This window comes from Nocardia sp. NPDC003345 (assembly GCF_053589395.1).
The window spans coordinates 1-57,671 of sequence record NZ_JBSFRU010000005.1 but is presented as its reverse complement, the minus strand read 5'-3'; the positions used below and the strand labels follow the sequence as shown (position 1 = coordinate 57,671).

Genomic DNA, 57,671 nt, shown 5'->3' with positions numbered 1-57,671 from the left:
TCGATACCGGCCAGCAGCCGGTGATCGGCGTCAACAAGTACCAGGCGGTCGAGGATCACGAGGTCGAGGTCCTCAAGGTCGAGAACTCGCGGGTGCGTGCCGAGCAGATCGAGAAACTGCGGCAGCTGCGGGCCGACCGCGACCAGGACGCGGTGGACCGGACGCTGGCCGAATTGAGCCGGGCCGCCGCCTCGAACGCGGGCGGGATGGAGAACAACCTGCTCGCCCTGGCCATCGACGCCGCGCGCGCGAAGGCCACCGTCGGCGAGATCTCCGACGCCCTGGAGAAGGTCTACGGCCGCCATCAGGCCGAGATCCGTACCCTGTCCGGTGTGTATCGCGACGAGGCCGGCAAGGTCACCAACATCACCACCGCCGGGGATCTGGTGGAGGAGTTCGCCGAGGCCGAGGGGCGGCGTCCCCGCATCCTGGTCGCGAAGATGGGCCAGGACGGTCACGACCGCGGCCAGAAGGTGATCGCCACGGCCTTCGCCGATCTCGGTTTCGATGTGGATGTGGGCCCGCTGTTCCAGACCCCCGAAGAGGTGGCGCGGCAGGCGGCGGACAACGACGTGCACGTCGTCGGGGTGTCCTCGCTGGCCGCCGGTCACCTCACGCTGGTGCCCGCCCTGCGGCAGGCGCTGGCAGATGTCGGCCGGGCCGACATCATGGTCATCGTCGGCGGCGTGATCCCGCCCGGTGATTTCGACGAGCTGTACGAGGCCGGCGCCGCGGCGATCTTCCCGCCCGGCACCGTGATCGCGGATGCCGCGATCGACCTGCTGCGCAAGCTCGGTACCGCGCTCGGCCACGAACTCGGCTCCGGCGCGGGCGAATCGGAGGCGTAATCCCAGGGATGAGTGCGCGCACGATCGATGTCGACGCGCTCGCGCAGGCGGTCCGCTCCGGCGAGCGGGCCGCCTTGGCGCGGGCGATCACCCTGGTCGAGTCCACCCGGTCCGACCATCGCGAACAGGCCCAGCAACTGCTCCTGCGGCTGACGCCGGAAACCGGTGCGGCGCTGTCGAACCGGGTCGGGATCACCGGCGTGCCGGGGGTCGGCAAATCGACCTTCATCGATGCGCTGGGCATGCACCTGATCGGGCAGGGGCACCGGATCGCGGTGCTGGCGGTCGATCCGTCCTCGACCCGGACCGGCGGGTCGATCCTGGGTGACAAGACCCGGATGGCCCGGTTGTCGGTGCAGGACGACGCGTTCATCCGCCCGTCCCCGACCGCCGGCACCCTGGGCGGGGTGGCCAAGGCGACCCGCGAGACCATCGTGCTGCTGGAGGCGGCGGGCTACGACGTGATCCTGGTGGAGACCGTCGGCGTCGGTCAGTCCGAGGTGACGGTGGCGAACATGGTTGACGTGTTCTGCTTCCTGACCCTGGCCCGCACCGGCGACCAGCTGCAGGGGATCAAAAAGGGTGTCCTGGAGCTCGCCGATCTGGTCGCGGTGAACAAGGCCGACGGTAAACACGAGATCGAGGCCAAGGGCGCGGCCCGCGAACTCACCGGCGCATTGCGCCTCATCCATCCGCACGACGCCCTGTGGCGGCCACCGGTACTCACGATGAGTGGTCTGGAGGGTATCGGGCTGGAGAAGTTCTGGGAGACCGTCCTGGATCACCGCCGGGTGCTCACCGACGCGGGGGAGTTCGCCGAGAAACGCCGCCGCCAGCAGGTGGATTGGACCTGGACCATGGTGCACGACCAGTTGCTGCGCCGCCTCGCCGACAACCCGGAGGTGAAGGCCGTGCGTGGTGAGGTGGAACGTGCGGTCCGGGACGGAACGCTGACCGCGGCGCTGGCGGCCGAGAAGATCCTGGGCGCGTTCGACGGCTGATTGAAGTTTCCAGATTGGAAATATTTCCAATCTGGAAAATATGTGTACCCTGGTTCGTATGACAGATGCCGAACCCGGGCTGCGTGCGCGCAAGAAACGGGAGACCCGCCTGGCGCTGAGTCTGGCCACCATCCAGTTGTCGGTCGACCGCGGCTGGGACGCGGTGACCGTCGAGGACATCGCCGCCGCGGTCGGAGTATCGGATCGCACCTTCCGCAACTATTTCGGCAGCAAGGCCGAAGCGGTCGCCTCCCGGCACCTGGATCGGATGCACGAGATCGGTCGCGGGCTGGCCGGCCGGCCGGCCGGGGAACCGCTGTGGACCGCGATCACCGCCGCCGTGCTGGCGGGATACGCGCCGGGGCGCAGCGAATCGGAGACCGACCGCCCCGATGGGGACCGGTGGGCCGAGCGGATCGGGGAGATTCTGGCCGAGCCGGCGGTGCGCGGCGCGGTCATGGAGGCCGACGCCCTCGCGCAGCGCACCCTGGCCGCCGCGATCGCCGCGCGGATCGGCGCCGACCCCGAGCGGGATCTCTATCCGAAGCTGGTGGCCGCGGTGGTGGGCGCGGCCTGCGCGGTGGCCGTCGAGCATGCGCGCGGCGTCCGGTCGCCCGGGTCGATCGGCACGGTGCTGCGCGCCGCCCTGAACGAGGTGGCCGCCGGGCTACCCGAACCGGACGGGGGCAATTGAGATGCGCTACGACGTGATCATCGCCGGCGCCGGTCCGGTGGGGCTGCTGCTGGCCTGCGAACTCGGCCGGTCAGGAATCCGCCCGCTCGTCCTCGAACGCGATGCCGATGCCGAGACCGAGCCCAAGGCCAACGGCCTGGTGGGACAGGTGGTGCCGCTGATGGACAGGCGCGGCCTGTACGAGCGGTTCAGCGGAACCGCGGGTCCGCCGCGCCCGAACGACCGCTACTTCATGTTCGGCGGGTTGCCCTTGGATCTGAGCGTGCTCGACGACGGTCCGGTGTACACCCTGCCGATCCCGCAACAGGAGATGGTCGCCGTACTCGCCGGGCTGGCCGCCGAATCGGGTGCCGACATACGCCGCGGCTGCTCGATCGTCGGCGTCGAGACCGTATCCGGCGGAGTGGAGGTGACGGTCGGCGGCCCGCAGGGACCGGACCGGCTGCGCGCGGACTATCTGGTGGGGGCCGACGGCGCCCACAGCGTCGTCCGCAAACAGCGCGGGATCGATTTCCCGGGAATCGGCTACGACCGGACAACCGCCCGGACCGTGCACGCATCGATTCCGGCGGACCTGCTGGATCCCGATTCGGGCGCCCTGCGCGTTCCGGGTTTCGGGCCGGTCCTGCCCTTCCTGCCGCTGCGCACCGCACGGGGCGGTTTCACCTACGCGCCGTTCCCGGGCCGGCCCCCGATGCTCGCCACTGTCGAATGGGATGAGCCACCCACCGACGACCCGATGACCCTCGACGAAATGCGGACGAGCATCCTGCGGGTGCTCGGCGCGGAGATAACGCTGCGCCCGCCGGGCGGGCCCGGTCCGCACCTGCTGCGCCGGCTGCGCGGCGGGCACACCCGGGTCGCCGAACGTTTCCGCGACGGTCCGGTCTTCCTCGCCGGAGATGCCGCGCATGTCTACACCGGTGGCGGTGGGCCGGGCCTGAATGTGGGATTGACCGACGCGGTGGAACTGGCCTGGCGGCTGGCGGCGCAGATCCACGGGTGGGCCCCGCCCGGGTTGCTGGACAGCTACGACCGGGAGCGCCGTATGGCGGCGACCCGGACGGAACTGGCCGCTCGCGCCCAGTCGGCACTGCTCGCGCCGGGTGCGGATGTCACCGCCCTGCGCGCGGTATTCGGTGAGTTGCTCGCCGACCCATCCGCGGTGGCCCGCGTCGCGGCGCTTATCGCCGGAACCGATGTGCGGTACGACATGGGTATCGCCGATCCGCATCCGCTGGCCGGGTTCACCGCGCCCGATCTGATGTTGCACACCGGCGACGGCGCGGTGCGGCTGGCGGAGCTGATCCGCGAGAGCCGCACGTTGTTACTGGATCTCGGGGCCGGCGGGGCCTGGGCCGAGGCGCTCGGGGGCCTCCCGGGCCGGGTCGGCGTGGTACGGGCCCGCACCGGCGACACCGCGGCGGCCGCGCTGCTGGTGCGTCCGGACGGGCGGGTGGCGTGGGCCACCGACCGCGCCCCGGACCCGGACGGAATCGCCGCGTGCCGGCAGGCTCTGGCCCGCTGGGCCGGGGCCGTCCCGGTGCCGGACCGTGTGACGGCCGAAGGCGCGGGTCCGGAGTCCTAGTGCCGTCCGCGGTTTCAGGCGATCCCGAACTGCTCGGCGGCATTGTGGTAGCACACGCGGCGCAGCCAGTCCTCGCCCAGTCCCAGGCGTTCCAGGGCTTCGAAGGCATGCCGGTACGGGTATGGGATGTTCGGGAAATCGCTGCCGAACATGATCCGGTCACCGGCATCCACCAGGCGTCGGCGATCGGCGACCGGGAAGGGTATATCGGCCTCCGCGAAATCGGTGAACGCCATGGTCGTATCGAACGAGACACCGGCGAAACGGTCGGCCAGATCGAGGAATTCGGAATATTCGGGCATTCCCATATGGGCCACGATCAGCGGGAGCCGGGGATGGCGTGCCAATAGTTCGGCTACCGGCCCCGGGCCGGTGAAGCGCCCCGGCGCCGGACCCGAACCGCAGTGGATCACCGTCGGTACCCCGGCCTCGGCGAGCATGCCCCAGACCGGATCCAGCAGCGGATCGCGGGGATCGTAGGCGCCGACCTGGATATGCGCTTTGAACACCTGGGCGCCCCGCTCCAGCGCGGCACGGACATAACCGGCCGCCGCGGGTTCCGGGTAGAACGTCGCGGTATGGAGGCATTCGGGCACCTGGGCGGCGAACTCCGCTGTCCACTCGTTGAGCCAGGCCGCCATCTCGGCCCGGTGTGGATAGACCAGTGCGGTGAATCCGCGTACGCCGAAGCGGCGCAGTGTCTCCAGCCGTACGGATTCGTCGGCGCGATAGGTGATCGGCCAGGGGCGCCCGGTCAGCGGGCCGACGTCGTCGAAATAGGCCCAGACCTTCCGTAATACCCGGTGCGGCATGAAATGCGTATGGATGTCGACGAGCCCGGGGAGGCCGAGCCGCTGCCGGAACTCCGCCAGATAGGCCGCGTCGGCAGTGACCTCGGGCAGCGCGGAGGTAGTGGGCAACGAAGAACTCCTCTCGGGACGTGCGGGGGACGGCACCGGCTCACCCCCGTTCGGTGGTGGTTCCGGCGGGAAATCGGTCCCGCGCGAAGTCCCCGATCCGGCCGATCATCCGGTCGAAGAAGAGCGCGGGATCGGTGCCGACGACGATATCGGCGTTCGGCGGCCGCCCCCACATACCCGCCCAGTCTGCCACCGTGGTGGCCCGGGTGAGGGTGCCGGTCAGTTCGACATCGACCGTGGCCGGCCGGGTACGCGCGAGAGCGGGGTCCAGCGCCACCGCCGCGGCGAACGGGTCGTGCATATGGGCCAGATAGCCGAGGTCGTAGGCGCGGTGAAAATCGAAGTAGAAGCGCACGGCGTCGGTGACGTGCCGGACGACCGGATTGCTCGCCGTCGAGCGCGCCCCGGGCGGATCGGCGGGAGAGACGGTCTCGACGGGCCGGCTGCCGGCGCGTTCGGCCAGCCGGGCCAGATGCGAGGGCCGCATTTCGATGGTCTCGGTGATATCCAGGGCGCACACCAGCGGCCGGCGCTCCGGTGGTGCCGCGGCGAAGGCGTCGAAGACGATCTTCGCGGCCTCCGGGTCGACATGGACGTTCCACTCGTTGGTCGGGGTGGTGTTCCCGGGATGGTTGAACGCGCCGCCCATGATCACGAGCCGCCGCAGCAGTCGCGGCAGGTCGGGTTCCAGGCGCAGCGCGAGAGCGAGATTGGTGAGCGGTCCGGTGCACAGGCCGACGAGCTCACCCGGATACCGGCGGGCGAGTTCGGCCCATAAGCGATCCGCCGGGCGCGTGGAGATCCGCCGGGTCGGGGTGGGGAGTTCGGCGTACCCCACCCCGTGCGGACCGTGGGTGTCCTCGGTGGTGCGTAGCGGTATCTCGAGCGGATCGGCGGCGCCCAGCGCGACCTCGATCTCCGGCGCGCCGACCAGCTCGAGCCAGGCCAGGTTGTTGATCGCGACCTGTGCCGCGGGGACATTGCCCGCGGTGGCCGCGATTCCGGCGATATCGGCATCCGGACTGGCCAGCAGATAGAGCAGGGCCAGGGAATCGTCCACTCCGGTATCGACGTCCATGATGATCCGCTGCCGCACCCCGAGAGCCTATCGAGGTGGGCAGCGAGCCATGCCGCCGCGTCTCCCGTCCTCCCGGACGGCCCCCACGCGTCACGTGACGCGTGAGTGCCGCCGAATCGTGTGTGTCCGGTCAGTCGCGGGTGGGCCAATAGGTGTCGGTGGCGGGCCGGCGGTTCAGCGGGGCGGCTCCGCCGTTGACCTCGGTGAGCCCGAGGTGGAAGAGCATGCCGACAGTCACCAGGCTGACGCTGACGATCAGCGGCGTGAGCAGTTGCGCGGCCCCCGCGCCGGTCGGCGGTGTCGCGTGGTGGGTGCCGATATGCATGGCATACATACCCGTGTAGTGCATACCCGCGACGGCCACGCCCATGACCAGTGCGGCGCCGACGGTGGACAGGGCGCTGCGCACGTTGAGGGTGAACCAGAGCGCGGCGGTCGCGGCGAGTACCGCGATCACCATGGACAAGGCGACGGTGGGCCAGTCGTAGCCGATCTCGACATCGGTCTTCATGGCGTACATACCGGCGTAGTGCATGGCGCCGACGCCCAGCCCGGTGACCACGCCGCCGATCAGCAGGCCGCGGTTGCCCAGTGACCGCTGCTGCGCCAGGCACAGGCCGAGCCAGACGACCACCATGGCGATCACGGCGCTGATCAGGGTGATCGGGACGTCGTACCGGATGGCCGCGCCGTTGATACGGAAACCGAGCATCGCGACGAAATGCATGACCCAGATACCGGTGCCGCCGATGGCGACCGCGGCGGCGATGAGCCACCCGTCGAACGGGGAGCCGCTGCGTACCCGGCTCATGCACCGTAGCCCCAGCAACGATCCGGTGAACGACATGACGTAGGCCACCGCCGGGGTGAGCCACCCGTAGCTGAAGTGGTCTATCTCCACCAGTAAACCTCCTCGCTGGAGGAACCCCGGGGGCCGCAGTTGCGGAACGCGGGCATTCCAAAATGGCGAACCTGCAGGAAGTGAATTTAGAGGAGATGTGTCGTAAAAAACAAGGGCCGCGATATTGACATAGACGCAGATGTGACACTCACCCGCGGGCGATCGACCTACGGCGGGGCGAACGCGGGCAGGGCTCCACCGGGTAACGCGACGAACGGGTCCGGCTATCGATCGGCACCACGGTGCCCGACGCGTAAGAAAGCGTCGCTGGAATACAGCGGGACCGTACCCCGCCCGCAGAGCGGACGGAAGAGGACATCCACGTGCCCTGCTCCGCCGCCGCCCCGGGCCGGCGCGCTCGCGGCGCCGGACGGTCGCGGTCTTCCCGTTCGTACTGTGCGCCGCCCGCCGTCGGCGTAGGCTTCGGACAACTCGAAGGAGACCCATGCCTGGCACATCCGGCCGCAGCACCCCCGTCGAACACGATCTGCCCGAGGCCGAATCGGCCGAATTCGCCGAGATCCGCAATGCGGAACGTGCCGAGGCCGCGCGCCGCAGCGCCGTCGCCGCACGGATCGTGGCCGGACACGCCACCGACGCCGCCGACTGCCGCCACCTGCTGGCGATGCTGGGTCTCGACGCCGAGGCGGGCAAACTGGCCGGCGTGCAGACCTGATCCGTGGCCCCACCGGGGCCGTGACCGGCGGGCCCGGACGGTACACGGCCCGGCCACGGGCGCGACGTACCCTCGGGTCATGCCCGCAACGGCCCTCCCACCAGACCCTCACGCCCCGCTCGCCGACCGGATCGATGAGCTGGCCGAGTTGATCGGTGACCGGCGAACGGTCGTGCTCACCGGTGCGGGAATCAGCACCGACAGCGGTATCCCGGACTACCGGGGCCCGGACTCGCCTCCGCGTACCCCGATGACCTACCAGCAGTTCGTCGGCGATCCGGTGTTCCGGCAACGCTATTGGGCGCGTAACCATGTGGGCTGGCGGCATATGGACGCCGCCCGCCCCAACGCCGGACACCGGGCGCTGGCCGAGCTGGAGCGGCTCGGCACGGTCGCGGGGGTGATCACCCAGAACGTCGATCTGCTGCACACCAAGGCGGGCAGCCGCCGGGTGATCGATCTGCACGGCAGCTACGCCCAGGTGCGCTGCCTGTCCTGCGGCGCGCGCATCTCGCGGATGGCCCTCGCCGAACAGCTGGAACAGGTCAACCCCGGTTTCGCCGTGGCCTCGGTGACCGGGCTCGAGGTGGCGCCGGACGCGGACGCCGTGGTCGAGGACACCACCTCCTTCCGTATGGTCGACTGTCGTCGCTGCGGCGGTATGTGGAAGCCGGATATCGTCTACTTCGGCGAGAGCGTCCCACCGGACCGGCTCGCGGCCGCGGCGGCGCTGGTGGCGGAGGCCGAGGTGCTCCTGGTCGCGGGTTCGAGCCTGGCCGTCCTCTCGGGGCGCCGCTTCGTGCATCGCGTCGCCCGGGCCGGCGGCTGTGTCGTCATCGTCAACCGCGGTCCCACCCGCAGCGACGAATTCGCCGCGCGCAAACTGGACGCGAGCTGTTCGGCGGTACTGTCCGGTCTGGCGCGGCGCCGCCGCGACCGCCGCGCGTAGGCTCCGGTACATGCGCAGCACACTTCTCGCGGTGCACACCGGACACACCGAGGTGGTCCGCGATATCACTGCCGAATGCGCGGATTTCACCGCTGCCGTCGGCGGCGACGGACTCCTGCATATCTTCGTCCCGCACGCGACGGCCGGAGTCGCGGTACTGGAATTGGGCGCCTACAGCGACGACGATCTCTTGGCGGCGCTGCGCGATCTGCTGCCGGCCGACGACCGCTGGCGGCACGCGCACGGGTCGCGCGGCCACGGCCGCTCCCATGTGCTGCCCGCGCTCATCGCCCCGTACGCCACCGTGCCGGTCCTCGACGGAAAGCCGGCGCTGGGAACATGGCAGTCCATCGCCGTGGTGGATGTGAACGTCGACAACCCGGACCGGCAGGTGCGGCTGTCCTTTCTCGCCTCCGCCTGAGCGCCCGGCATCGCGGGTAACGTCGCGAGCATGAGCAGTCTCGGAGTCGCCATCATCGGGTACGGGCTCGCGGGCTCGGTCTTCCACGCGCCGCTGGTGGCCGCCGAGCCGCGAATGCGGGTGGCGGCGGTGGTGACCGGGTCGGCGGAGCGGGCCGGGCAGGCCCGCGGCGAACATCCGGGAGTGCGCGTCGTACCCGATGCCGACGCCCTGTTCGCGGATCTCTCGGGGATCGACGTGGTGGTCGTCGCGTCACCGAACCGCACCCATGCCGAACTGGCCCGGCGCGCCCTGGAAGCGGGAACCGCCGTGGTGGTCGACAAACCGTTCGCGGTCACCGCCGTCGAGGCCGAGGGTCTCATCCGGTGCGCGGAGACCGCGAAGCGGATCCTGACGGTATTCCACAACCGGCGCTGGGACGGCGATTTCCGGACGGTGCGCGCGCTCGTCGGCGACGGCGCGCTCGGGCGGGTGCGGCGTTTCGAATCGCGTTTCGAACGCTGGCGTCCGGTGCCCAAGTCCGGCTGGCGGGAGACCGGCACCGCCGCCGACGCGGCCGGTATCCTCTACGATCTCGGCAGCCATCTGGTGGATCAGGCGCTGCGCCTGTTCGGCCCGCCGACCTCGATCTACTGTGAGCTCGATACCCGGCGCCCCGGCGTGCGGACCGAGGACGACATGTTCCTCGCCCTCACGCACGGCGGCGGGGTTCGATCCCATCTGTGGGCCAGCGCGGTCGCGCCGCGGCTCGGGCCGCGGTTCCGGGTACTGGGCGATGAGGCGGGGTACGAAGTGTACGGGCTGGACCCGCAGGAGGCGGACCTGCGCGCGGGCCGCCGCCCGGGGGACGGAAAGCCGTGGGGCGCGGTGGTGCCCGGTGACTACGGGGTCCTGGGGGCGGACCCGGAGGGCAGGGCCCACCCGACGCTGCCGGGTGACTATCCGGCCTTCTACACCGCCTTGGCGGATGCGATCCTCGACGGCGCGCCGGTGCCGGTCGATCCCTACGATGCCCTCGCCGGTCTGCGGATTCTGGAGGCCGCCCGGGAATCGGCCGTTTCCGGCACCATCGTCCATCCCTGATCGGTCCGGATCGCAGCCGGTCCGCCGTTCACCGCCGGGGCCGGACCGGCCGGATCACTCAACTGAGGGCAGATTGCCGCAGTTTCCTCGGCCGGATACCGCCGAAGTGCGGGCACGGCCCGCCGCGGCGGGCCATGATGGAGACATGACCACCTCCACGTCCCCTTCCGGGGCCCTCGCCGCCCGGAATCTGCTGCGAACCTGCCCGCTGTGCGAGGCGGTCTGCGGCCTGGAGCTCACCCTGGACCCGCAGGACCGGGTGACCTCGGTGCGCGGGGACAAACAGGACCCGTTCAGTGCCGGGTTCCTCTGCCCGAAGGGCGCCAGCTTCGGCAGTCTCGACAACGATCCCGACCGGCTCACCGAACCCATGATCCGGGACCGCGCGACCGGCTCCTGGCGCACCGCCGGCTGGGACGAGGCCTTCGATCTGATCGCCGAACGTATCCCGGCGATCACCTCCGCGTACGGTAATCAATCGGCCGCGCTCTATCTGGGCAACCCGAACGCCCATACCGTGGCCGGTACCCTGTATGCCCCGGCGTTGATCCGGGCGCTCGGGACGAAGAACCTGTACTCGGCCAGCACCGCCGACCAGATGCCCAAACAGCTGGCCTGCGGGCTGCTGTTCGGCGACCCGCTGGCGGTGCCGGTGCCCGATCTCGATCGCACCGACCACCTGTTGATACTGGGCGCGAACCCGCTGGAATCCAACGGTTCGGTCTGCACCGCCCCGGATTTCCCCGGCCGCCTGCGGGCGCTGCGGGCCCGGGGCGGACGCCTGGTGGTGGTTGATCCGCGCCGTACCCGGACCGCGGCCCTTGCCGATGAACATCTGTTCGTGCGCCCGGGTTCGGATGCCTATCTGCTGTTCGGCATCGTGCATACGTTGTTCGACGAGGAACTCACCGCGGTGCAAGTCGAGGTCGAGGGACTCGACGAGGTCCGGTCCGCCGCCCGGCGGTTCACCCCCGAGGTCGTGGCCGGACGTACCGGGGTGCCCGCCGAGACGGTCCGCCGGCTGGCACGCGAACTCGCCGCGGCGCCGACGGCCGCGGTCTATGCCCGGATCGGTACCTGCACCGCCGAATTCGGCACTCTCACCCAGTGGCTGGTGGATGTGCTGAACGTACTCACCGGAAATCTCGACCGGCCGGGTGGCGTCATGTTCGCCACCGCCGCGGCCCGGGGGATCGTGCGCACCAAACCGTTCCGGCCGGGCCGGTGGCGCAGCCGGGTGCGGGACCTGCCCGAGGCCATGGGGGAACTGCCCGTCGCCACCCTGGTGGACGAGATCACCACGCCCGGCGACGGGCAGGTGCGGGCGCTGATCACGGTCGCGGGCAACCCGGTACTGTCCGCGCCCAGCGGCACCCGGCTGGACGAGGCGTTCGCGGGCCTGGACTTCATGGTCAGCGTGGACCGCTATCTGAACGAGACCACCCGGCACGCCGATGTCATCCTGCCGCCACCGCGCCCGGTGCAGTCCCCGCACTACGATTTCGCGCTGCTGCAGTTCGCGGTCCGCAACTACGCGCGGTATTCGCCCCCGCTGGTCCCCCTGGGTGACCGGCCGTCGGAGGCGGCGGTCTTCGTGCGGCTCGGCGCGGCGGTGAGCGGGCAACCGCACAATCCGACCGCGGATTTCGATCCGCTGGCCGCGTTCGACGAGTTCGTGCTGGCCGATACGCTGAACCGGGCCGGCCTGGCCGGACGCCGCCACGAGCTCCTCGGGCGCACCAGCACCGAGCAGCGGCTGGACCTCATGCTCCGGCTGGGACCGTACGGAGAGTGGAACGGCGGTGACCTGACTCTGCGCACCCTGCTGGACAATCCGCACGGAGTGGATCTGGGTCCGCTGCGGCCACGGCTGACCGAGGTGCTGCGCACCGCGTCCGGGAAGGTGGAACTCGCCCCGGCGCTGTTGCTTTCCGATACCGAGCGGTTGCGCGCCGGACTGGATACCGCCGCACCGGATCTGGTGCTCATCGGGCGGCGGCATCTGCGCTCGAACAACAGCTGGATGCACAATGTGGCGCGTCTGGTCAGCGGGACGAACCGATGCACCCTGCAGATCCATCCCGACGATATCGCCCGGCTGGGCCTGCGTGACCACGCGATCGTGAAATCCGCGGCGGGGGCGCTCACGGTGGCGCTGGAGCCCACCGACACGATCATGCCGGGGGTGGTGAGCCTGCCGCACGGCTGGGGGCATGCGGGGAGTACGCAGCAGGTCGCGTCCGAACATGCCGGGGTCAACGCCAATGCGCTGACCGATGATTCGGTGCTTGACGTGCCGTCCGGGAACGCGGTGTTCAACGGTGTCCCGGTCACACTGACGCCCGCCTGACACTCTGGGACGGTCGGCGGTGCCCGGCGTCGGTGACAGGTAGGGCACGGTCCCGGGACGATTGATCCGCCGGTTCGGGGCCGCGTCAACCGGATTGAGTTCGGGCAGTGGCCCTATCGATCGAATATCGGTCAATCTTCCCGATCGGCGCCGCGATGTTGATAGTCTGAGACACGAATCACTATCAGTGATACCGGATGCCGCCGATGTGTCTCCCCGGCGAAGCGGAGCGCAGCGCGAGGAGTTGTGATGGCCCAGGTCCGCGTTCCCACGACGGGGCGGCCGCCGGCGGCCGGGTCCGCGTGGTTCGCGGAGAGCGCTCGTACGCTGGGCCGGGTCGTGCGGCTCGGCGTCCGGGCCGGGGTCTCGATAGTCGCCGACAGTGCGCGCCTTCGCTTTCCGCTGCGCGAAGCGGTCGTCCAGGCATGGTTCTTCGTTTCGGTCTCGCTGCTGCCCGCGATTCTGATCTCGTTGCCGATGGGAGTGGTGATCGCGGTCCAGGTCGGCAGTATCACCGATAACGTCGGCGCCGCGTCCATGGCCGGAGCCGTCGGCGGGATGGGGGTGATGCAGCAGATCGCGCCCCTGGCCGCCGCGCTGCTGGTCGGCGGTGCGGGCGCCTCGGCGATCGCCTCGGATCTGGGGTCGCGCACCATCCGCGAAGAGATCGATGCCCTGCGCACCATGGGAATCGACCCCCTGCGCCGGCTGGTCGCACCACGGGTGGTGGCGATGACCGTGGTGGCGCCGATGCTCTCGGTGATCGTGATCCTGATGAGTATCGCGGCGAGTTTCCTGGTGGCAGCGCTCGTCCAGGGGGTCGCGCCGGGCTCGTACTGGTTGTCCTTCGGCAGTTTCGCCTCGGTACTGGACCTGGTGATCTGCCTGGTGAAGGCAGCCGTATTCGGCTACCTGGTGGCGGTGATCGCCTGTCAGCGCGGGCTCGAGGTCCACGGCGGGCCCAAGGGCGTCGCGGACGGCGTGAACGCGGCGGTCGTACTGGGTATTCTGGTCTGTCTCGCCGTGAATCTGGTACTCACCCAGATCGTGCTGCTGTTCGTGCCATTGAGGTTTCTCTGATGGCGGCGGGGATGGGCCGGACCACCGCGCCGACGCCGTACCGGCCCGCGGGGTTGCGCTGGACCCGGTATCCGGGACGCGCGTGGGCGCCGGTGGATTCGCTGGGACATCAGCTGCAGTTCACCTATCTGGTCTGCCGGGGCCTGGGGCACGCGCTGCGGCGCCATCGGCGGCAGGTGGTGCTGATCTTCACCGATCTGGCCTGGGGTGGCGGGCGTTCGGTCGTGGTGGGCGGCGGAGTCGCCCCGGTGATGGTGATCATGGGTGTGGTCGCCGGCGCGATGGTGGGACTGGTGGGTTTCAGCGCCCTGGACACTCTCGGCGTGGGTCCGCTGGCGGGTGCCATGTCGGCGCTGGCCAATCCGCGTGAACTGGCGCCCCTGGTGGCGGCGGTGGGTTTCGCCGCCCAGGCGGGCTGCCGGATGACCGCCGAGATCGGGGCCATGCGGATCTCCGAGGAGATCGACGCGCTCGAGGCGAGCGCCATCGACCCCGTGCCCTATGTGGTGTCCACCCGGCTGCTCGCCGCGGTGATCACCGTGATCCCGACCTATCTGATCGGCCTGGCGCTCGGTTTCCTCACCACCGACCTGACGGTGACTCTGGTGCACGGCGCCGGTTCCGGCGCCTACGGCCACTACTTCCAGATGTTCGTCACCCCGATCGATCTCGTCTTCTCACTGGTGAAGGTGGTGGTCTTCGTGGTGCTGACCACCTGCGTCCACGCCTATTTCGGGTTCTACGCCTACGGCGGGCCCGAGGGCGTGGGGGTGGCATCGGGCCGGGCCATCCGGGCGAGCCTGGTACTGATCGCACTCGGCGATATGGTCCTCACCGTTGCCATGTGGGGCTTCTCCGCGGATATCAGTTTCACGGGGTGAGCCGATGACCACAGCAGCACTGTCCCTCTCACCGCGCGGCCCGGGCCGCGCCGGACTGCGATGGCGCGGCCTGGCGGCGATCGTGGCCGTGGCCGTCCTGGTGACCGGCTGGGTCCAGCTGCGGCCCGAGCCCCGGGACCGGGTGGAGTTCACCCTGGTGACCACCGCGATCGGTGACGGGGTGGAGCCGGGTACCCCGGTGCGGATGCGCGGCCTGCCGATCGGTGAGATCACCCGGATCCAGACCGATACCCGGGGACACCGGCTCACGGTCCGCGTGGCCGCGCCGCGGCTGCCGGAACTGTCGACCGGTATGCGGGCACGGTTCGTCTCGGCCAATGTGTTCGGCTCCACCGCACTGGAATTCGTCCCCGCACCCGGCGCGCCGATCGCCGCCGGCGGGGTGCTCGATATCGGCGACGGGGCGGGCAACTACACCGTCACCGGCGTGATACGCGATTCCGGCCGGGCGGTGGCGGAAGTACTGACCGCCCGGCTGTCGGATTCGGTACGCGATTCCGCGGCACTGCTCGACGCCGGCACCGCGCTGGTCTCGGCCGCGGTGCTCGTGCTGCGGGTCTGGCAGCAGACGCCGCATCTGCCGGTCGCGCAACTGACGCCGAAACTGGCCGGGATGACGGAGGGATTCGCGGCGTTCGCACCGTCGAGTCTGGGTATCCTGCACGCCCTGTCCTCGGTGACCGCACTGGACGACGACGGCCGGACCAGGCAGGCCTCCGACACCATTTCCGAGGTCTCGAATCTGGTGTTCGCCTTCGCGGGCGAAATCGTCGGCGCGCTCGGTCCCACCGCCCAATTCGTGGATATGCTGCTGGATCTGGTGATCCCGATGAACCGGAGCATCCAGGGGGTCACTCCGGGACAGGTACAGCGCCTGATCGACGGGATGGGCGGGGCGCTGCACCGGCGCGACGGCGCCACCGTGCTCGATACCGAACTCCTGCTGGACCTGCCCGCGTTCCGCTTCCCGCTCCAACTGGCCCCGGCGGGTGCACCGTGACGACTCCCCGCGCCGCCGCCGTACGACTGCTGTTACTGCTGGTCGTCGTCGTGCTCATCGTGATCCTGGTGGTCCAGGCCATCCGGCGCCCCGTGGACGGGGAAACACTGACCTACCGCGCCGATTTCGGCGATGTGTTCGGGTTGCAGACCGATGCCGATGTCCGCCTGCGGGGCGTGCAGGTCGGCAAGGTGACCGGTATCGGGATCACCGCGCAATTCCGCGCCGAGGTCGGGTTCACCCTGCAGGAGCGCTACCGGCTGCGTGATACCGACCGGCTCGCGGTGAAGATGCAGAACCTGACCGGGCAGCGGTATCTCGAACTGGTCCGCGGCGCCGATACCGGAACCTACCTCGATCCGGGCGATCCGGTGACCGGCACGGTCGATTCGTTCGATATCACCGTGGTGTTCAACGGTCTGCGGCCACTACTGCGCGATGCCGACCCCGAGGTCTACAACCGGCTGGCCCGCAATCTGGTCGCGGTGATCGAGGGGGACGGCGACGATATCGCGCCGCTGCTCGCCGATATCGCGGAACTGTCCGGCTACGCGGCCGACCGCACCGCCGTGCTGTCCGCGATCGTGCACAATCTGCACACGCTGTCCGGGCAATTACGCGGCCGCTCGGGCAATCTCGAGAACATCCTGCGCGTCTTCCATTCGATCTTCATGCCGGTGGCCACCCGGATGGCGGAATTCCTGAGCCTGATGGAGAAGGGCTCCGTGGAGATGACGGAGGTAGTGCGGACCGCGGACGCCCTGTCGCGGTTGCTGCTCGGCGCTGTCGACAGCCAGGATCACCTCACCGAACGGATCCGTCAGGCCATACCGGACAGCGCCGCGGCCGTCCGGTCGCTGTCGGTACTGCCCGGCCTGCTCGAATCACTGAACGCGCTGATCCCGTCCACCGATCCGGCGCGGCAGTGCTCGGCGGGCGCGCTGCCCGTCCCCGTCGAGGCCGAGGTCCTGGTGGCCGGCCGTCCGGTGACCGTCTGCCGGACGGGGAGGTGAGGGGTATGTGGACCTCGGCCGGTAGTGCGGCGTGGCACGGTGGCGGTGAGTTCCCGGGCGCTCGCGCGCAACTCGTGTGGGCGCTGGTGAGCGTGGTGGCGGTCCTCATCGCCGCCACCACCCTGGGTGTGCTGTATCTGCGGCCACCCGGTCACACCACCTACCACGTACTGCTCGCCGAATCCGGCGGCGTGCGAGCGGGCGACGGTGTACGGATCGCCGGCGTGGCCGTCGGACGCGTGCTGGCGGTGGAACTGACCGCGGATGCCGTCGATGTCGAATTCACCGTGGCCACCGCGCACCGGATCGGCGACGAGACCTCGGTCGACGTCCGGATGCTGACCCCCGTCGGCGGTACCTACCTCGCCCTGCGGCCGTCGGGCGCCGGCCCACTGCGCGAGCCGATCCCGGCCGAGCGGGCCCGGCTGCCGTTCCTGGTCACCGATCTGATGCCCGCCGCCGGCGCGGTGGCCGCGCGGGTGGACACCACCGCTCTGCGCGCCGCCGTCGACGGCGCGGGCCGGGCGCTGGCGGACGCCCCCGGCGCGGTACGTGATGCGGTGACCGGCCTGGGCACGGTGGTCGACGCCATGGCCGAGCAGAAACAGCAGATCGAGGATCTGCTCGTCCTGTCCGACGAATACCTGGCGGCGGTCCGTGACAACCAGAGCCTGGCCACCGAGGTGATCCGGGCCTATGCCATCCTGGGCCCGCAGATCGTCGCCGCGCGCAGCAAGGTGGAGATCTTCGCCGACAAGGTCACCGCGGTCGTGGGGCTGCTGTTCGATTTCCTCAGTGGGCCCTACGCCGAACGGGTGGAACCACTGCTGCCGCCACTGGAGCAGACCCGCGACACCAGCAGGCAACTGCTGGCCGATGTCGACGCCGTTCTCGGTGCTCTCACCACGACCGTGACGAAACTGTCCGAGCTGGCCGGCCCCGAGGGGCGCGCCCTGGTGGACCAGAGCGGACTCACCGTCGCGCCGCGCCCGGTATGCGTCCCGGTCCCGGGAGCGGGGTGCTGATGATGCGGAAGACGCTGCGCTGGTGGATGATCGCGGGTACCGCGGCCGCCGTGGCCGCGGTAGCGGTGCTCGCGCCGGTGGTGACGGCGAGCCGGCAGCACCGGGTTCCGGTGTGCGCGGTATTCGATACCACCTTCGGTCTCTACACCGACGCGCCCGTGACCGTCCGCGGGATCGAGGTCGGCGCCGTGCGGTCGATCGAGCCGCGGCCCGGGGATGTGCTCGTGCGGATGACCGTGGACCGCAGCCTGCCGGCCGATGTCCGGGCTGCCGTCGTCGACGCGTCGCTGCTGACCGACCGGCGGGTCGAACTGGTCGGCGTATCGGCGAGCGGCCCGCGGCTGGCCGCCGGTACATGCATCACCGCCACCGCGACACCGGTCGGGGTATCGGAATCCCTGCGGTCCTTCGGCGCCGTGCTGGAGGAGCTGACCCGGCCCGCCGCCGACGGCGCGCTGCCGGTGCGCGACCTGCTCGCCGGCGCCGACCGCGAACTGTCCGGGCTCGCTCCCGAGGTGCGGCGCCAACTGCGTGACGTCGCCGATCTGCTGGCCACCCCGGACACCTTCGTCGCGCAGCTGGGCCGCGTGATCGACCACAGCGCGGAACTGAGCCGCTTCGTGAGCGCCGAATGGGCCGAGATCACCACGGCCCTGACCACCTTCGGCCCCGGGCTGGCGCTGCTGGAGCAGACGCTGGTCATCGTGAAGCTGCTGGTGGGCAAACTCGCGGCCGCGCTGGGCCCGATGGACCGCCTGTTCAACCAGCACTTCCCCTACCTGATGGAGGTGCTGGAGTCCTCGATTCCGCTGGTGACCATGGCGCGTATCCGGGCCACCGACTCGCAGGAGATATTCGCGAAGATCCCGGGAGTGGTCACCATGCTGCGCTCGATGGCCGGTACCGGGTCCGGTGCGGTGGGGATCGACTACCGCGCGCCCGCGGCGGAGGTCCCCGCGCTCGATCCGGTGGCGCTGTGTGCCCGGGTGAATACCGTCGCGCCCGGTGAGTGCGCGGCGGTCGCGGCGCATACCGCCCGGCTGCCGTTGCCGTTGCTGGTGCTCGAGGCCGCGGGAGGCCCGCGATGACCGCCGGACTCCGGCTGCTGGTGGCCCTGCTACTGCCGGCCGCCCTGCTGGCGGGGTGTGGATTCGATCCCGGCGACCATGCCCTGCCGGGCACCGGGGTCGGCGGACCGACCTACCGGTTGCTGCTGGCCTTCGATTCGGTACTCAGCCTGCCGGCGGGTGCGCAGGTGCGCAGCGAGGGCGCCCGGGTGGGGGTGCTCACCGGTGTGGAGTTGCGTCCGGAGGCGGCGGTCGCGGAGATCGAGGTGGGGGAGTCGGTGCGGCTCCCGGTGGGCACCCGCGCCGAACTCCGGCGCACCACGGTGCTCGGCGATGTGCATATCGCGCTGGTCCCACCACCGGACGCAGCGCCGGATGCGGTCCTGCGCGACGGCGACACCATCCCGCTCCCGGATACCGATACCGGTCCGCAACCGGAGGAGATGCTGGCCCGGATAGCGATTTTCGTCAACGGCGGCAGTGTCACCCGCCTGCAGGACGCGATCGCCCGGCTCGATACCGTGCTGCCCGAACCGGCCGAGACCCGGGAGATGACGGCGGCACTCGGCGCCGATCTGGCCGGTGCGGCCGCCACCACCGGGGAGATCGACCGAATTCTGCTGGCCACCCGCCAGATGTCGGATGAACTCGACCGGATGCGCGCGGAAGTGGGTTTCGTCTTCTCCGAGACCGCCCGGCAGCGGCTGGACCGGGTGCCGGAGTTCATGACCGCGGTGCTGAACGTGGTGATCGACGTGGAAACCCTGACCACCGGCCTGGACTGGTTGATTCCCCGGCTGCCGCATCTCAATACGCAACTGGAACAGCTCGCGGTGCTGTTACGCGAACCCTCCCCGGATCCGTCCGAACTGCGTGGAAACGCCGGCCGCGTGCTGTCCCTCGCGCAGACCGAACTGGTGCCGTTCCTGCGCGATCCGCGCATCGATCTGCGCACGGTCACAGTGGCCGGTAACGAGGGACCGGCGGTGGACGCCCTGGTCGTCCTCGGCATGATCGGAGCACTGCCGTGACCCGTATTCCCGCCTGGCTCTCCGGTGTCATCCTGTCCGTGGTCCTGATATCGGGCAGCGGCTACCTGGTGGTCGGGGTACTGAGCATGGATCCATTCGAGGACCGCAGGTCACTGGTGCTCGACACCGCGGCGACCGGCGGTCTGCGCGCCGGGTCCGAGGTGGTGTATCGCGGGGTGGATATCGGCCACGTCGACGCCGTCGAAGCGGTGCCCGGAGGCGTCCGGATCACACTGTCCTATGACGGCGACTACCGCGTCCCGCGGGACAGCGCGATGCGAGTGGAGAACCTGTCGGCACTCGGCGAACCGGTGTTCGCCTTCTTGCCCACCGGTGCGGGGGAGCCGTTCGGTGACGCTGCCTACCTCGCGAACGCCGAGGTCGAGGTGCCGCTGTCGGTTCCGGAACTGATGCGCACGAGCGCGGCACTGCTGGATCAGGCCGATCCGGCCGTCCTGGCCCGGCTGGTACAGGGCTACGCCGATACCGTCGCCGGTGCCGGTGCACTGGCACCTTCGATCGGCCGCGCCGCCGACCTGCTCGCGGCCACGCTGCTGCGGTACCGGCCCGAGATCGCCGAGACCCTGGTGAACCTGCACCGGATCATGCCGGAGACGGACTGGGTGGGCCCCACCCTGCTCGCCGCGCCCCCGCAGCTGGACGCCTTCGGCGACACGCTGGGTGTGTCCTACGAGTACCTGTTCGAGGGGTCGGCCCTGCTGCGGGGCAAGGAGATCATGGGCTCCTGGCGCGAGGAGGAGGACCGCCTCGTCGATTTCCTCCGCCGCCTCTCTCCGGAACTGGGTGCTCTCGGGGTGGCATTGCGCCCGGTCTCCTCGGCGGTGGGCCCGCTGCTGGGCGAGGTCGATACGGCCACCCTGCTCGACTACGCGCTCGGTGCGCTCCCCGGCGACCGTCTCCGTGTCGAATTGTCCCCGCCCGGCCCGACCCCCGCGGCACCGGGAGAGAGGTAGCGCTATGCCCCCACCGACGACACCTCGTACCGAGGGCGAGCCCGTCACCGGACCCGAATCGGCTGGGACGGCGGCCGCGGCGGATCCCGCCGACCGGTCCGTGGCCCGACCGGAAGGCCCGCGGACCATCGCGATCCGGTTGCCGCGGCTGCGCCGTCCCACTGTCCCGGTCCTGGTGGCCGTGCTCGCGGTAACGCTGGCGGTGGTGTGCGCGGGACTGTGGCGGTTCGACGGCTCCCGCGGGGAACTGGCCGATCTGCGGTCCCAGCTGGCGACCGACCGGCATGCCGAGGAAGTCGCGGGTGACTACGCCCTGCGGGTGTCCCGGGTCGATTTCGGCGACCTCGAGGCCTGGCGCGGGGCTCTGCGCACCGGGGTCGGTGCCGAACTGGCGCCGCGGCTCTCGGCCGCCGTGGATGTGGTCGGCCCCTGGCTGACCCAGATGGAATACCGCGCCACCGGCACACTGCTGGCCGCGAAGGTCACCGCCCGAGAGGGCGATTCGTACACGGTGGCGGCGTTCGTGGAGATGCGGTCGACCAGCCGTCAGACCCCCACCGGGGTCACCGCGACCGCCGCCTACACCGTGACCCTGAACCGCGCCGCCGACTGGACCATCACCGATGTCGGCGGTTCGGGGCTCGCCCCGGCCGGTGCTCCCGAACCGGGCACCGCCGGACCGCCGGACACCCCGGCGCCGCCCCGCTGATACCGAACACCCGAGGAGAACACGATGACGACAGCCCCAGAAACCCCGCCCCGTATCGCCGCGTCCGCCCATCTCGGCGCGGAGGAACCGCTGGAACTCGTTCCGCTGGATTCGCTCACCGCCGAGATGGTCGGGCACTGGACCTATCTCATGATGGAGGGCGCGGCCTTCGCCATGCAGGGCCTGCATCCGGTGATCCGGGAGGTCACCGACCGCTATTCCGTCGCCAAGACCGATCCGGGCGGCCGGGCGGTCCGCTCGGTGGATTCGGTGCTGCGCTGGACCTACGGCGGGCTCGAGGCCATCCAGGACGGCCGCCGGCTGCGGTCGCTGCACGCGCCGCTGAAGATGAGGAGCACCGAGGGCAAGCAGATCAGCGCCCTCAACCCGGGCGCCTACCAGTGGGTGATCGCCACCGCCTACGTCACCACCGCCAAGGCCGGGCCGCTGCTGATGGGCCGGGAGTTCCGCGACGACGAACTCGAGGAACTGCTGCGCGACAACATCCGCCTGGCCCGGATCCTGCAGGTGCCGATGAAGGGATATCCGCGCACCCGGGCCGAATTCGACGAGTACTACGAACATATCGTCACCGAGGTGCTGACGGCCGACGACGAGGTGCGCGAACAGTACCGTCAGCTGCGGACCGGCGATCTGGAACAGTTCCGGGCCATGGGCTTCCCGGCCGGGGCGATCGCTCGCCGGCTCGCCAAGCCGATGCTGCGGTTCAACTATCTGTCCATCGTCGGGCTGCTCGACCCGCGCTTACGCGATTTGATCGGGGTGGAGTGGACCGCGGCCGATCAGCGCAGCCTGGAACGTGCGTACGCGGTGATCCGGGCGGCCTACCGGGTACTGCCCGACCGGCTCACCTATTTCCCGATCGCCTACCACGCGCGCAAGCACCATCAGCAGATCCAGAAGATGAAGAACCGGGAGCTGAAATCCGCCGCCTATACGGTCCGCCCGCGCCAGGACACCCCGCGCGATCCGATCACGGTCATCCCCGGCTGATCGCGCGCTCAGGTGCCGCCCGGATGCGGATAGAGCAGCGGCGCGAGGTAGCGCCGGGCGAATTCGCGTGCCGCGTCGGCGTCGCCGAGCGGTAGGACGCCGCGCGGATTGGCGATGAACGAGATGGTGAGCCGGACGAACAGTTCGGCCACCACCTCGGGATCGAAACTGCCGAGTTCGCCGCGCTCCTGCCAGTAGGACAGGAACCGGGCCACCAGATCGCGGCCCTGGGCGACGGCGTCGTCACCGGTGAGGAAAGCGGTGAGCTGACCGGCCCCGCCCGAGGCCCGCAGGCTCCGGGTGAGTAGCCGGGGCGCGGTGGCCTCGCCGACGAACGCGGCGAACATATCCGCGAGCGCGCCCACCGGTCCGGCGGAGCGGTGCATGGCGTCGGCGACGATCGTCGAGACCCGTTGCGATTCGGCCATCAGCGCGTAGCGCACGATGGCGGATTTGGTGCCGAAACGCCGGTACACGGTGGCCACGCCGACTCCCGCGACCTCGGCGATGCGCACCATGGTGGTGTCCTCGAAGCCGTGGTCGGCGAAGCATTCCCGGGCCGCGTCCACGATACCGCGTGATTTCGGGTCCAACTGCTGCAGTTCGGCCCACGGTGCAGCGGCTGTTTCCATTCGTCCGAGCCTACCGGCTCACCCGCGCGCCGCGGACCCATGCCGATACCGCCCGCCCGGACAGCGGACCGTGGTGCCCCGGGTCACTCCGGTGATAGAATGAAGGGGTTCGAACTATCATTCTCACTGTCTGAGGTGACGAGATGGCGATCAACGCAACGGTGCGCACCGCCGAACAGTCCGCCGACCCCCGGATCCGGCCCGAGGTCATGCGTGAATTCCGCAAACATTCCGGAAGTGTGCTGGCGGGTGTGTTCGCCGGTGCCGCGTTCGACCAGGTAGCGCTGGTGCCGGTGGCGGCCGCGGTCGACCGCACCGGCCGGTTCGCCGCCAATTTCGCCGATCGCGGAGTGCGCAGCGGAGCCTCGGCGATGATCGCGCTCTGGGGTGACTCCGACGATCGCCGCGCCGAGGCGGACTGGCTGAAGCTACGGCACCGCGATGTACGCGGTACCGGGGCGGGACAGTTCGACGACGTCAAATACAGTGCCCTGAACCCGGTCATGTGGAAATGGATCGCGGTCAGCGGCATCTTCGTCGTCCTCAATACCTTCACCTACTGCACCGGTACCGAATTGAGTCCGGAAGAGGAAGAGGCCGGCTACCTGATGCTGCGGGAGGCGTTCGCGGATCTGGAATTGCCCAGCGCCGCAGGCAAACTCCCCGCCGATCTCGCCGAGGCGCGCGAGTACTACGACACCATGGCCACGCAGGAACTGGCATCGAACCCGTTCCTTGTGGAGAAGTTCGCCGGCCTCACCCGGCTGCCACTGCCCACCCTGGGCCTGCCGCCCCTGGCGCGGCGGGCGCTGAATCCGGTGTGGCTGGTGGTGCGTCCGGTGGTGGGGCATGTGATCCAGGTGTGCTCGTCCAAGGCGATGCATCCGGCAGTGCAGGAACTGACCGGTTTCGAACTCGTGCCCCGCCACGATCAGGAGTTCGCTGTCTATGTGCGCCTGCTGCAATGGGCCTGGCGCAATCTGCCCGACCGGGTACTGCTGCAACCACTGGCCTACAACCGATTCCAGTACGAGAAGATGGTCCGGGCGCTGCGCGGGTTCGGCCTGGAATCGTTCGCGGTCCCCGCGGACCGGTCCTGAGCGAGAGGTACGACCGGTGTCGCAACTCGAGAAGGAGCCGGCGGCCGACGCCGGGCTGCGTCCCTGGACCCCGGATTCGCTGAGCCGGCGCCGCGGCGTCGACTGGAAGACCGCGCTGGCGAGCCGGGCGGTGCTGCTGCTACAGGTCGCGCACCCGGTGGTCGGGGCAGGGGTGGCCGACCATTCGGAATTCCTGTCCGACAGGTGGTCCCGGATCCGCTCGACCGCGGCCTCGGCGCGCCGGTTCAGCGGGCTCGAGGGCCCACGCGCGGCGATCGACGAGGGCGAGCGGCTGCGCCGGGTGCACCGCGATATCCGGGGTGTCGACGCGCTCGGCCGCCGGTATCACGCGTTGAACGCCGACGCCTACCTGTGGGTGGCGGCCACCGGCTACTGGGCGAGCGCGGTCACGCGCCGGGTGCACGGGCAGGTGTTCGACGCCGTGACCGAGGACGCCCTCTACGCCGAGTGGACCGATCAGGCGCGGGTCCTGCGGATCCCGGACCGGGTGATCCCGGCCGACCGGGCCGCGTTCGGCACCTATTTCGACCACACCGTCGCCACGGTGCTGGAACGTAACAGCACCACCGACCTGCTGCTCGAACTGGACCGCCACCCGATGCCGCCCCACCCGGATTTCACGCTGCCCACCTGGGCGTGGAATCTTCCGGCCGTGCCGCTGGCGGCGCTGCTGCGGCTCACCACCGCCGGATATCTGCCGCCGATACTGCGTCCGCGGCTGGGTATCGAATGGTCACACGAGCGGGCGCACCGATTCGACCGCGTGGTCGCCGCGGTCGCACTGCTCGACCGGGTGCTTCCGGAACGGGCCCGGCACCCGATGGCGCGGCCCACCGCGGCGGAAAAGGCCGCCGGCTGTCCGCATTCGCAGGGCGATTCGTAACCGCTGCCACCGGCGCGACCGGGAGCCGGTCGCGCCGCACGATCCGGGAGCAGCCGCTGGTGCGGGCCGCGGCCTCCGGTCAGGACCGGGCGCGCAGGAAGCGCCCGGTCCGTACGGTACCCAGAGCCGGGGCGGCGGTGCCGCCGCCGAACACATAGCGGCCGCCGATGTACACGGCGGCGACCGCGGCATCGTTGCGGTTGACCATGCGCGGCAGGCCGCCGTACTGGGCCACCGGGCTCTCGGCGTAGCCGTCCAGGGCATCGTCGAGACCGGCCGGATCCACGATCACCACATCGGCGCGATCGCCCTCGCGCAGCCGGCCCGCCTCGATGCCGTACCAGTCGGCGAGCTCCCCGGTGAGCCGGTGTACCGCCCGCTCGAGCGGGATGACCGGTGCGCCCGCCCGCTCCGCCAGATACATCCGGCGCAGGAACCGGAGCCCGAAATTGTAGAAGGCCATATTCCGCAGATGCGCGCCCGCATCGGAGAATCCGAGCTGGATACCCGGGTGCGCGGCGAACCGGTCCAGTACCTCCGGCCGGTGGTTGGAGATGGTGGTGCGCCAGCGCAGTTTCGTCCCGTGTTCGAGCACCAGGTCGAGGAAGGCGTCCACCGGGTGCACCCCACCCCGGCCGACGCCGACCTCGCCGAAGGTCTTGCCGATCACGGTCTCGTCCGGGCAGTCGACGATCTCGGCGTCGAAGAAGTCGCGATGCCAGACCCGCATCCCGAACCGGGCGTCGTAATCCTTGCGGAACCGGCGCCGGTAGCCCTCGTCGGCGAGCAGGGCGTCGCGTTCGACCCGGTCGGCCAGATGCAGGGCGGCCGCGCCGGAACCGAATTCCTCGAAGATCACCAGATCGATACCGTCGGCGTACACCTCGAACGGCACCGGCAGATGCTGCCACCGGAAATCGGCGCCGAGCGCGTTCACCAGCCGGGCCAGATAATCGATGAGGAATACCGCGAACGGATTGGCCTTGATATCGGCCGCGGACAGCAGGGTGGTCTTCAACCGGCGCCGTCCTACGCCGAGACTGGCGAAGATCATCGCGCCGAGACTGCGCGGTGAGGTGATATCGGGACCACCCTGCAGAATCCGGCCCCGGCGGCGCAGGATGGCATTGAGCCGCCGTCTTTCGCGACCCTTGGCATAGGTCGACGGAAGCGTCCTGGACCGGCAGGTTTCGCCGTCTACCTTGTCGAACAGCAGTTGTTGCGCCGACATCCCGACGAAACCGGCGTCGAGTGCCTCGTGCAGGGCGGCCTCCATCGACGCGAGTTCCGCCCGGGTGGGCCGCACATCTTTGCGGGTGGCCCGGTCGAGCCCGAGGCGGGCGGTGCGGATATCGGAATGCCCCAGCATGGCCGCGATGTTCGGGCCCAGCGGCAGCCGCTCGAGCGCTGCGGCGTATTCGCGGGCGGAGGTCCAGGTGCGGGTGTCGGCCAGGGTGTCGATCACGTGGCCGCGCGGAATGGCCTCGACCCGGCCGAAGATATCGCCGGCCCCGGTCGGGTCGATATGCACCGTGGACAGCGAACACGAACCGAGCAGCACGGTGGTGATCCCGTGCCGCACCGATTCCGACAGCGACGGCGTCTTCAGCACTTCGATGTCGTAGTGGGTGTGGATATCGATCATCCCGGGCAGGACCCATTTGCCGTGGGCGTCGACGATATCCGGGCAGCCGGTCTCGTCGAGGGGCGCCTCCGAGACCGTCACGACCCGGTCGCCGCGGATACCGAGATTGCGGATCGCCGAGGGCGCACCGGTCCCGTCGAACCAGCGGCCGCCCCTGATGATCGTGTCGTAGCTCACACTCTCATTGCAACTGGTCGGATGACCGGAGTCAAGGGGAGGCCGCCGGGCGCAGCGCCGCCCGGCGGCCGGCGCTCAGTCGGTCCGGACCTCGGACCGGTCGTCGCTCCACAGGGTGTGGTACTTGCCCTCGGCGTCCACCCGCTCGTAGGTGTGCGCACCGAAGAAATCGCGCTGCGCCTGGGTGAGCGCGGCGGGCAGCCGGTCCGCGCGCAGCGCGTCGTAGTACGACAGCGAGGACGCGAACGCCGGAACCGGAATACCCAGCAGGGTCGCGGTGGCCACCACCCGGCGCCAGCTGTCGATCGCGGTCTCGATGGCGTCGCGGAAGTACGGGGCCAGAATCAGGCTGGGCAGGGCCGGATCGGTTTCGTAGGCCTCCTTGATCCGGTTGAGGAACCGGGCGCGGATGATGCAGCCGCCACGCCAGATGGTCGCCAGGTCACCCGGGGTGAGGTTCCAGCCGTATTCGGCGCTGCCCGCCGCGATCTGATCGAAGCCCTGCGCGTAGGCGACGACCTTGGAGGCGTACAGGGCCTGGCGGATGTCCTCGGTGAACTGCGCGATATCGGTGGGCTTGGCGGCGAGCGTACCGGAGGCGAGGCCCTCGGCCGCCGCGCGCTGCCCGCGCGAACCCGACAGCGCCCGGGCGAATACGGCCTCGGCGATGCCGGTGACCGGAACACCCAGGTCGAGTGCGGATTTGACCGTCCAGCGGCCGGTGCCCTTCTGCTCGGCGGCATCCACGATCACATCGACGAGCGGTTTCCCGGTTTTCGCGTCCACCTGGTTCAGAACCTCGGCGGTGATCTCCACGAGGTAGCTCTCCAGATCGCCGGAGTTCCACTGGGTGAAGATATCGGCGATCTGCTTGGGGTCGAGGTCCAGCGCGGCGCGGAACAGGTGGTAGGCCTCGCCGATGAGCTGCATATCGGCGTACTCGATACCGTTGTGCACCATCTTCACGAAATGACCGGACCCGTCGGGCCCGATATGGGTGCAGCACGGCGTACCGTCGACCTGCGCGGCGATCGACTCCAGCAGCGGGCCCAGCGATTCATAGGACTCCGCCGGTCCGCCGGGCATGATCGAGGGGCCGTTGAGCGCGCCCTCCTCGCCGCCGGAGATACCGGCGCCGACGAAGTTCAGGCCCCGGGCCCGCAGCGAGGCCTCGCGCCGGATGGTGTCGGTGTAGAGGGCGTTACCGCCGTCGATGATGATATCGCCGGGCTCCATGGCGCCCGCGAGTTCCTCGATGACCGCGTCGGTGGCATCACCGGCCTTCACCATGATGAGCACCCGCCGCGGTTTTTCCAGGGCGGCGACGAACTCCGCGACCGTTTCGGTGCGGACGAAATCACCGTCGCCGCCGTGCGCGGCGAGCAGCGCATCGGTTTTGGCGACGCTGCGGTTGTGCAGGGCCACGGTGTAGCCGTGCTTGGCGAAGTTACGGGCGATATTGCTGCCCATCACCGCCAGGCCGGTGACCCCGATCTGTGCACGCGCTGTGGAGGACGCCATGAACCAGCTCTTTCCTTCGGCAGTTCCAACGGGTTGCGGCGGTTCTCACCGGTGCCGCCGCGACGGTCGTGACGACCGCCGGCGAGCGCACCGACCACCTCTGCCCTTTCTACCGGGTGGCTCCGGCCCGGTGCGCGCAGACCCGCCGATAAGCCGCCCCCGCCCTGCCGGGGCCAGTGGTGCGCCACGGCGGGCACCGGGCACCCGTGGTGTCGCGGCGCCGCGACCGGGTCCATCGCCGCCGGTGTAGCGGGTGCGCTGCCGGAAACCCGGAAACAGACTCCGCCACTGAGGTTTACGGTGCCGCAGTGGGTACCCGGAGACTGTGCGGTACAAGTGTTTGCTCGCCTCGGCGAGCGCGGCGGTCGTCGCCGCGGCGTTTCTGTCCCTATCCCCCCAGGCCACGGCCGGACCCGGGCCGCGCGTGCAGGCGGAGCGGCCGCTGGACGGTCGCGCGATCCAGGTCGAGGTGTACTCCCCGGCGATGGACACCGTGATCACGAACCGGGTCATCCCGGCGGCCGGGGGTGGCCCGGCGCCCACCGTGTACCTGCTGACCGGTATCGGCGGCGGTACCGACGGTATCTCCTGGTGGGACAACACCGATGTCCGCCAGTTCTTCGCGGACAAGAACGTGAACGTGGTCATGCCGGTGGGCGGCGCCTACAGCATGTACACCGATTGGCAGGCCGACGATCCGGCGGTCGGACGGGCCCGCTGGCAGACCTATCTCACCCGGGAGCTGCCCGCGGTGGTGGACGCGCGGTTCGGCACCACCGGCCGCAACGCGGTGGCCGGGGTGTCGATGAGCGGCGGATCGGCGGTGGATCTGGCCATCCAGGACCCCGGCCGGTACCAGGCGGTCGCCTCCTTCAGCGGATGTCCCTGGGCCGCGGATCCGGCCGGGATCGCGATGGTGAGTGCCCAGGTGGTGCGCGGTGGCGCCAACCCGGCCAATATGTGGGGCCCGCCCGGCGCCGCGGGCTGGCAGGCCCACGACGCGTTCGCGCACGCGTCCCGGCTGGCCGGTAAGACCGTCTATCTGTCCGCCGCCTCCGGTGCTCCCGGTGCGATCGACCGGGGTTGGGGATTCCCGCCGGTGGAGGCCGTCGCCGATGCCTGTACCGCGGCGTTCGCCGCCCGGCTGGGGCAGCTGGGTATCGGCGCTGTGCACGTGGACCGGCCCGCCGGGGCGCATACCTGGGGGCAGTTCGAATACGACCTGCACGATTCCTGGCCCCACCTGGCCCGGGCCATCGGCGCCTGATCGCCGCCGACCGGCTCGGAATCCGGGCGGGTCGTCCGGTGGCCGTACGGTACGCGTCCCCGGCGATCGCGGCCGGATTCGGTGATCATGGAGTCATGAAGGAAGCGCGGTGCACTTGGTGCGCGGGGACCGAGCTGGAAGCCGGCTTCCTCGAGGATCGCGGGGAAGGCGCGGGCGGACACGTCCGCTGGGTACAGGGCGCCCTGGAACGAGGGATCTTCGGCGGCGCCAAACGATTCGGGCGGCCGCGCCGGGCCGTGGATGTCTACCGGTGCGTGCGGTGCGGCCACCTCGAGATGTTCACCCGGCGCGAATCGGAATGATCGCGTGGCGCGGGGCCCCCGCGGCGGAGACCGCACGAGAGCCGACCGCGGGATCGGTGTTCCTCGCGCGTCCATGGGAGGCGTCACAGGATCGTGGCCCGGCCATGGCGGGATCGGCCGGCGTGGGCGAGGATGGACAATCTGATCGAGAAGGCCGGGCCCGGGCGCGGCCGGGACGGGGATCGCGATGGACGCCGGAGCGCAGGGGACAGGCCGTGCTCGTCACCGGGGATACCGCCGATGACCGCGGGCTGGGATCGGTTCCGGCTGTTCAATATCGGTGATCTGCTGGTGCACCGGGGCCGCACCCTCATATCGCTCACCGTGATGGCGGTCTCGTCGGCTCTGCTGGTCGCGGTATTCGGTATCTCCGGTTCGGTGACCGGTTCGGTGGACAAACTGGTCGCCGGTCTCGGCGGGACGGCCGAGCTCGAGGTCAGCGGTATCACCGACGCCGGATTCGGCCAGGATCTGCTGGCACCGATCGCGGCGACACCCGGAGTGAAAACGGCAGTCCCGATGCTGCGCGCGCAGACCGCGGCGGACGAGAACAGGGCCCTGCTCATCGGCGCGGACGCGCGGATCGCCGAACTGGGCAGCTCGCTCACCGGATCGCTGGGCGATCAGGCGGCGAAGCTGCTGACGGTCCCCGGCGGCGTGCTCACCGGCGCGGCCATGGGCTACCGGGAGGGCGATACCTTTGCGCTGGGCGCTGGTACCGCGACCGTGGCGGGCATCCTCGACCCCGACGGCGCCGGGCAGCTCAACGGCGGGTATCTGATCGCCACCACCCTGGTCACCGCGCAGAAGCTCACCGGCCGGCCCGGACAGCTCGATTCCATCCAGGTCATCGCCGAACCCGGTACCGATACCGCCGCGCTGCGGGCGGCGCTGACCGATACCGTCGCCGGCCGCGCGGTCGTCGCCGATCCCGGCCTGCGTGCCGCGCAGGCCGGGGGCGCCGTGATGATCATCCGATATTCGACGTTGATGGCAGCCGCGGCCGCGCTCGTCGTCTCGGCGTTCCTCATCTACAACGCGATGGCCATGGCGATCGCCCAGCGCCGGCCCACCCTGTCGCTGCTGCGGGCCATCGGCGGGCGGCGGCTGCCGGTGATCCGCGACCTACTGGCCGAGGCGGTGCTGGTCGCCGCCCTGGGCGGACTGGTCGGCGCCGGGGTGGGCATCCTGATGGGCCGGATCGCGATCGACCGGCTACCGGCCGCGATCGTGCAGTCGGTGGAGGCCCGGACCGAATACCAGGTACCCGGATACGCGGTTCCGGTCGCGATCGGGCTGTGTGTCCTGGCCAGTGTGCTGGCTTCGGCGCTGGCGGCCCGCGCGGTGTACCGGGTGCAGCCGATCGAGGCGCTGGTGCCGGTGGGCGCGGCCGTCACCGATACCGTGCGTCCCGCGGTTCGCCGGGTGGCACTGGTGCTCGGTCTGGTCATGGTGGCGGCGTCGATCCAGCTGGCGCGGACGGATCTGGGCATATGGTCACTGGCCTCTATCTCGCTGTCGTTCGGGGCGGCGATCGTGCTCTGTTTCGCCGCCACCGACCCCATCGTCCGGGCGGCGGGAGCGATCGCGCGCTGGTTCGGTGGTCCGGGAGCGCTGGGCGCGACCACGCTCGAGCGGGCGCCGCGCCGGGTGTGGGCGACCGCGATGACGGTACTGATCGGGGTGGCGGCGGTGGTGTCCACGGGCAGCGCCACCCGCAATGTCGTCGATTCGGCGGGACGGAGTTTCGAGAATCTGGCCGCGACGGATTTCTGGGTGACTCCGGGGTCGATGGCGCAATTTCCCACCGGGCCGCTGCTTCCCGACGGGCTCGAGGAGCGGCTGGAAAGCGTAGCGGGGGTGGAGTCGGTGAATCCGGCCCAGTTGGCGTTCGCGAGCGTGGGTGCCGGACGCGTGCTGCTGCAGGGCTTTCCGGCCTCCGCCGACAACACCCGCCTCAGTGCGGAGATCACACCGGAGGTCGGCCGCCTGCTGGTCACCGGCCAGGGGGTGGTCGTCTCCCGCGATGTCGCACGCTCGCTGGGCGTATCCGAGGGCGATCTGGTCACGCTGCCCACTCCGACCGGCCGGCATCAGGTGCGGGTACTGCAGGTGATCCCGTACTTCTCCGCGATCGCCGGCGTCATCATGATGGATCTCGACCGGATGCGCGGCTGGTATCAGCGGCCGGGGGAGACCACCCTCGCCGTGGATCTCGCCCCGGGCGCGGATCCGGAGACGGTGCGCGCGGCGCTGCGGGAGGTGGTGCCGCCGGATCTGTATATCGACTCCGGCCGGGAGGCCGTCGAGGCGACGGCGGGCAGTCTGCGGCAGGGCACCGCGCTGGCCACCAATATCCTGTGGATCGTGGTGCTGGTCGCCACCATCGCCCTGCTGAACACCCTCATGCTGTCGGTCCTGGATCGCCGCCGCGAGATCGGTGTGTTGCGGGCGATGGGCACCGGCCGGCGTTTCCTGCTGCGATCGGTGCTGGCCGAGGCGGCCGGGATCGGCCTGGTGGGTGCGCTGCTGGGTCTGCTGACCGGGGCGGCGGTGCAATATCTGTCGGCCGTCGCGATCGGGCACGCCCTGACCATCGATGTCGTGTACGAGGCGAGCCCGCTGCTGGTCGTCTACGGTGTCGTGGCATTGCTGCTGGCGCTTCTGGGTTCGATACCACCCGCGGTGCGGGCGTCGCGGATGCCGATCGTGGAGGCCCTGGCGGTCGACTGAGGGCGGTTACGGGCGTTCGCGGGCTGCCGCCCGGAAGATGGCGGTCAGTGCGGTCAGATAGCGGTCCACCGAATGGTGGGCGACGGGATTGTCCGGGTAGATCACGCTGATCGTCGTCTCGGCGGGCAGGCGGTTGATCCAGATCAGCGCCTCCTCACCGGCGGCGCGGTTGCCGTACAGCCCGCCGCGCGCGATATCGAAGAACTCGCTGCCCGCGAAATCGCGGGCGTCGACATAGGAGATCATCGGATTGGACCAATCCGGCGGCACCTCGATACCGCTGCCGGCCGGCGCCAATTCCAGCACGCGGTGAATGGTGGCCGATTTGAGCCGCATACCGTTCTCGTAGGCACGCTGGGCGCGGGCGACCATCCGCGCGAACGAGGCGCGCGTCCCGATCGGGAACGCCACCGGCACCAGCGCCACATACCAGCCGATCGAGGCCATCTCCTCGAAGGTGGAGCGGGTGTTGAGCGGGGTGATGCCGAAGTAGTAGTCGCTGCCGGCGAGTTCCCGCTCGGCGAGGGCGGCCGCGGCGAAGACCCCGCCGGCGAATTCGCCGCCGTGGTCGCGGCACAGTTTCTCGAACCGGGCCGCTTCGTCCTCATCGAATACGGCGACCGTCCGGTGGGTGCTGTCGTGGGCGCCGTCCCCGCCGATTCCCAGATCCAGCGGGAACGAGGGCAGTTCGCCGTCGTTGCCGCGGAGCAGCCGCAGCCAGTCCTGGACCGGTGGGGAGGCCGGGGTGAGCTGGGCGGAGGCGGCCCGCTCCCGGGCGCAGTAGTCGGAGTAGGCGGCGGGCGCCGGCAGCGGGGGAGTCCGGTCCCAGGCGTGCCCGGCGTAGAGGCAGGCCAGTTCGAAACACGAGATGTGCTGGCCCACACCGTCGGTGTGCAGATGGTCGATGGCCAGGCAGACGGTGGTGGTTTCGCCGTGCTCGATCGCCCAGAAGGTGAAGCAGTCCCAGCGCGGCGGGGGTGGAGTGCGGGCCTGGACGAGGTCACGGAGTTGTGCGGGACTGTCGATACGGCCGTGATCGACGGGTGCGAACTCGAGGTGTTCCGGTTCCAGCAGATGCCGGTGGAGCGCACCGTCGGGTGCGTGAGCGAACCAGCTGCGGAAGGTGTCGTGCCGGTGCAGGAATTCGTTGACCGCCCGGGTCATCGCGTCACGGTCCAGGACGGTGGGCACCTCCGCGGTGGCCAGGCACAGTCCCGAGAGGCGGTGCGCGTTTCCTGCGTTGCGGTGGACCCCGCGCAGATAGTGTTCCTGCTGATGTGAGGGTGGCGCGCTGTGGCGCGGCGCGGCCGCCGCGTATTCCCGGGACCGCGGCGTCGCCGCCCAGCAGACCACCTGCCCGGGGGCGGGGTTCCATTCGTCGATGAGTCCGAAATCGACCATCTCTCCTACCTCAGTTCACCGCCGGCGCGGCCGCCGGAACGGATCGGGCCGGCGCGTCGGCCGAGTCGGGCAGTGCCAGCGTCACCACGGCCAGGACCACGGCGACCACCGCGATCGCGGACAGCATCACGGTGCTGCCGCCGAGGGTGTGGGCGCGGAAGAACGCGGCGGACAACAGCGCGAGACCGACCCCGTTGCCGATCTGCTCGATGGTGGGCAGTACTCCGGAGGCCTCGGACATCTGTTCGTCGTCGAGCCCGGCCAGCATGATCGGTTGCAACGGCACCGCGAAAACACCCGCGCCGAACCCGCACAGCAGTACCGGGACCGCGCACAGCAGCATGTTCACCCGGCCATCGGTGATGTTCAGATACACGACCCCCGTCAGCACGCAGGCGGCGTAGAGCATCAGGCCGCCGGCGAGCACCCGGGTACCCCACCGCTTCACCAGGACCGGGGAGAGCAACGCGCCCGCACCGGCACCGAGCGCGAACGGCGTCATGGCGATCCCGGTGCGCAGCGGGGAGAACTGCAGCACATCCTGCAGGGTGATGGAGATGGCGAAGACGAACGCGGTGAACAGCCCGAAGAACCCGGTCACCACGATCGACCCGACAGCGAATCCGCGATCGGCGAACAGGTCCGGCCGTATCAGCGGGCCGGCGCCGCGCCTGCCGGCCCGGCGTTCGTGCCCGACGGTGAGTACACCCGCCACGAGCGACGCCGCGATGATCAGGCAGGGCAGCGGCCGCCAGCCGTGCAGATGGATTTCCGACAGACCGTAGAGGAGGCCGAACAGGGTCAGGGCCGAGAGCACCACACCGGCCGGGTCCATCGGCGCGCGCCGCGTGGGTACGGCCGGCCTGAGGTAGCGCCACGCCAGCGCGAACGCCACGACTCCCAGCGGCAGATTCATCAGGAATACGCTGTGCCAGCCGAGACCGGCGATATCGGCGGTGACCAGCCCGCCGCCCAGGATCGGGCCCAGCAGCCCGGCGAAACCGGAGGTGGCGCCGTACAGGGCGAACACCGTGGTGTGCAGGTTCCGGGGGAACAGGGCGGTGAGCACCGCGATGGTCTGGGCCGCCATACCCGCCCCCGCGACGCCCTGCACGATCCGCGCCGCCACGAGTTCGCCCGCGCCACCCGAGGTTCCGCACCATACCGAGGCGGCCGTGAACGCGACCACGGCGAACAAGAACATCCGGCGCCGTCCGATCCGCGCGCCCAGCCGCGCCGCGGGCAGCAGGGTGCAGGCGAACGCCAGCGAGTACCCCGAGACGATCAGCAGTTGCTGTGCCGAGGTGGCGCGCAGATCGCCGGTGATGGCCGGTAGCGCGGTGTTCACGATGGTCACGTCGATCATCTGCATGAACACCGACACCAGGCAGCCGGTGAACGCGAGCCAGGCGCCCGCGTCACCGGAGCGGGTGGCGGTATCGGTCACGAACGCGCCTCTTCGGGTACCCGGCCGTCGGCGGCGGCGTCATGGACCGCTGCGGCACTGTCGCTCCGGTCACCGGACGGCCCCGAAGCTGCCGCGTGTCCGCCGTTGCCGTTCGCCGGGGCCGGATCCGGCCCGTGCCCCGAACCGTTGGTGGTGGCAGCCACGGCCTCCGCGGTGGCCGGCAGCGCGGCGGCGAAACCACCCGCGGGGTCGGTGGACAGGATCAGCTCGGCGACCTTCGGGCCGGCCTGTTCCAGACTGAACGCCCGGCCCATCTGCAGCGACATGAGTTCGATGCCGAGCTGTTTGCTGACGCGGGAACCGAATTCGACCGCCATCAGCGAATCCAGGCCGAGCTCGGTCACCGGCGCGGTCAGATCGATGGTGTCGGGCTGCACTCCCATCACCACCGCCAGCTGGTCGGCGAGCATGCGGGCCATCGCCTGCCCGCGTTTGTTCTCCTCCAGCGCGGCGAGTTCGGCCTTGAGCGTGGCGAGCATGGAGTTGTCCTGGACCGAGGCCGCGACCAGTGCGGCCAGCCGCCCGGTGCGGGCCATCTGCGGGAAGGCCGCGGTGAGCTTCGACCAATCGGTGGGAATCACGGCCGCCCGGGTGACCCCCAGCCGCAACGCCTGTTCCAGGTAGGTGGTGCCGTCGGCCATATCGATCGCCCCGAACCCGGCCAGTTCCAGATATTTCGCGACCTTGTCGTCGGCGGCCATACCGCCGGACGCACCCGACATATGACCCCAGCCCACGCACAGCACCCGTTCACCGGCCCGCGACCACTCCTCGGCGAGGGCCTCCACCGCCAGATTGGCGGCCGTGTAGTTGTACTGGCCGAAGATCCCGAACATCGAACCGCCGGAGGAGTACAGCACGAACATATCGAGGTCGGCGCCGGCCGCGGTGACCGCGTCGTGCAGCACCCGCGCCCCGTGCACCTTGGATCGGTAGACCCGCGACAGCTGTCCGGCGTCCATATGCTCGACCCGGTTGTCGGCGACCGCGCCCGCCGCGTGGAATACTCCCCGCAGTGGGTATCGCGGATCGTGGGCTCGCGACACCACGGCCGTCACGGCCGCCACATCGGTGATATCGGCGCGTTCCTCGAGCACCGTGACCTCGGCGGCCCGCCAAGCCGCCAGCTGCTGCCGGGCGGCGGGGGTCGAGGCGCCGCTGCGGCCGATCAGCACCAGCCGCCGCGCTCCCTTGGACACCAGCCAGGTGCCGGTGGCCATCCCGAAACCGCCGAATCCCCCGGTGATGAGATATGTGCCGTCCGGATCGATCTCGAGCTCGGGCAACATCGGCCGCACCGGCGGCGCCTCGCCGGTCATCGACAGCGCGATGCGGCCGACCTTGCCGGAGCGGATGGTGTCGTCGAACGCCCGGGTCACCTCGTGGGTGCCGTACAGCTCGTAGGGCAGGGGGCGGTATTCGCCGGACCGGAACTTCGCCACCACCCGGCTCAGCAGATCGGCCAGTTGCAGCGGCCGGAACCGGCACATCCGATCGAGGTCCATCGAGAAATAGGACAGGTTCTTGTCGAAGTTGGCGAGTTCGAGCAGGCCGCCGGTGTAGATATCGGCCTTGCCGACCTCGACGATGCGCCCGAACTCGCGGATGGCCTTGAAGTTCTGGCGCAGCGCCTCCCCCGGCGCGGAACTCAGGATGACATCCACGCCCACGCCGTCGGTGAGCCCGAGCACCTCGTCGGCGAAATTCAGCGATCGCGACCCGAGGGCGTGATCGGCGCCGAGCGCGAGGATATGGGCCCGGCGCTCCGCGGTGCTCGCGGTGCCGATGATACGGGCGCCGCGGGCCTTGGCGACCTGGATCGCCGCGGACCCGACCCCGCCCGCGGCGCCGTGGATGAGCACGGTCTCACCGGGTTCCAGCCGCGCCAGGTCGAGCAGGGAGTACTCGGCGGTGCCGAAGGCGGTGGTGCTGGTGCAGACGGCGGGGTCGGTATCGGCGGGCAGCGGGATCACCGCACCGCGGTCTACGACGTGGTAGCGCCGCATCATGCCCTTGGCCGCCAGTGCGACCAGATCGCCCACCGCGATATCGGTGACGCCCGCGCCCAGCCGCGTGACCCGGCCGACGCCCTCCATACCCGGGCTGGTCCCGAAGAAGGTCTCGGCGAGTTCTCGTTCGCCGAGGATGCCCATCACCTTCAGCGGATCCTTGTAGTTGAGGCCGATGATCCGCATACCCACCTCGAGCTCGCCGGGCCCCGGGTCGCGGCGCGGGGTGCGCCGCCACGCCAGCGCGGACAGCAGCCTGGATTTCGGTATCTCGAGGGCGAAATCGGCCTCCGGATCGGTGAGCGGTTCCGCCGTGTCGAGAACATCGATCCGCTCCTGCAGGGGGGCGGTGATCCGCGGCAGCCACCGGGAGCCGTCGCGCAGCAGGACCTCGTCGGAGTTGTCGTAGCGGAAGGCGCCCGGGACGGCGAGTTCGGCACAGAGGTCGGCGACGGAGGTGCCGGGCCCGGTATCGACGAGGCGCCAGCGCAGGGCGGGCTGCTCGTTCAGTAGAACCCGTCGCGCACCGGCCAGTGCGGCGTGACGCGAGTCCGGGGCCTCGGAGCCGTCCGGCAGGGTGAAGGCGCGTTCGGTGACCAGGGTGAGATGGCAGGAGTCGCTCGCGGCCGCGGGCATCGGCGAATCGCCCGCGTCCGGTGCGACGAACAGGTGCGCGGCCACCGCGATGCGTTTGAGCGTCCACAGCGCGGACAGATCGTCCTCGACGCGGCCCGCGACGATCACGATATGAGTGCGGGTGGTGCCGGGATCGTCGGTGGCGGTGCGCAACAGGGCGGTCAGGTCGGTGTCGAGATGCGGATCGTCACCGCGGGTGAGCCGATAGTGCGCGCCGGGGACGGCATCGGCCAGCGCGCGGGCGCGGGCACTGTCGCCGAGGGCGAGCACGATCGTGGTGGCGGCCCCGGTATCGCCGAGGGCCTCCGGGTCGATCGGGCCGGCCGCTTCGATCGTCTCGGCGTAGTAGAAGTCGGCCATTCGTTGCAGCGGGCTGCCGCCCGGGGTGAGAGCGCCCAGCCGCACCCCGATCAGATGCAGGCAGAGGGTGCCGTCGGCGGCCAAGAGCCGCACATCGGCCAGCGGACCACCGGTCCGGCGCGCGACGACCGTCACCTCGTCGGGCAGCGCCCGGTACAGTCGCGCCGCCGAGACCCCGACCGGCACCATGGCGCCGTCGCCGAGCCCGTCCTGCGCGAACAGCATCGCCACCGTCTGCATGGCCGCGTCCACGACGGCGGGATGGGCGAGATGACCCGATCCGGCGGCGATACCGCCGTCGACGCGCGCCACCACGGCGTCGCGGCCGGCGCGTACGGCGGTCACCCGCCGGAACGCGGGCCCGTACTGCAGACCGCGCCCCGCCAGCGCGGCGTAGAACAGGTCGGGGTCGATCTCGATCGCCGCCTCCGGCTCCGGTACCGAGTCGGTGATGGTCTCGTAGGCGCCGGTGAGGACGCGCCCGGTGGAATGTACGGTCCACACCGTCCCGGTCGCACTGCGAGAGCGGATCTGGAACCGTCCACTGGCTTCTTCCAGAGCGAGTTCGAGAAACGGTACGTCCGGCTGCGCCATCACCAGTGGCGCGACGAACCGTACGTCCTCGAGCGCGACGCGGATATCGCCGGAGCGGGTGGCCGCGGCGCTGAGGGCCGCGTCGAGATAGGCCGCGCCGGGCATGATCCGCATCCCGCCCACCACATGATCCGGCAGCCAGGGCAGCAGTTCGGTCCCGACCTGCAGCATCCAGCCCGGCCGGCCTTCCATATCGGGATCACCCAGCATCGTGTACGTTTCGGCGCTGCCCAGCCGTAGCTGTTCGAACAGCGGCAGCGGATTGTGCAGGCGGATGTTCTGCCACGGATAACGCGGCAGCGGCAGATGTTCGGTGGCCGGGCGCCCGGCCGGGAAAAGGGCCTCGGTGTCCAGGACACCGGCCGCGTACACACCGGCGATGGTGCGACGCATGCTGTCACCGTCGGGTTCTTTGCGGTTCAGGGTCCCGACCGTGGCGCCGTTCTCCCCGGCGGCGAGCAGGATCTCGCGGATATTGCCGGACAGCACCGGATGCGGGCCGATCTCCACGAAAACCCGATGCCCGGCCGCGACCAGGCCCGCCACGGCGTCGGCGAAACGCACCGGCTGCCGCACGTTCGCGCACCAGTACTCGGCGTCCCAGCCGTCCTCGGCAGTCACGACCGCCTCCGCGGTAACGGTGGACACCAGGGGAATTCGCGGCGCGCGGGGGGTGAGCCCGGCCAGTACGGTCCGCAGCTCGTCCAGGACCGGGTCCATGAACCGGCTGTGATAGGGCACCTCGACCCGTAGCGCCCGGGCGAAGGCGCCGTCTTCGGTGAGCTTCTCGGCGATCTCTTCGAGCCGGTCCACATCGCCGGCGAGGGTGAGCGATCCGGGACTGTTGATCGCGGCGATATCGACCGCGTCGTGGTCGGTGAAATACTCCCGGACCTTGTCCGCACCGGTGCCGACGGCGAGCATACCGCCGCTGCCCGCCGTCGTGGCCTGCAATCGGGACCGGTGGTAGGCCACGGTGACAGCTTCGCGAAGGGTGAGCATGCCGGTGACATAGGCGGCGGAGACCTCGCCGACGCTGTGGCCCACGATCCGTGCCGGTGTGATGCCCTGGGCGGCGAGTTCGGCGACCAGACCCACCTGGACCAGGAAGTTGGCGGGCTGGGCGACCTCGGTCGCGGTGACCCGGGATCCATCCTCGGGATGGAGCAGTTCCTCGATGATCGACCATCCGGCGACGTCGCGGAACGCGTCGTCGACGGTCCGTGCCGTCGCGGCGAACGGCCCGCCGGCGGTGAGCAGATCCCGTGCCATACCCCACCATTGCGGTCCCATACCCGAGAACACGAATACGGGTTCGTCGGTACGCCGGGACACGGTGCGGACCGCGTCGCGGCCCTCGCCGCCCGCGTAGGCGCGCAAATCCGCGACCAGTGCTGCGCCTTCTCGCAGCGGGAATCCGGTGCGGAAGCCGTGATGGGCGAGCCGGGTCCACGCCGCCTCGGCCAGATGATCGGGGTCGGCGCCCGCCTCCAGCAGATCGGCGAACCGGCCGGCCATGGCGCGCACCGCCGGCGCGCTGCGGGCGGAGATCGGCAGGACTCCGAGGTGGTGCCGATCGCCGGGGCCCGCGGCAGCGGCAGCGGCAGCGGCGGCCGGCCGGAACTCCCGCAGGATCGTATGGGCGTTGGTGCCGCCGTAGCCGAATCCGTTGACCGCGATCGCCATCGGCTCCGCCTCGGCCGGTAGCGGTTGCGCCTCGAGCTGGATATGCAAGTTCAGGTCCGCGAACGGAATATCCGGATTGGGTTCGTCGAGCCAGCCCTGCGGTGGAATGGTCCGATGCCGCAGGGCGAGAGCGGATTTGATGACACTCGCGATCCCGGAGGCCGCTTCGGTATGACCGAGCGTCGCCTTGAGCGAGCCCACACCGAGCGTCCGCTCCCGGGCGCCGGCCGCGCCGTACACCGCACCCAGGGCCCGCAATTCGATCGGATCGCCCACCGGTGTCCCGGTGCCGTGGGCCTCGACATAGGTGATCTGTTCCGGGGCCAGCCCGGACCGCTCGCAGACGGTGCGGGCCAAGGCCTCCTGTGACGCCGCGTTCGGTACGGTGATGGCCGCGGTGCGACCGTCCTGATTAGACCCGGTGGCCTTCACGACGGCGTACACCCGGTCACCGTCGCGCAGGGCGTCGTCGAGCTTCTTGAGCACCACGACCCCGCCGCCTTCACCGCGGCCGTATCCGTCGCCGGCGGCGTCGAAGGATTTGCAGCGGCCGTCGGTGGCCAGGAAACCGCCCTTGCACATCATGACGAAGGTCTCCGGCTGCAACATGACGTTCACGCCACCGGCCAGGGCCATCGCGCAGTCGCCGTTCTCGATGGCCTGGCAGGCCAGATGGAAGGCGACCAGCGAGGACGAGCACGCGGTATCGACCGTGAGCGCGGGCCCGACCAGATCCAGTGCGTAGGCGATCCGGTTGGACAGCATGGTGTAGGAGGCGCTGGCCGCGGTATGCATATCCACATGGGCCAGGGCGGGTCCCACCACCCCCACCACCGATTGGTCCACCACGAAGCCGCCGATGTACACGCCGACGGACTCACCTGCGGCGCGACCGGCGGCGCCGGCGTCGTCGAGAGCTTCCCAGGCCACCTCGAGGAGCAGGCGTTGCTGGGGATCGAGGCCGGTCGCCTCCCGGGGCGAGATACCGAAGAAGTCGGGGTCGAATTCCCAGGGGTCACCGGTGAGGAACGCGCCGTGCCTGGTGTAACTGCGCCCGGGAGTGCGCTTCTCGGGATCGTAGTAGCGGCGGTAGTCCCAACGGTCCGGTGGGATCTCGACCACGGCATCGCGTTTGTCGATCACGAAGTCCCAGAAGGATTCCGGGGAATCGATTCCGCCGCCGAATCGGCAGCCGATACCGACGATGGCAATGTCCGACATCTGTATGTCCTCCCGAAGACGGGGTGAGCCGCGGTTTCCCGCCGAAAAGCTGGAGCAGAGCGTCGCCGCGAACGCCGCCGGAATAGCGCATGCGAAGAAATCCGGCCGAATTGCCAATGGGTCGCAAAATATCCGGTGCCGCTACGACATCGGTGCCGATGCTACCGAGCGGTAGTGGTGTACTGGAATCCGTTCCGGACAACCTTCCGTCACCGCACAAGCCGCGCCGGGATCGGTTGTGAACCAGCCCAGTGGCTTTGCGGCGCCGTCGAATTCGTGTTCAGCCGCCCAGTGCGGCGGCGAAGAGCGGCCAGGAATCGTGCAGATCCTGCTGCCAGTAACCCCAGGAATGGGTGCCGTCGGGGCGCAGCGCCACGGTGGCGGCGATACCCAATTCGCGAAGCCGGTCGCGCAATCGCAGGGCGCATCCCGCGGCGACGGCTTCGAGGACGCCGCCGACCAGGAGTTGATCGGCGAGCTTCCCCGGATTCCGCGCGATCCCCGGCCCGTGCAACGTGTCCAGCGCGCCGGGGGCGCCCGTGCCGGCCGAGAGGTAGACGGTGAGACCACGCAGATCCGCGCCCCGCACGAAGGGATCGTTACCGGCCCAGGCGGGGTCCTGGGGCGGGCCCCACATATTCCGGGGATCGCCACCGTTGCTGCGGACCACCAGTTCGACGATCGCGCGTCCCTGCGGATCGCTGGTGCGGACGCATCCGCTGTACGCGCCGAGGGCGCGATAGCGGCCGGGCGCCGCCAATGCCAGCTGGAACACCGAGGCCGCCGCCATCGAGACCCCGGCGAGGGCGTTCGCGCCGGTCCCGTGAAATGCCGTATCGATCAGCGGCGGTAACTCCGCGGTCAGGAACGTGGTCCAGCGCTGGCGCCCCAGTACCGGGTCGTCGGCACGCCAATCGGTGAAATAGCTGCCCGCACCGCCGATCGGGTTGACCACGGTGACCTGCTCGGCCGCGAAGAACTCCCGGAGATCGGTGCGGTCGAACCAGTTGCCGCCGTCTCCGCCGCCGGTGATCCCGTTGAGCAGATAGAGAACCGGCGCCGCGGTCGTGGCGTCCGCCGCGGGCAGCACCCGCACCGGAATGTCGCGGCGCATGGCCGGTGAGTACACCGCGAGCTCGGCCGCGCGCCCGCCGAGCGGCCGGATACCGGTGATCCGCGCCGGTCCCGCCGCGGATTCGCCGGCGACGGGTGCGGGGGTGGCGGGGTTCGCCGTGGCCGGCGCGGCCGGGCCGGGAACGAGAACGGCGACGGTGGCCGAGACGAGCAGGACGCGGACGGCGCGGCGCCTCCGGTGCGGTCGTGGCATCGCCGCACGCTAAACCCGCCACCTACCGCATCGGCGCGCTTCCGGCGATTTCTGTGACGCGGGCCAGCACGGGGGAGACCTCACTCCTCTCGACCCCAATACGCCCCGGTGGCCGGAGCGTATCCGGAGGCCGACGCCTCTATGGACAGATGACTGGACAGGTGTAACCATCGGTGGACGGCAGCCGCGCAGCGGCGGCTGCGGCGACCGACGAGAGGAACCAGCGCATGGACGTCCGCGCACACCGGTACGGGGCGATCACGATCGGTGGTGGCCGGCGATGAGCGCGATGCGGCCGTGCGAGCGGGTGGGTCTCGAATTCATCGAGAACGCGCCGTTGAAGTTCAGCAACAGCGTGGACCTGGCGATCACCCCGGAGCAACTGTTCGAGGTACTGGCCGACGCGCAATCCTGGCCGCACTGGGCCTCGGTCATCACCAAGGTCACCTGGACCACCCCGGAGCCCCGCGGTGTCGGCACCACACGGGTGGTGGATATGCGCGGCGGCCTGGTCGGCGACGAGGAATTCCTGGCCTGGGAGCCCTATACCCGGATGGCGTTCCGGTTCAACAGCTGCACCACCGGCGCGGTGGCCGCGTTCGCCGAGGACTACCGGATCGTGCCCACTCCGGAAGGCTGCCGGCTGACCTGGACCCTGGCCCAGCGGCTGGCCGGTCCGGCGCGATACACCTCCTGGCTCGCGGGACCGTTCATGAATATGGCGTTCCGCCGCTTCCTCACGAACCTGCGCCGCTACACCGATCAGCGATTCGCGACCGCGCAACAGCAGTAGGCCCCCGGGTGCCCGGGCCGGACGCCGTCCGCCCCGGGCACCCGGGAAGAGCTCAACCCATCAACAGAGAGCCGGCCAGCCACGCGGCCAGCACCAGGCCCACCCCGATCAAGGCGCCGGGATACAGCGCGCGCCCGCTACGCGCGGCGTTGACCGAGACCCCGGCTCCGAGCAGGAACCCGAGACTGCCGCCCAGCACGATGATCCAGTTCCCGACGCTGGGGTCGGTACTGCAGCCGGCACGCCCCTCACAGACTCCCATCGCCAGCAGGAACCACGGTGAGAGGACGACCGAGACGATCGCCAGCGTGGCCAGCAGGAACCAGAGCAGGCCGGTGATCACCAGATCCCGCTCGCGTGGGGCGGGAACGGGCCCGCCCCGCCCGTAGGCGTCGTCCGGTATGGGCGAGATCGGATAGTCGGTGGAGATCTGATTCGGGAACATATGCCTCGCGATCGCTCGAACCTGTACAGCCGCCGGATGGTTCCGGTCAACCCTGCCTGTGCCGCAACCGATCCGGTATCGCGCGACACTACACTGCGGACAGTCCTGCGGCACCGGTTGCGGGCGGCGGTGGGCGACCACCGCGGCGACGAGCGAGCAGAGGAGACACGATGCGTGTTCTGTACACGGCCGAAGCGTTGTCCACCGGCGACGGCCGCAACGGCCGCACCCGGACCACCGACGGCCGGATCGACCTGCAACTGGCGATGCCGAAGGAGATGGGCGGCAGCGGCGACGGCGCCAACCCGGAACAGTTGTTCGCCGCCGGGTACGCGGCGTGCTTCCATTCCGCGTTGCGCCTGGTCGGTTCGGAGGCGAAGGCGAATACCGACGATTCCGCGGTGGGCGCGAAGGTCGGTCTCGGCGCCGGCGCCGGCGGGGCGTTCGGTTTGACCGTGGTACTCGAGGTATCGCTGCCGAACGTGCCTCTCGAGGAAGCCCGCAAACTGGCGGACCGCGCGCACGAGGTCTGCCCCTACAGCAACGCCACCCGCGGCAATATCGATGTCGAGGTGCGGGTCGCGCAGGACTAGATCCCGGTTCAGGTGCCCGGCGATTCGGTCGCCGGGCGGCCGGGCCGCACCTCCGGCCCCTCGGGGCCGGTCTCGGGAGTCGCGGGCGTATCCGTCTCGTCCGCGTCGCCGGGCGCCGCGGACGCCGGCTCCGCAGCGGCCTCGGGCGGTTCGCCCGGCGACCGGGCCGGGACCGAGGCCTGATAGTTCGCGGCCGACTCCCGGGATACGCTGATCTTCCAGGGCATCCGCACCGCCTTGGCGCCGTCACGCGGCATCGATGCGACCGCGACGACGGCGGCGCCGACCGCGATGAGGATGGCGGCGATGGCGGCGGTCGTGATGGTGCCGGACGCGACATAGTCGACCTGGTTCAGGCCCGCCACCGGTTTCGTACCGTCGTTGAAGGCCCAGTTCACCCAGGAACCGATCTGGCCGCCGAGGTCCCAGCGCCGGATCGTCATATTCTTCAGCGCCTTCTGGCGGGAGGTCAGGTACAGCAGGTTCACCAGCACCAGCACCGCCGTGAGTACCGCCCCGCCGGTGGCGATCCGGGCGAATCGCTTGGAGTCGGTGACGATATGGATCGCGATGGCCGCGAGGGTGACGGCGATAACGCTGCTGGCCGTCACCGCCCAGGAACCGGTGAGGTCGGCGGCGGGCGGCGGGCCCTGTGACGACCACACAGTCAGATACCGGGTGGTCGAATCGACCTGGCCGAACGGGGTGGCTCCGGCCATACCGTCGGGTCCGTGGGCGACCATCCAATGCTGGAACATCAGCACGAAAGTGATGACACCGCCGAGACCGGTGCAGACGTACCCCCACTTACCGCGCATCCGGGGGGTGTTGCGGATCTCCTCGGCACGGTCCCGTGTCCCGCGCCAGGCGGTGCGGGCGAGTTCCCGGCGTCTGTTCCAGCGGCGCGCCCGTTCCTCCGCATCGGTGGATCGGGCCGCCGGCAGGTCCTTTCCGGGCCCGGCCGCCGCCGGTTCTGCGGTGCGGACCGCGCCGGAAGAGGCGGCGCCGTCACCTCCGCTCGCGCCCCACGGAGTCGGCTTGACCATCGCTTCAGTCTAAGTCGCCGCCCACTGGTGGGAATAGCGCCCGAACGTGTTGCGCCGGTGCGGGTGCGTTCAGGCCGCGGTGCCGCTGTCCTGGTGCCCGGCGTGGCCTTCCGCCACCAGATCCACGACCGAATCGCGCAGGCCGGCCCGGATCCGTCGTGCGTGTTCGCGCAGCGCGGGCGAGACCGGTCGCGCTGTGTCCGGCTCGCTTTCGGCGAGTTCGACGAGGTCGTTCGCGATATGGCACAGTGCGATCAGTCGCCGCACCATATCCCGCCGCTCGGACGGCGGAATTACTTCGGTGTTCACGAAGGTGTCATCGCATCGGCGGTACGTGTCGTTTCCGTTCGAGACCACCAGGAGGAGAATCGGTGAACCTGCTGCGCCGGGCGCTGCTGTCGATCCTGCTCGTCCTGTCCGGCGTCGCCTGTACCGACGGCGACGACCGATCGGCGGCCGAATACCCGGAGCGTGGCGAGGTCGTGACGGTCACTCCGGTCATGGAGATGACCGCCGACCGGACCGCGGACTATCTGCGGGAGTGGACGTATCCGGTCGCCGGCGCGACCGCGGTGGGTGCCTACCGCGTCGTATACGGCACCGTCGCGCCGGACGGCACGCCGGCCACCGCCAGTGGGCTGGTCGTCGTCCCGGAGACCGCGAACCCGGCCCTGCGGATCGTCTCCTACGCGCATGGGACGATCGTGCGCCGCGACGAAGCGCCCTCGGCCGACGGTGAGACCGAACGCGCGCGCACGGTGATGTTCGCCGCCGCCGGATATGCCGCGGTCGCGCCCGACTATCTGGGACTGGGGGAGGGGCCCGGCCCGCATCCCTATGCACATGCGCCGAGCGAGGCGTCCGCGTCGGCGGATCTGCTGACCGCCGCGCGTACCGTGCTCGCGGATCAGGGCCGGGACACTCGCCCGGATGTATTGGTGACGGGCTTCTCCCAGGGCGCGCAGGCGGGCCTCGCGCTCGCCCGGCAACTGCAGGAGGGGGCTGTGGCCGGATTCGGCCTGGCCGCCTCGGCGACGGTCAGCGGTGCCTACGCGGTCCGGGAGGTACAGGCGCCCGGTGCGCTGGACGGTCGCGTCGACCCGAAGCGCGCGGTGCTGTATCTCGCGTACTGGATCACCGCGATGAACCGGATCTACCACCTGTACGACGACCCCGCCGAGGCCTTCCGCGCGCCGTACGCGCCGCGGATCGAGGAACTGTTCGACGGCCACCACGACCTGCTGTCGGTCAGCGCGGGATTGCCGCGCACCCCGCAGGAATTGCTGACCCCCCGATATCTGGCGCTCGCCGAGAACCCCGCCGGTCCGGCGCTGCGGGCCATGACCGACAGCGATACCGTCTGCGACTGGGTACCGGACGCGCCGGTGCGGCTCTACGCCGCGCCCGCCGATCGCAGCGTCCCGTTCGACAACTCCCGGCAGTGCATGAAGGCGGAACTCGGCGGGCGGGCCGAACTGATCGACCTCGGCGATATCGATCACGGCGCCACGGTGCGGGCCGCGCTACCGCAGATCCTCGACTGGTTCCGGAAAACGGCACCGCCCGCCGTAACCGGCTGACCGGTTCGGGCGGGCGGTGTCCACCGTGCGGGATCGTCAGTGCATGAGCACGGGCGCCGGTTTGTCGGCGTCGGCGGCGGGTACCGCACTCGCCTTGCGCGGCAGCAGCAGCGAGAACGCCAGCGTGACCACACACAGCACGAACGCGACCCAGAAGCTGCTCGCATAGGCGTCCGACATATCGCCGAGGACGACGGCCTCGAATTTGTCGCCCAGGCTCGCGATGTACTGCAGTACCGACGGATCGGGCTGCTCCCCGGCCCGCTGCGCCTCCGCGACCGCCTGGCCGGCCGAGACGGCCTCGGAATCCTGCATCCGGTTGGTCAGCACCACCGAGATCACCGCGACACCTACGGAACTGGCGATCTGCTGGATGATGTTCAGCAGGGTGGAACCGCGGGCCACCTGGGTTTCGCCGAGGGTTCGCAGCGCCGCGGTCATCAGCGGCATCATGGTCAGGCCCATGCCGAGACCCATCACGAACAGCACGGCCAGCACGTAGACATACGAACTGCCGGCCTCGATCTGGGTCAGTCCGAACATGGTCGCGGCGAGAATGGCCAGACCCGCCGGCACGACCCGGCCGACCGGGACCTTGTCGACCAGCATGCCGGCGATCGGCATCGTCAGCAGCGAGCCGATACCCTGCGGCGCCACCAGCAGGCCCGCCATCAGCGCGCTCTCGCCCCGGACCTGCTGGAAATAGGTCGGGATCAGCAGCAGCCCGCCGAAGAAGGAGGCGGAGAACAGGAACATGGTCAGCGTCGCGACGGTGAGATCGCGGTTGCGGAACAGCCGCAGATCGAGCAGCGGGTTCTTGGGCTTGAACGAGTAGAGGACGAAGGCGACCACCAGGGCGCCACCGACCAGCATCGTCGCCCAGACCTTCGGGGTGTTGACGGTGCCCTCCTCCGGGATGGAGGAGATGCCGTACAGGAACAGCGCCAGACCCGGCGACAGCATCAGCATGCCGACGAAATCGAACGATTCGCTGTCCTGCGGCTCGTCCTTGGGCAGCACGAACCAGGCGTACACGATCGCGATCGCGCCCAGCGGCAGGTTGATCAGGAAGATCCAGTGCCAGGAGGCGTCCTCGATCAGCCAGCCACCGAGGATCGGGCCGAGGATCGGGCCCAGCAGCATCGGCACACCCAGGATGGCCATGAGCCGGCCCATCCGCTCCGGACCGGCGGCCTTGGTCATGATCGTCATACCGAGCGGCATGAGCATGCCGCCACCGAGGCCCTGGATCACCCGGAATCCGATGAGCGCACCGATGTTCCAGGACAGCGCGCACAGCACCGAACCGGCGGTGAACAGCAGCAGCGCGACCATGTACAGGCGTTTGGTGCCGAACCGGTCGGCGGCCCAGCCGGTCAGCGGGATCACCGTGGCCAGCGCGAGCGTGTAGGCGGTGACGGTCCAGGCCACCGTGGAGTAGTTGGCGACGTCGAATTCGGACTGGAACGTCGGCATCGCGACGTTGACCACCGTGATGTCCAGAATGGACATGATGGATCCGAGTACGACGACACCGGCGAGTTTCAGAACCGACGCGTCGATTCTCTCCGGGGCCCCCGCGCCGGGGGCGGGGGTGGAGGTTGCGGTCACGAATTGTCTCCTGACGGTATGGAGGGGATTGCCACGGAGTTGTCCACGGCCCCGGATTCGAGCACAGCGGTGAGCACGTTCCGGAGGTCGCCGCGTAATGCGTCGGGCAGGCGGTGGACGACCTTGTCGATGGTCGCGCGGTGTATCGCGATCTGGTCCCAGGCCAGCCGGTGCCCGTGTTCGGTCGGGCCGACGAGTTTCACCCGCCGGTCGGTGGGGCTTTCCTGCCGGGTGAGCAGGTCCAGGCGTACCAGCCGGTCGATATTGCGTCCGGCCGCGGCCATGGACAGGCCGAGTTCGCCGGCGATGGTGTGGATCGGCTGCGGTTCGCTGTGCCGTACGACGGTGAACAGCACGCGGGCCTGAGAGAGGGTCAGATCCAGTTCGGCGAGCCGGTCGGCCCCCTGCCACCGGCCCGGATCGCAGACCGCGAGCACGAACTGCTCGACCAGTGCGCTGACCTCCGACTCGCTTGCCACCGCGCGATCATATGGGTTGGCGTAATAATTGCGGAAGCGAGAATATCTCGCCTGTGATGCAGAACATACGGAGGTGCCGGCACTATCGCCGCACCGGTACCTCCGGCACGCCAGCGGTCAGCGTCGGTCCGCGGGTTCCTCGGTGAGGAAGCCGCCGATGAGTTCGGCGACCCGCTCCCGCTGTTCGAGGTGCAGGAAATGGCCGGCGCCCGCGAGCGTCTCGGCACGACCGCCGGCCGGCGCCAGGGCTTCGGCCACGCCGCCGGTGAACGCCGGGTGCAGGGTGGTGTCCGCGGACCCGTGCAGGTACAGCATCGGCACCCGCGGCGCCGCGTAGCGATGGCGATGCGGTGTGGCGTAGGGCTCCGGCGGGGCTCCGGTGACCCGGGCGAAGGCCCGGTAGTAGGACACCGCGGCGCTCCGGTGCGCGTTATCGGGCAACGCGGCCAGCGCGTGGGCGATATCGGCCTCGGCCGGGTATCCGGGGGACCAGTCGTGCCACAGGCGCGGTATCAGCCGGTCCAGCGATCGCTCGGGAAGTCTCGGCAGCTGGTTGAACAGGATGTACCAGCTGAATCGCAGCTGGCGCAGATAGGCCCCGGCCGATCGGAGGGCAGCTCCCCGCCGGGGCCGCATGGCCGAGAGCGGCGGCACCGCCAGCGATACCACCCGGGGGAACGGGCAGTCCGGTTGCGCGGCGACGGTATTGGCGGTCAGGGCGCCCCAATCGTGGCCGATCAGCGCGGCGTCGGCGGGCGAACCCAGCCTGCGATGCAGTGCGAGCGCGTCGTAGGCCAGCGCGCCGAGATCGTAGACACCGTCCGCCGGGACCTCGGTCGGCGCGTACCCGCGGGTGAACGGCGCCACCACCCGGAACCCGCGGGCCGCGAGCGCGGGCCCGAGATACCGCCACGTCCAGGCGCTGTCCGGGAATCCGTGCAGGCACAGCGCGAGCCTGCCCTCGGGATCGCCCCACGTCAACGCGGTCGTCCTCAGATGTCCGAGGTCGAATTCAAGGGTTTCGGGTGGCTGCGGCTGTTGTGCGCCCATCGGGTCGCTCCTCTCCGGTCTGACCCGACACGGTAACCACTGCGACCCGATCCCGCCCCGCCGAGACCGGGCGCACCGGTAGCGGTATGCTCACATCCCCCGGAAGAGGTAGCTGTGCCGGTGCTGCGGGCAGGCCCGGATTTCGCACGGCCACGGGGTAGCTGATGTCATATGTGGCAAGGTAATTGGGGATCGGAGGAGCAAGCCCATGGCGCGCAAGGTCGTCATCAGTTTGATCGATGACCTCGACGGCGAATCACCCGCGGCCGAAACTGTGGTGTTCGCATTCGAGGGCGTGACGTACGAGATCGACCTGACCGAAGCCAACGCGGGGGAATTGCGCGCAGTCTTCGGTAAGTGGACCCCGTTCGCCCGGAAGGCCGGTCGGCCGGGGCGTACCAAACGGGAACGCACCGGCCGGCCCGCATCCGCGCGAGTCGTGCGGGAGTGGGCGGTCCGCAACGGACACGAGATTTCCGCCCGCGGCCGGATTCCGGCCGGAATCCTCGCCGCATTCCGGCGCGCGACCGAATAGCAGGCCGGTCGCGCGCCGCTCGGTTCCGGATGCCGCCGCTGTCAGGCAGGTTTGTAGGCGATTCCACCCACGAAAACCCGCTCTTCGGGGAATCGCGCCCGCAGTGGCGGTCCGGCGGGCCACCAGTCGTCGAGTTCCACGAGCCCGGGCTCGATGAGTTCGAGCCCGGCGAAATATTCGAGAATCTGTTCGGTCCGGCGGTACCAGCCCGATCCCAGACCCTTCTGGGTGAAGGCGCGCTCCAGATTCTTGGCGAGTTCGTGCAATTCGGGGCGTTCCGGACCGGGGTCGTGGAAGTGGCTGATCGCCAAATATGACCCCGGCGGCAGCAGGTCCACGTATTTGCGCATCATCGCGGCGGGGTCGAGTTCGTCGTCCACATGGTGCAGCAGCCCGCAGAGGATCAGCCCGATCGGCCGGTCCATGTCCAGATACCGCATGACATCGGGATTGCGGAGCAGGGTGTCCGGTTCCAAGAGGTCGGCGGGCACGAAATGGGTGTTGTCGTTCTGCTCCAGGAGTACTCGCCCGTGCGCGTTGCATACCGGGTCGTTGTCGACGTATACGACGTGGGCGTCGGGATTCTGCTGTTGTGCGACCTCATGGGTATTCGCCACGGTGGGCAGCCCGGCGCCGATATCGAGAAGCTGGTCCAATCCCGCATTGCCGACCAGATATCGTACGACGCGATGCAGCCAGCGCCGGTTCATTATCGAGACGTCACCCTGTTTCGGGGCCACCTCGAGAATTTGGTCGTAGGCGGCGCGGTCGACATCGTAGTTGTCCTTACCACCGAGGCTGTAGTCGTAGACGCGAGCGATACTGGCCCGGGTGGTATCCACCCCCACAGGTTTGCGAACGCCGGTCCGGTGAGCCGGTTCGGCCATGTCGACCTCTCTCTGCGCAATCAATGTGAAATGAATGTGATTCGAGATATCAGCCTAGAACGCCGACCGGTACCCGGCAATCGAACCGAAAGAATTGCGCGACAACGATTTCGGATCCGAGGTGTCACCTCGGATCCGCCGTCGTCCGGCCGCATTCCTTCGTATGCCTAACCGGGAGAGTGAATGCTGCGCAGCCGTTGCGTTTCGGGCCGCTTGTAACCCACCCCGCCGATGACGACCCGTTCTTCCGGAAGTCGTTCCCGGGTCGAGGGTCCGGCGGGCCACCAGTCCTCGAGCTCGCCGAAACCGGGAGGTATGAGTTCCAGGCCGTCGAAGTATTCCAGCTGCTGCGCACGGGTGCGGTACCAGCCCGAGCCCAGGCCCATTTCGGTGAAGGCGCGCTCCAGGTTCTTGGCGAGCCGGTGCAATTCGGGATTCTCGTCCGCCGGGTCCCAGAAATTGGTGATCGCCACGTACGAACCCTCGGGCAGCCGTTTGATGTACTCGCGCATGACTCCCGGCGGATCGAGTTCATCGTCGAGGTGATGTAGCAACCCGCACAGGATCACCGCGATCGGCCGGCTCGGATCCAGATACTGCAGCACTCGCTTGTGCTCCAGCAGCGTCCCCTCCTCGAGGACGTCACCGGAAACGAAATGCGTGTTCTCGTTCTGTTCGAGCAGAACTCGCCCGTGCGCGTTGCACACGGGGTCGTTGTCCACGTAGACGACCTTCGCCTCGGCATTCTCCTGCTGGGCGATCTGGTGGGTATTACCGACCGTCGGAAGCCCGGCGCCGATATCGAGGAATTGGTCGATTCCGGCCGGCCCGGCCAGATAACGCACCACCCGGTGCAGCCAGCGCCGGTTCATCCGGGATACATCGCCCTGTCGCGGTGCTATCCGCCGTATCTGTTCGAAGGCAAGGCGGTCGACATCATAGTTGTCCTTACCACCGAGGCTGTAGTCGTAGACGCGGGCGATACTGGGCCGGGTAGTGTCCACTCCGACCGGTGCCCGAACCCCTGTCTGCGGAGCCGGCTCCACCATGAATACCTCTCTCTACGTAGCACAATCGAACAGGGCGATCGTATGCCGTGGGTCCCGCGGGGCGCGCTCAGGCGTCCGTGCCGCGATCGAGCACCTTGCCCGGAAGCCACCCGCCGCCGAGGTGGGTCACCCGCCACCAGTCGATATCGATGACGACCGCCGTGACCGGGGTGGCGAAGAACGGTTCGACCTGGGGTTCCTTACGCAGCAACGCCTGGAAGGTCGCGTCCCGGTCATCGTCCGCGCGCAGTGTCACCGTGCCGAGTCCCTGTGCGAACGGTTCCGCGATCCCCGCGGGCACCACCTTCACGCCCACATTGGGGTTGGCCCGCAGCTGGTCCAGCGTGCGGCCGCGGTTCTCCAGGATGAGGGTGAGGGTGAACAGGTCGTCGTCGAGATTGGCGAAAAAGGCGCTGGTCGCCCAGTTCACGCCATCTTTGGACGTCGCGAGGTCGATCGTGGAGTGGCCGAGGACCTCGGTCAGCTTCTTGCGGATTTCGGTGGTGGTGACATCGTCGGACATGCGGTCCTCCCGTGGTTCTCGTGGTGCGTGCGGTTCTGGTGGTGCGCGGTATGCGGTCGGCAGGCCACGGCGGCGACCGGTACGGGCACCTGTCGGCTGCCGGTCAGCCTAGCCGTTGCGGGTACCGCCGCGCAGCGCGGCATCCGGTGCCGTGATGTCGCGAAAGGATTGGCCCGCAACGAGTTACAAGGCAGAAACATCTGCCTGCCGACGGGAGTTTGCCCGGCCCCGCGCGGGGTTCCGACACGGGGGAGTGGCGCGGAGGCGCCGTTGTCGCGATGTGGACGACAGCGCGGTATGCTGGAAACCGCTCCAGTGGTACACGCTCCTGCTGCCGATGCCCACATCGGTGTCGTCTCCCCAGGTCTTGGTGGTAGTGAGGCCGAACGGTCGTATCGTGGTGGAGTTTACGCAAGGAAACCTGATACCGCGTGCAAACAGGAAGAACCTACCTGCAAGCGGCACTGTAGGATTCGCTCCGAGATCCGGCGGCGGGGGTTGCCGTGTGGGTGCCGGCCCTATCCGGCGTCGGCGCGTTACGGAGAAATACGCGCTTACCACAGAGTAAGATCGCCTGCCGACCGGTGCGGTTCGTCGGTGGCGGGCGCCGTACGATGCAGCACAGCACGAACTGGCCAGAGGCGATCATGACAAACGAGCAGGACGATTCCGATATTCCGGATCAGGCCGAGGCCGATCGGGGGCCGACCGTACTCCGCATCTCCCTCGGCAGCCGGCTGCGCCGGTTGCGGGAGGCATGCGGGATCTCCCGTGAGGACGCCGGGGACCATATTCGCGGATCCCATGCGAAGATCAGCCGTCTCGAGCTGGGCCGTACCCGGTTCCGCGAGCGGGATCTGCTGGACCTGCTCAGGCTGTACGGCGTCGAGGATCAGGCCGAGCTGGACGTCTACCTCGATCTGATGCGCAAGGCCAATGATCCGGGCTGGTGGCAGCCGTTCAACGATGTGGTGCCGCAGTGGTTCGAAACCTATATCGGCCTCGAGCAGGCGGCCACCACGATCCGTACCTACGAGGCCCAGTTCGTCCCCGGGCTGTTGCAGACCGAGGCGTACGCGCGGGCGGTCATCCGGCTCGCGAACGAGGACGAAACGGAGCGCCGCGTCGGGATGCGGATGCGCCGCCAGGAGATCCTCAGCCGTGCGTCGGCTCCGACGGTCTGGGCCGTGGTCGACGAGAACGCGTTGCGCCGGCCCGTCGGAGGGTATCCGGTGCTGCGCGGTCAGATCGAGCATCTCATCGCCGTCTCCGAACGACCGAATGTGAAGATCCAGGTGCTGCCCTACAGTGTCGGCGGCCACCCCGCCGCCGGCGGTTCGTTCAGCATTCTGCGCTTCCCGGAACCAGAGCTGGCGGACATGGTCTATATGGAGCAACTGACCTCCTCCGGCTACCTCGAGAAGAAGCATGAGGTGGAGGTGTACATGACGGTGATGAACAAATTGAGCGTCATCGCCCCCACGCCCGGCGAGAGCCGCGACTTCCTCCGGAAGGTACTGGGCGAGCTACCCGCCGAGTAGCCACGCATATACGGGGGAGGGGAGAGGTTCACGCCGGAGGGCGGTGTCGCCGGGCGGCACGCGCGGCCGTCGCCCCGGAACCGCCTGCCTCCTGCCAGGTTCTTCGGCGGGAGTGAACCCTTCTACCGTCCTCTGTACCCAAAGCCCTGTCCCGATTAATAAAGATAGATACGTAGATATGCGCATCTAACTATGAGTCAAGTTCAGCATTTGCTTCCGACCGAGCACAAAGAGTGACAAGGACACAGGGAATGGTAGGAAAGGAGCGTGGCCGCTACTGGTGATGACTCAGGCTCCGCTCGTTCTCGCGCTGTATCGGAGGTGGTGGAGCTGGTCAGCACGCTGATCCGCTTCGACACCTCCAACACCGGCGACCCGGCGACCACCAAGGGGGAACAGGAGTGTGCCGAATGGGTCGCCCGGCAGCTGGAGGACGCCGGGTACCGGACCGAATACGTGGAGTCCGGGGCGCCGGGCCGGGGCAATGTCTTCGCGCGGCTGCCCGGCGCAGATCCCGGCCGCGGCGCGCTCATGATCCACGGGCATCTGGACGTGGTGCCGGCCGAGGCCGCCGATTGGAGCGTGCATCCGTTCTCCGGCGCGGTTCAGGACGGATACGTCTGGGGCCGGGGCGCGATCGATATGAAGGATATGGTCGGGATGATGCTGGCGATCGCGCGCCAGTTCAAGGTCGAGGGCACGGTACCGCCGCGCGACCTGGTTTTCGCCTTTCTCGCAGATGAGGAGAACGGCGGCAAATGGGGTTCGCAGTGGCTGGTGCGGAACCGGCCGGATCTGTTCGAGGGGATCACCGAGGCGGTGGGAGAGGTCGGCGGCTTCTCGCTGACGGTACCCCGCCCCGACGGCGGTGAGCGGCGGCTGTATCTGGTGGAGACGGCGGAGAAGGGGCTGGGCTGGATGCGGCTGCGCGCGAAGGCGCGGGCGGGACACGGTTCGTTCCTGCACGAGGACAATGCCGTGACCATTCTGGCGGCCGCGGTGGCCCGGCTCGGTACGCATACCTTCCCGCTGGTGGTCTCGGATTCGGTCGCGGAATTCCTGGCCGCGGTATCGGAGGAGTCCGGGCTGGTGTTCGATCCGGACAGCCCCGATATCGAGGGCACGCTGGCGAAGCTGGGGTCGATATCCCGGATCATCGGCGCCACCCTGCGCGATACCGCCAATCCGACGATGCTCGATGCCGGGTACAAGGCGAATGTGATCCCGCAGACCGCGGAGGCGGTCGTGGACTGCCGGGTGGTTCCCGGCCGGCTGGCGGAGTTCGAGCGGGAGGTCGACGAGCTCATCGGCCCGGATGTCGAGCGCGAGTGGGTGACGAAACTGGATTCCTACGAGACGACGTTCGACGGTCATCTGGTCGACGCCATGAACGATGCCATCCTCGCTCATGATCCGCAGGGGCGGACGGTGCCGTACATGCTGTCCGGTGGTACCGACGCGAAAGCGTTCGCGGATCTGGGTATCCGGTGTTTCGGGTTCGCACCACTGCGGTTGCCGCCGGAGCTGGACTTCGCGGCCCTGTTCCACGGTGTGGACGAACGTGTTCCGGTCGACGCGCTCGAATTCGGCACCGCGGTGATGGAACACTTCCTGTTGCACAGCTGATCCGATTCGAAAGAGGAGAACATGGCCGACAATCCCTATGACGCCCTGCCTTCGGTGCCTGCGTTCACCGTGACGTCCGCGGACGTCACCGACGGTGCGACGCTGGGCAACGATCAGGTCAGCGGTGTGTTCGGCGCCGGTGGCAAGGATGTGTCGCCCCAGCTGAGCTGGTCGGGTTTCCCGGTGGAGACGAAGAGCTTCGCGGTGACGGTCTACGATCCGGATGCCCCGACGGCCTCCGGTTTCTGGCATTGGGCAGTGGCCGATATCCCGGTCTCGGTCACCGAATTGCCCGCCGGCGCGGGTAGTGAGGGCGGATCGTTGCCGGCGGGTGCGGTGGCCCTGCGCAACGACGGTGGTTTCGCCGGTTTCGTGGGCGCCGCGCCGCCGGCCGGTCATGGCCCGCATCGGTATTACATCGTGGTACACGCGGTGGATGTGGAGTCGCTGGGTGTTCCGCCCGAGGCGACACCGGCGTTCCTCGGGTTCAACCTGTTCTCGCACACGCTGGCGCGGGCGACCCTGCTGGGTACCTACGAACAGAAGTGAGCGGATAGCGCTGTGGCCCCGGTGGAGACCGGGGCC

General features: G+C 69.5%; 50 protein-coding genes (1 of these 50 running past the window's edge). 31 read left to right on the top strand and 19 right to left on the bottom strand.

Features of this window, described 5'->3' with window-relative positions:
• The 4 genes from ACWDU1_RS01520 to ACWDU1_RS01505 all read left to right on the top strand — a co-directional run.
• Positions 1-848: part of a methylmalonyl-CoA mutase family protein coding region (locus tag ACWDU1_RS01520; RefSeq protein ID WP_449994888.1), annotated on the top strand (this coding region is incomplete at its 5' end). The annotated region extends 578 nt beyond the left edge of the window; the window shows 848 of its 1,426 annotated nt.
• An 8-nt stretch (positions 849-856) separates the two neighbouring features.
• Entirely contained in the window at positions 857-1,849 is a 993-nt protein-coding gene (gene meaB, locus ACWDU1_RS01515; protein WP_449994886.1) for a methylmalonyl Co-A mutase-associated GTPase MeaB, read from the top strand.
• A gap of 58 nt (positions 1,850-1,907) precedes the next feature.
• The gene (locus ACWDU1_RS01510; RefSeq protein WP_449994884.1) at positions 1,908-2,543 is read left to right on the top strand and encodes a TetR/AcrR family transcriptional regulator; all 636 of its coding nucleotides are present in this window, start codon (positions 1,908-1,910) and stop codon (positions 2,541-2,543) included.
• A 1-nt stretch (position 2,544) separates the two neighbouring features.
• Positions 2,545-4,131 (top strand): FAD-dependent monooxygenase, encoded by a 1,587-nt coding sequence (locus ACWDU1_RS01505; protein WP_449994882.1) that lies wholly within the window; start codon positions 2,545-2,547, stop codon positions 4,129-4,131.
• Positions 4,132-4,145: 14 nt separating this feature from the next.
• Here ACWDU1_RS01505 and ACWDU1_RS01500 read toward each other — a convergent pair whose 3' ends face one another.
• From ACWDU1_RS01500 to ACWDU1_RS01490, 3 genes are all read right to left on the bottom strand, one after another.
• Complete coding sequence (locus ACWDU1_RS01500) at positions 4,146-5,051, bottom strand: amidohydrolase family protein (RefSeq protein WP_449994880.1); 906 nt, start codon at positions 5,049-5,051, stop codon at positions 4,146-4,148.
• A 40-nt stretch (positions 5,052-5,091) separates the two neighbouring features.
• Positions 5,092-6,129: a nucleoside hydrolase gene (locus tag ACWDU1_RS01495; RefSeq protein ID WP_449994891.1), complete on the bottom strand. Its 1,038-nt coding sequence runs from the start codon at positions 6,127-6,129 to the stop codon at positions 5,092-5,094.
• 130 nt (positions 6,130-6,259) lie between these two features.
• Complete coding sequence (locus ACWDU1_RS01490; RefSeq protein WP_449994878.1) at positions 6,260-7,030, bottom strand: MHYT domain-containing protein; 771 nt, start codon at positions 7,028-7,030, stop codon at positions 6,260-6,262.
• 445 nt (positions 7,031-7,475) lie between these two features.
• Here ACWDU1_RS01490 and ACWDU1_RS01485 point away from each other — a divergent pair, with 445 nt between their 5' ends.
• The 15 genes from ACWDU1_RS01485 to ACWDU1_RS01415 all read left to right on the top strand — a co-directional run bounded on the left by ACWDU1_RS01485 (position 7,476) and on the right by ACWDU1_RS01415 (position 22,324).
• Positions 7,476-7,706 carry a hypothetical protein gene (locus tag ACWDU1_RS01485; protein WP_449994876.1) on the top strand — a complete coding sequence of 77 codons (231 nt, stop codon included), beginning with the start codon at positions 7,476-7,478 and terminating at the stop codon, positions 7,704-7,706.
• A gap of 79 nt (positions 7,707-7,785) precedes the next feature.
• Positions 7,786-8,655, top strand: a complete 870-nt coding sequence (locus ACWDU1_RS01480) for a Sir2 family NAD-dependent protein deacetylase (protein ID WP_449994874.1) — start codon at positions 7,786-7,788, stop codon at positions 8,653-8,655.
• A gap of 10 nt (positions 8,656-8,665) precedes the next feature.
• Positions 8,666-9,076: a YjbQ family protein gene (locus ACWDU1_RS01475; RefSeq protein ID WP_449994872.1), complete on the top strand. Its 411-nt coding sequence runs from the start codon at positions 8,666-8,668 to the stop codon at positions 9,074-9,076.
• Between the two features lie 30 nt (positions 9,077-9,106).
• A complete protein-coding gene (locus ACWDU1_RS01470; protein WP_449994870.1) occupies positions 9,107-10,159 on the top strand; it encodes a Gfo/Idh/MocA family protein in 1,053 nt (350 codons plus the stop codon).
• 145 nt (positions 10,160-10,304) lie between these two features.
• The gene (locus ACWDU1_RS01465; protein WP_449994868.1) at positions 10,305-12,509 is read left to right on the top strand and encodes a molybdopterin-dependent oxidoreductase; all 2,205 of its coding nucleotides are present in this window, start codon (positions 10,305-10,307) and stop codon (positions 12,507-12,509) included.
• A gap of 249 nt (positions 12,510-12,758) precedes the next feature.
• The gene (locus ACWDU1_RS01460; protein WP_449994866.1) at positions 12,759-13,589 is read left to right on the top strand and encodes an MlaE family ABC transporter permease; all 831 of its coding nucleotides are present in this window, start codon (positions 12,759-12,761) and stop codon (positions 13,587-13,589) included.
• Positions 13,589-14,470, top strand: a complete 882-nt coding sequence (locus ACWDU1_RS01455) for an ABC transporter permease (RefSeq protein ID WP_449994864.1) — start codon at positions 13,589-13,591, stop codon at positions 14,468-14,470. Before ACWDU1_RS01460 ends, ACWDU1_RS01455 begins: the two co-directional genes overlap by 1 nt.
• Before the next feature lie 4 nt (positions 14,471-14,474).
• A complete protein-coding gene (locus tag ACWDU1_RS01450) occupies positions 14,475-15,491 on the top strand; it encodes an MlaD family protein (protein ID WP_449994862.1) in 1,017 nt (338 codons plus the stop codon).
• The gene (locus ACWDU1_RS01445; RefSeq protein ID WP_449994860.1) at positions 15,488-16,504 is read left to right on the top strand and encodes an MlaD family protein; all 1,017 of its coding nucleotides are present in this window, start codon (positions 15,488-15,490) and stop codon (positions 16,502-16,504) included. Before ACWDU1_RS01450 ends, ACWDU1_RS01445 begins: the two co-directional genes overlap by 4 nt.
• A 5-nt stretch (positions 16,505-16,509) precedes the next feature.
• A complete protein-coding gene (locus ACWDU1_RS01440) occupies positions 16,510-17,529 on the top strand; it encodes an MlaD family protein (RefSeq protein WP_449994859.1) in 1,020 nt (339 codons plus the stop codon).
• The gene (locus ACWDU1_RS01435) at positions 17,529-18,617 is read left to right on the top strand and encodes an MlaD family protein (protein ID WP_449994857.1); all 1,089 of its coding nucleotides are present in this window, start codon (positions 17,529-17,531) and stop codon (positions 18,615-18,617) included. Before ACWDU1_RS01440 ends, ACWDU1_RS01435 begins: the two co-directional genes overlap by 1 nt.
• Complete coding sequence (locus ACWDU1_RS01430) at positions 18,614-19,627, top strand: MlaD family protein (RefSeq protein ID WP_449994855.1); 1,014 nt, start codon at positions 18,614-18,616, stop codon at positions 19,625-19,627. The genes ACWDU1_RS01435 and ACWDU1_RS01430 overlap by 4 nt, the downstream gene beginning before the upstream one ends.
• Positions 19,624-20,601, top strand: a complete 978-nt coding sequence (locus ACWDU1_RS01425; protein ID WP_449994853.1) for an MlaD family protein — start codon at positions 19,624-19,626, stop codon at positions 20,599-20,601. The genes ACWDU1_RS01430 and ACWDU1_RS01425 overlap by 4 nt, the downstream gene beginning before the upstream one ends.
• 4 nt (positions 20,602-20,605) lie before the next feature.
• Positions 20,606-21,310, top strand: a complete 705-nt coding sequence (locus ACWDU1_RS01420) for a hypothetical protein (protein WP_449994851.1) — start codon at positions 20,606-20,608, stop codon at positions 21,308-21,310.
• 24 nt (positions 21,311-21,334) lie between these two features.
• A complete protein-coding gene (locus ACWDU1_RS01415; RefSeq protein WP_449994849.1) occupies positions 21,335-22,324 on the top strand; it encodes an oxygenase MpaB family protein in 990 nt (329 codons plus the stop codon).
• 8 nt (positions 22,325-22,332) lie between these two features.
• On the opposite strand, the gene ACWDU1_RS01410 is transcribed toward ACWDU1_RS01415, so the two are convergent.
• Complete coding sequence (locus ACWDU1_RS01410; RefSeq protein WP_449994847.1) at positions 22,333-22,956, bottom strand: TetR/AcrR family transcriptional regulator; 624 nt, start codon at positions 22,954-22,956, stop codon at positions 22,333-22,335.
• Positions 22,957-23,099: 143 nt separating this feature from the next.
• Here ACWDU1_RS01410 and ACWDU1_RS01405 point away from each other — a divergent pair, with 143 nt between their 5' ends.
• A complete protein-coding gene (locus tag ACWDU1_RS01405) occupies positions 23,100-24,056 on the top strand; it encodes an oxygenase MpaB family protein (protein ID WP_449994845.1) in 957 nt (318 codons plus the stop codon).
• A gap of 16 nt (positions 24,057-24,072) precedes the next feature.
• Complete coding sequence (locus ACWDU1_RS01400) at positions 24,073-24,960, top strand: oxygenase MpaB family protein (protein ID WP_449994843.1); 888 nt, start codon at positions 24,073-24,075, stop codon at positions 24,958-24,960.
• A gap of 79 nt (positions 24,961-25,039) precedes the next feature.
• Here the strand turns inward: ACWDU1_RS01400 and ACWDU1_RS01395 are convergent, their stop codons facing one another.
• Both ACWDU1_RS01395 and gndA read right to left on the bottom strand, forming a co-directional pair.
• Positions 25,040-26,782 carry an N-acyl-D-amino-acid deacylase family protein gene (locus tag ACWDU1_RS01395; RefSeq protein WP_449994841.1) on the bottom strand — a complete coding sequence of 581 codons (1,743 nt, stop codon included), beginning with the start codon at positions 26,780-26,782 and terminating at the stop codon, positions 25,040-25,042.
• Positions 26,783-26,857: 75 nt separating this feature from the next.
• Complete coding sequence (gene gndA, locus ACWDU1_RS01390) at positions 26,858-28,303, bottom strand: NADP-dependent phosphogluconate dehydrogenase (RefSeq protein ID WP_449994839.1); 1,446 nt, start codon at positions 28,301-28,303, stop codon at positions 26,858-26,860.
• A gap of 325 nt (positions 28,304-28,628) precedes the next feature.
• Between gndA and ACWDU1_RS01385 the strand changes: the two genes are divergently transcribed.
• The 3 genes from ACWDU1_RS01385 to ACWDU1_RS01375 all read left to right on the top strand — a co-directional run bounded on the left by ACWDU1_RS01385 (position 28,629) and on the right by ACWDU1_RS01375 (position 32,626).
• Complete coding sequence (locus ACWDU1_RS01385; RefSeq protein WP_449994837.1) at positions 28,629-29,570, top strand: alpha/beta hydrolase; 942 nt, start codon at positions 28,629-28,631, stop codon at positions 29,568-29,570.
• A gap of 95 nt (positions 29,571-29,665) precedes the next feature.
• On the top strand, positions 29,666-29,893 hold the full coding sequence (locus ACWDU1_RS01380) for a hypothetical protein (RefSeq protein ID WP_449994835.1): 228 nt from the start codon (positions 29,666-29,668) through the stop codon (positions 29,891-29,893).
• Between the two features lie 240 nt (positions 29,894-30,133).
• Positions 30,134-32,626 (top strand): FtsX-like permease family protein, encoded by a 2,493-nt coding sequence (locus tag ACWDU1_RS01375; protein ID WP_449994833.1) that lies wholly within the window; start codon positions 30,134-30,136, stop codon positions 32,624-32,626.
• Between the two features lie 6 nt (positions 32,627-32,632).
• Here ACWDU1_RS01375 and ACWDU1_RS01370 read toward each other — a convergent pair whose 3' ends face one another.
• The 4 genes from ACWDU1_RS01370 to ACWDU1_RS01355 all read right to left on the bottom strand — a co-directional run bounded on the left by ACWDU1_RS01370 (position 32,633) and on the right by ACWDU1_RS01355 (position 43,328).
• Positions 32,633-34,027, bottom strand: coding sequence for a condensation domain-containing protein (locus ACWDU1_RS01370; RefSeq protein ID WP_449994831.1), 1,395 nt, complete (start codon positions 34,025-34,027; stop codon positions 32,633-32,635).
• A gap of 10 nt (positions 34,028-34,037) precedes the next feature.
• On the bottom strand, positions 34,038-35,474 hold the full coding sequence (locus tag ACWDU1_RS01365; protein ID WP_449994829.1) for an MFS transporter: 1,437 nt from the start codon (positions 35,472-35,474) through the stop codon (positions 34,038-34,040).
• The gene (locus ACWDU1_RS01360) at positions 35,471-42,001 is read right to left on the bottom strand and encodes a type I polyketide synthase (protein ID WP_449994827.1); all 6,531 of its coding nucleotides are present in this window, start codon (positions 41,999-42,001) and stop codon (positions 35,471-35,473) included. The genes ACWDU1_RS01365 and ACWDU1_RS01360 overlap by 4 nt, the downstream gene beginning before the upstream one ends.
• A 280-nt stretch (positions 42,002-42,281) precedes the next feature.
• The gene (locus ACWDU1_RS01355; RefSeq protein WP_449994826.1) at positions 42,282-43,328 is read right to left on the bottom strand and encodes an alpha/beta hydrolase; all 1,047 of its coding nucleotides are present in this window, start codon (positions 43,326-43,328) and stop codon (positions 42,282-42,284) included.
• 289 nt (positions 43,329-43,617) lie between these two features.
• Between ACWDU1_RS01355 and ACWDU1_RS01350 the strand changes: the two genes are divergently transcribed.
• Complete coding sequence (locus tag ACWDU1_RS01350; RefSeq protein WP_449994890.1) at positions 43,618-44,121, top strand: SRPBCC family protein; 504 nt, start codon at positions 43,618-43,620, stop codon at positions 44,119-44,121.
• Between the two features lie 52 nt (positions 44,122-44,173).
• On the opposite strand, the gene ACWDU1_RS01345 is transcribed toward ACWDU1_RS01350, so the two are convergent.
• Entirely contained in the window at positions 44,174-44,566 is a 393-nt protein-coding gene (locus tag ACWDU1_RS01345; protein ID WP_449994824.1) for a hypothetical protein, read from the bottom strand.
• A gap of 170 nt (positions 44,567-44,736) precedes the next feature.
• On the opposite strand from ACWDU1_RS01345, the gene ACWDU1_RS01340 reads away from it, so the two are divergent.
• Positions 44,737-45,159 carry an organic hydroperoxide resistance protein gene (locus tag ACWDU1_RS01340; protein ID WP_449994822.1) on the top strand — a complete coding sequence of 141 codons (423 nt, stop codon included), beginning with the start codon at positions 44,737-44,739 and terminating at the stop codon, positions 45,157-45,159.
• A gap of 8 nt (positions 45,160-45,167) precedes the next feature.
• Here ACWDU1_RS01340 and ACWDU1_RS01335 read toward each other — a convergent pair whose 3' ends face one another.
• A complete protein-coding gene (locus tag ACWDU1_RS01335; protein WP_449994820.1) occupies positions 45,168-46,205 on the bottom strand; it encodes a hypothetical protein in 1,038 nt (345 codons plus the stop codon).
• A 69-nt stretch (positions 46,206-46,274) separates the two neighbouring features.
• Positions 46,275-46,514 carry a hypothetical protein gene (locus ACWDU1_RS01330; RefSeq protein WP_449994818.1) on the bottom strand — a complete coding sequence of 80 codons (240 nt, stop codon included), beginning with the start codon at positions 46,512-46,514 and terminating at the stop codon, positions 46,275-46,277.
• 62 nt (positions 46,515-46,576) lie between these two features.
• Between ACWDU1_RS01330 and ACWDU1_RS01325 the strand changes: the two genes are divergently transcribed.
• Complete coding sequence (locus ACWDU1_RS01325; RefSeq protein WP_449994817.1) at positions 46,577-47,785, top strand: hypothetical protein; 1,209 nt, start codon at positions 46,577-46,579, stop codon at positions 47,783-47,785.
• Between the two features lie 36 nt (positions 47,786-47,821).
• On the opposite strand, the gene ACWDU1_RS01320 is transcribed toward ACWDU1_RS01325, so the two are convergent.
• The 3 genes from ACWDU1_RS01320 to ACWDU1_RS01310 all read right to left on the bottom strand — a co-directional run bounded on the left by ACWDU1_RS01320 (position 47,822) and on the right by ACWDU1_RS01310 (position 50,925).
• Positions 47,822-49,396, bottom strand: a complete 1,575-nt coding sequence (locus tag ACWDU1_RS01320) for a DHA2 family efflux MFS transporter permease subunit (protein WP_449994815.1) — start codon at positions 49,394-49,396, stop codon at positions 47,822-47,824.
• On the bottom strand, positions 49,393-49,875 hold the full coding sequence (locus ACWDU1_RS01315) for a MarR family winged helix-turn-helix transcriptional regulator (RefSeq protein ID WP_449994813.1): 483 nt from the start codon (positions 49,873-49,875) through the stop codon (positions 49,393-49,395). Before ACWDU1_RS01315 ends, ACWDU1_RS01320 begins: the two co-directional genes overlap by 4 nt.
• Positions 49,876-49,992: 117 nt before the next feature.
• On the bottom strand, positions 49,993-50,925 hold the full coding sequence (locus ACWDU1_RS01310) for an alpha/beta fold hydrolase (RefSeq protein WP_449994811.1): 933 nt from the start codon (positions 50,923-50,925) through the stop codon (positions 49,993-49,995).
• Positions 50,926-51,133: 208 nt separating this feature from the next.
• Between ACWDU1_RS01310 and ACWDU1_RS01305 the strand changes: the two genes are divergently transcribed.
• Positions 51,134-51,460, top strand: coding sequence for a histone-like nucleoid-structuring protein Lsr2 (locus tag ACWDU1_RS01305; RefSeq protein ID WP_449994809.1), 327 nt, complete (start codon positions 51,134-51,136; stop codon positions 51,458-51,460).
• A gap of 41 nt (positions 51,461-51,501) precedes the next feature.
• Here the strand turns inward: ACWDU1_RS01305 and ACWDU1_RS01300 are convergent, their stop codons facing one another.
• The 3 genes from ACWDU1_RS01300 to ACWDU1_RS01290 all read right to left on the bottom strand — a co-directional run bounded on the left by ACWDU1_RS01300 (position 51,502) and on the right by ACWDU1_RS01290 (position 53,919).
• Positions 51,502-52,302 (bottom strand): SAM-dependent methyltransferase, encoded by an 801-nt coding sequence (locus tag ACWDU1_RS01300; protein WP_449994807.1) that lies wholly within the window; start codon positions 52,300-52,302, stop codon positions 51,502-51,504.
• Between the two features lie 212 nt (positions 52,303-52,514).
• Positions 52,515-53,351 (bottom strand): SAM-dependent methyltransferase, encoded by an 837-nt coding sequence (locus ACWDU1_RS01295; protein ID WP_449994806.1) that lies wholly within the window; start codon positions 53,349-53,351, stop codon positions 52,515-52,517.
• A 112-nt stretch (positions 53,352-53,463) separates the two neighbouring features.
• Positions 53,464-53,919: a hypothetical protein gene (locus tag ACWDU1_RS01290; RefSeq protein ID WP_449994804.1), complete on the bottom strand. Its 456-nt coding sequence runs from the start codon at positions 53,917-53,919 to the stop codon at positions 53,464-53,466.
• 647 nt (positions 53,920-54,566) lie between these two features.
• On the opposite strand from ACWDU1_RS01290, the gene ACWDU1_RS01285 reads away from it, so the two are divergent.
• The 3 genes from ACWDU1_RS01285 (at position 54,567) to ACWDU1_RS01275 (ending at position 57,635) form a co-directional block, all read left to right on the top strand.
• The gene (locus tag ACWDU1_RS01285) at positions 54,567-55,460 is read left to right on the top strand and encodes a helix-turn-helix domain-containing protein (protein ID WP_449994802.1); all 894 of its coding nucleotides are present in this window, start codon (positions 54,567-54,569) and stop codon (positions 55,458-55,460) included.
• A 267-nt stretch (positions 55,461-55,727) separates the two neighbouring features.
• The gene (locus tag ACWDU1_RS01280; RefSeq protein WP_449994800.1) at positions 55,728-57,086 is read left to right on the top strand and encodes a M20/M25/M40 family metallo-hydrolase; all 1,359 of its coding nucleotides are present in this window, start codon (positions 55,728-55,730) and stop codon (positions 57,084-57,086) included.
• A gap of 21 nt (positions 57,087-57,107) precedes the next feature.
• A complete protein-coding gene (locus tag ACWDU1_RS01275; RefSeq protein ID WP_449994798.1) occupies positions 57,108-57,635 on the top strand; it encodes a YbhB/YbcL family Raf kinase inhibitor-like protein in 528 nt (175 codons plus the stop codon).
• Positions 57,636-57,671: the final 36 nt, after the last annotated feature.

What these genes read in the sequence shown, in the direction of transcription:
- meaB (WP_449994886.1), top strand. Translation starts at nt 857, where the DNA reads ATGAGTGCGCGCACGATCGATGTCGACGCGCTCGCGCAGGCGGTCCGC.
- ACWDU1_RS01510 (WP_449994884.1), top strand. Translation starts at nt 1,908, where the DNA reads ATGACAGATGCCGAACCCGGGCTGCGTGCGCGCAAGAAACGGGAGACC.
- ACWDU1_RS01505 (WP_449994882.1), top strand. Translation starts at nt 2,545, where the DNA reads ATGCGCTACGACGTGATCATCGCCGGCGCCGGTCCGGTGGGGCTGCTG.
- ACWDU1_RS01495 (WP_449994891.1), bottom strand. Translation starts at nt 6,129, where the DNA reads ATGGACGTCGATACCGGAGTGGACGATTCCCTGGCCCTGCTCTATCTG.
- ACWDU1_RS01485 (WP_449994876.1), top strand. Translation starts at nt 7,476, where the DNA reads ATGCCTGGCACATCCGGCCGCAGCACCCCCGTCGAACACGATCTGCCC.
- ACWDU1_RS01480 (WP_449994874.1), top strand. Translation starts at nt 7,786, where the DNA reads ATGCCCGCAACGGCCCTCCCACCAGACCCTCACGCCCCGCTCGCCGAC.
- ACWDU1_RS01475 (WP_449994872.1), top strand. Translation starts at nt 8,666, where the DNA reads ATGCGCAGCACACTTCTCGCGGTGCACACCGGACACACCGAGGTGGTC.
- ACWDU1_RS01470 (WP_449994870.1), top strand. Translation starts at nt 9,107, where the DNA reads ATGAGCAGTCTCGGAGTCGCCATCATCGGGTACGGGCTCGCGGGCTCG.
- ACWDU1_RS01465 (WP_449994868.1), top strand. Translation starts at nt 10,305, where the DNA reads ATGACCACCTCCACGTCCCCTTCCGGGGCCCTCGCCGCCCGGAATCTG.
- ACWDU1_RS01460 (WP_449994866.1), top strand. Translation starts at nt 12,759, where the DNA reads ATGGCCCAGGTCCGCGTTCCCACGACGGGGCGGCCGCCGGCGGCCGGG.
- ACWDU1_RS01455 (WP_449994864.1), top strand. Translation starts at nt 13,589, where the DNA reads ATGGCGGCGGGGATGGGCCGGACCACCGCGCCGACGCCGTACCGGCCC.
- ACWDU1_RS01450 (WP_449994862.1), top strand. Translation starts at nt 14,475, where the DNA reads ATGACCACAGCAGCACTGTCCCTCTCACCGCGCGGCCCGGGCCGCGCC.
- ACWDU1_RS01440 (WP_449994859.1), top strand. Translation starts at nt 16,510, where the DNA reads ATGTGGACCTCGGCCGGTAGTGCGGCGTGGCACGGTGGCGGTGAGTTC.
- ACWDU1_RS01435 (WP_449994857.1), top strand. Translation starts at nt 17,529, where the DNA reads ATGATGCGGAAGACGCTGCGCTGGTGGATGATCGCGGGTACCGCGGCC.
- ACWDU1_RS01430 (WP_449994855.1), top strand. Translation starts at nt 18,614, where the DNA reads ATGACCGCCGGACTCCGGCTGCTGGTGGCCCTGCTACTGCCGGCCGCC.
- ACWDU1_RS01420 (WP_449994851.1), top strand. Translation starts at nt 20,606, where the DNA reads ATGCCCCCACCGACGACACCTCGTACCGAGGGCGAGCCCGTCACCGGA.
- ACWDU1_RS01415 (WP_449994849.1), top strand. Translation starts at nt 21,335, where the DNA reads ATGACGACAGCCCCAGAAACCCCGCCCCGTATCGCCGCGTCCGCCCAT.
- ACWDU1_RS01410 (WP_449994847.1), bottom strand. Translation starts at nt 22,956, where the DNA reads ATGGAAACAGCCGCTGCACCGTGGGCCGAACTGCAGCAGTTGGACCCG.
- ACWDU1_RS01405 (WP_449994845.1), top strand. Translation starts at nt 23,100, where the DNA reads ATGGCGATCAACGCAACGGTGCGCACCGCCGAACAGTCCGCCGACCCC.
- gndA (WP_449994839.1), bottom strand. Translation starts at nt 28,303, where the DNA reads ATGGCGTCCTCCACAGCGCGTGCACAGATCGGGGTCACCGGCCTGGCG.
- ACWDU1_RS01380 (WP_449994835.1), top strand. Translation starts at nt 29,666, where the DNA reads ATGAAGGAAGCGCGGTGCACTTGGTGCGCGGGGACCGAGCTGGAAGCC.
- ACWDU1_RS01375 (WP_449994833.1), top strand. Translation starts at nt 30,134, where the DNA reads ATGACCGCGGGCTGGGATCGGTTCCGGCTGTTCAATATCGGTGATCTG.
- ACWDU1_RS01370 (WP_449994831.1), bottom strand. Translation starts at nt 34,027, where the DNA reads ATGGTCGATTTCGGACTCATCGACGAATGGAACCCCGCCCCCGGGCAG.
- ACWDU1_RS01360 (WP_449994827.1), bottom strand. Translation starts at nt 42,001, where the DNA reads ATGTCGGACATTGCCATCGTCGGTATCGGCTGCCGATTCGGCGGCGGA.
- ACWDU1_RS01355 (WP_449994826.1), bottom strand. Translation starts at nt 43,328, where the DNA reads ATGCCACGACCGCACCGGAGGCGCCGCGCCGTCCGCGTCCTGCTCGTC.
- ACWDU1_RS01350 (WP_449994890.1), top strand. Translation starts at nt 43,618, where the DNA reads ATGCGGCCGTGCGAGCGGGTGGGTCTCGAATTCATCGAGAACGCGCCG.
- ACWDU1_RS01345 (WP_449994824.1), bottom strand. Translation starts at nt 44,566, where the DNA reads ATGTTCCCGAATCAGATCTCCACCGACTATCCGATCTCGCCCATACCG.
- ACWDU1_RS01340 (WP_449994822.1), top strand. Translation starts at nt 44,737, where the DNA reads ATGCGTGTTCTGTACACGGCCGAAGCGTTGTCCACCGGCGACGGCCGC.
- ACWDU1_RS01335 (WP_449994820.1), bottom strand. Translation starts at nt 46,205, where the DNA reads ATGGTCAAGCCGACTCCGTGGGGCGCGAGCGGAGGTGACGGCGCCGCC.
- ACWDU1_RS01310 (WP_449994811.1), bottom strand. Translation starts at nt 50,925, where the DNA reads ATGGGCGCACAACAGCCGCAGCCACCCGAAACCCTTGAATTCGACCTC.
- ACWDU1_RS01305 (WP_449994809.1), top strand. Translation starts at nt 51,134, where the DNA reads ATGGCGCGCAAGGTCGTCATCAGTTTGATCGATGACCTCGACGGCGAA.
- ACWDU1_RS01290 (WP_449994804.1), bottom strand. Translation starts at nt 53,919, where the DNA reads ATGTCCGACGATGTCACCACCACCGAAATCCGCAAGAAGCTGACCGAG.
- ACWDU1_RS01285 (WP_449994802.1), top strand. Translation starts at nt 54,567, where the DNA reads ATGACAAACGAGCAGGACGATTCCGATATTCCGGATCAGGCCGAGGCC.
- ACWDU1_RS01275 (WP_449994798.1), top strand. Translation starts at nt 57,108, where the DNA reads ATGGCCGACAATCCCTATGACGCCCTGCCTTCGGTGCCTGCGTTCACC.